Origin of the sequence: Brevundimonas sp. SPF441, from assembly GCF_009661015.1 — a bacterium.
In the GTDB taxonomy this organism is placed as follows: Bacteria; Pseudomonadota; Alphaproteobacteria; order Caulobacterales; family Caulobacteraceae; genus Brevundimonas; species Brevundimonas vesicularis.
Map to the genome: position 1 here is coordinate 1 of NZ_WJWX01000009.1, position 57,671 is coordinate 57,671.

The following is a 57,671-nucleotide window of genomic DNA, read 5'->3' on the forward strand; positions in this document are numbered from 1 at the left end:
TTTTTCGCTCCTTTCTTCCGCGGGACCTTGGAGATCTTCATCCCCGCCGCCCCGCCGGCCAGCCCGTTTCCGAGCGAGGCGGCTCTATACGGAGCACCCTCTTTGTCAGCAAGCGGATTCTGACAGTCCGGGGGAAGTTTCTCGCAAAACCGGAATCGGCAAACGGTTTGGCGTCCTCTCACCCCGCAATATAGGTCCGCAAACTCTCGGCCTCATGGGCGTGTTCGGCGATCTGGCACTTCACCACGTCGCCGATGGAAATAACGCCGACCAGACGATCCGCCTGCATGACCGGCAAATGCCGGATGCGCCGATCAGTCATCCTGGTCATCAAGGCCGACATCTCCTCGGCCGGTTCGGCATATATCACCTTGGCCGTCATATAGTCGGCGACCGGACGAGCCAGCGCATCGGCGCCATCGGCCGCCAACGCCTTGACCACATCGCGTTCGGAAAACACCCCGACCACGCGGTCGCCATCACAGACGACCAACGCTCCGACCCGCTTCTGCTCCAATTCTGCGCACGCCTGCGTCACCGTCAGATCCGGCGCGATGGAGAAGACGGCGTTTCCCTTGGTCTTGAGGATTTCGGCGACGAACATCGCGGTCCCTTCTCTCTAATAAGAGACGACCGCAGGGCCGAAATGGCGACAGGGCCGCTCAGGGAGCGATGATCGCTCAGCCCCCGTCCGGAATCAACGCGCCTCACGGATGAGGCGCGGCCCCGCTTCCGAACATCCGCCCCAAGGGACCGATGGCCAGAAAGCCGACGACGAAGCCGACCGCGTGGGCCTCCCAGGCGATCCGCGCGCCCTCGGCGCCGGGCAGGCCGCCGATCATTCCGGTCACGGCGTTGACCGCCATCCAGGTGATGGCCGCGCCGATCACGCGGCGATCACCCATCGGCAGGATCCTGCCCTGTCCGCCCAGCAGTCGTGTCGCGGCGCCGATCAGGCCGAAGACGGCGCCGGACGCGCCGACCATCGGCTCGCTGGATCCCCAGTGGATCAGTCCATAGCCCAACGACGCCAACACGCCGCAGACCAGATAGAAAAGCAGAAAGACCGTCGGACCAACCTTGGTCCCGAACAGCCGCGCCACCGGCGTCCCGAACGCCAGCGCCGCCACCGCATTCATGATGGCGTGGGTCCAGCCGCCGTGCAGCAGCATGGCCGTCAGCAGCCCGCCCCACCGTCCCTGTTCCAGATCAATGGGCGCAAACGCCATGCTCATGCCCATGTCGGGCAGGTCGCGCTGGAACAGATACAGCGTCGGCATCGACACCGCGATCAGCAGCACCACCAGCGGCACGTTGAACATCGGCTCTCGCGCCGGGCGGCTGTTCGGCGGATCGAATCGACCGGATGCGTCTGACATGACGCCACAAATGCTCAGTGACCTGCGTCACATCAAGCGCTTCTTAATAACCTTAATGCAGGTTGGGGTGCGGATCACGCTCGTGGTCCGGCGTCCGTTTGTGCGCGAGGAACCCCGGAATGCCCGCCAAGAGGCTGTTTGTATCCACCGCCGTCATGGCCTTCGCCGCCGCTGCAAGCGTGCCGGCGATCGCGCAGTCGACGGGTTCGGGCAGCGCTTCGCGCTTCCAGCAGGGCTATGGCGGCGCGCGAACGGCCGCCAATACGGCGGCGACCGGCTATACGCGTGACGCCAACGGCAATCGTCTGATCGTCAACGGCATCATCCAGTCCGGCGCTTCATCCTATTCCAGCCAGTCCGGCGGCGCGGCCTCGGCCTATGCCGGCGCAGGCGCGCCCAGCAACGGCGGCACGACCATCGGCGGCTCCACCGCCATCGGCAATCAGCTGAACGTGGTGGTCCAGGGCAGCCGCAACACCGTCATCGTCAACTCGACCCAGACCAACACCGGCGCCATCAACGCCGGTACGGCCTTGAACGGGAATATCAACCTGCCATGAGCCGCCGTCATCTCATCAAGGGGTCCGCCGCCGTTTCGGCCGTCGCCCTTCTGCTCGCTGGCTGCGTCAGCCCGGTCGCGGGTCCGTCGGGTCAATATGCGACGCCGATCGGCAATGCGCCGGTGACCGCCAACCCCACGCCCTATTCCGCCGCCCTGTATTGCCTGGCCGACTACGCCCGTCGCTACAACCTGCCCTCCCCACGCATGGCCGTGGGCCGGATCAGCGACTACACCGGCACGGTTTCGTCCGATGGCGGCCGCCAGATCACCGGCGGCGCCTCCCTGATGGCCAACTCGGCGCTGGCCAAGGCCGGCGCCCGCATCGTCGAACGCTACGACACCTCGGTGTCCGAGCTTGAGCTGCGCTACGCCAACAACAAGCTGATCGGCGACCAGGCCCCCGACGCCAAGGGCCCCGAGGACACCCAGTACCGCCGCATCCTGGCAGGCCAGGTGCCGGGCTCTGACTTCTATGTCGTCGGCGGCATCACCGAGGTGAATTACAACATCCGCTCCGGCGGCTTCGACATCGCCGGCGGCGAGGTCGACAGCAACCGCCCCGGCTCGGGCATCGTCAACCACCGCGTCTATGTGATGAACATCGCCATGGACCTGCGCCTGGTCCAGACGACCACGCTGGAGGTGGTCGATGTCGTCTCCTATCAGAAGCAGATCATCGGCCGCGAAATCTCGGCCGGCGTGTTCGACTTCCTGAACGGCAACGTCTTCGACATCTCGGCCGGCACGGGCGGGATGGAGCCGACGCAGTTGGCCGTCCGCGCCCTGGTCGAACGGGCCACGGTCGAGTTCATGGCCAACCTCTATGGCGCGCCCGGCCCCGAAATCTGCCTGAACCCCGCCAACGATCCGCTCGGCGATTCCACGGTCGGCCCGACCGGCGGCTATTATCCGGCCTATCCCACTCAGGACACCAACAATGGCCAGACCCGCGCCGATCCGTCTCGTTGGCATGATGGCCGCGACGGCGACGTTCGCCGCACTCGCCACTGAGGCGAGCGCGCAGCAGACGCCGGCCTGCGATCCGCAAGCCGGCGAAACCTGCTCCAGCACCCAGACCCAGACCGGCGACGTCACCGGTCTGGTGAACATCGACCTGTCCGTCGATCAGGTGACCGTCAGCACAAACGCCCAGGGCAATGCGCTTGCGGGCGGGGTCACGGCCGCCTCCGCCGGCCTGGTCTCGCGCCAGTCGATGACCGGCGCGACGGTGGCCCGCAGCAATGTGGTCGTGAACGGTGAGGCCGACGGCCAACTCAGCGTCGATACGACCGCGCGCGGCAACTATCTCGGCGTCACCACCGATCGCGCAACCTTCGCCGTGGACGCCAGCCAGTCCGCGACCGGCGACCGGGTCGAGGCCGGCACCTACGTGCAGGCGCCTAACGGCCGCGTTTTGCAGGGTGGTTTCGCCATTAGCACCGCCGTCGCCAACACCGTCGCCCTGGGCGGCCCCTCGTCGTCCCTGACCGGCGTCATCGACCAGCGGGCCCAGACCACCGTCTTCGCCGAGACTGTCGCCGACGTTCAATACATCCCCGCGCCCGCGACCTTCTCGTCCCAGGCTGTCGCCAATGCGGTCCAGACCAACACCACGGGCGCCTCGCACCAGGATCTGGCCATCCGCCAATCGAACGCCGCCTCGACGACCGAGGCGCGCACCGACGTCTATGTCGACAACGGCTGGGACCTGACGGTCGGCGCCAACGCTGGGGCCAATCAGGCGATCACCGCCAACGCCGGCGGCTCCATGCTGATCCAGACGGACCAGGCCAACGCCGGCCGCGTCCGCGCCGACGCCCGCGTCCAGACCAATCTCCAGGGCCAGACGGTTCTGGCGGCCCGCAGCGTCGCCAACGAGACGGTCGCCGGCAACAACGACATCTATCTGAAGCTGGACAACACCCAGCTGAACACCGGCGGGGTCGAGGCCAACGCGACCTATGTCGGCGTCAACGGCTATGACGCCTATGTCGGCTCCGACGCGGTCGGCAATGCGGTGACGGGCTATGCCTGTTCCCAGTGCGGCGGCGACGTCAACGTCAACAACAACCAGACCAACAGCGGCAATGTCACCGCGACCACCAACGCCACGGTCTCGTCCGGGCGCACCGCCGTGGTCGGCGCCAACGCCGTCGGCAACAGCGCCAGCTTCTACATCAGCCGCCCCGGCGGCTGATCCGAACATGACAAGTCGGTAAGGTTCGCCAGCCCCGCTTGTGGCGAAGGCAAGCACACTTTACACATCCGGCATCGCGCCATCGGGGGTTGCGGTTTCGGAGTGATATTATGCGTTCTGCGCGTCATCTGCTGCTTGTCGCCGTCTCGGGACTGGCCCTGACCACCGGGGCGTTCGCCGCCCCTGCTCTCGCCCAGACCGCGCCGCCCGCTGCGGCGGCCGCCGGTCAGGTCGCGCCGTCCGCCCCCTGGGCCCAGGCCGCCAGCGACATTCCCGCCGATCCGGCCGTCCGTTACGGCCTGCTGCCCAACGGCATGCGCTACGCCCTGCTGCACAATGCGACGCCTCCGGGTCAAGCCTCATTCCGTCTGCGCATCGACGCCGGCTCGCTGATGGAGCGCGACGATCAGAAGGGTCTGGCTCACTTCATGGAGCACATGGCCTTCAACGGCACCAAGGACGTGCCGGAAAACGAGATGTTGCGCATCCTCGAGCGCCTGGGTCTGGCCTTCGGCGCCGACACCAACGCCTTCACCAGCTTCGACCAGACCGCCTATATGCTGGAGTTGCCCAACACCAAGGACGAGACGGTCGATCCCAGCCTGCACATCCTGCGCGAGATGATGTCTGCGGCCCTGATGGCGCCGGACGCCATCGATTCCGAGCGCGGCGTCATCGTCGGTGAGGAACGCACCCGCGACACGCCGCAACTGCGCGTGCTGAAGACCCAGCTCGGCCTGCTGGCCCCCGGCCAGCGTCTGTCGGAACGCCTGCCGATCGGCGACCTCGACATCATCCGCACCGCGCCGCGCCAGCGCTTCGTCGACTTCTACGACGCCTACTATCGCCCCTCGCGCGCCACCTTCATCGCCGTGGGCGACTTCGACGTGGATGCAATGGAGGCCAAGGTCCGCGCAGCCTTCGGCGACTGGAAGCCGACCGCCGCCGATGGTCCCGAGCCCGACCTGGGAACCGTCGCCCCGCGTCAACCGCAGACCAGCATCCTGGTCGAGCCGGGCATCCAGTCCTCGATCCAGATCAACTGGATCAAGGCCCCGGACCTCAGCCCCGACACGGCCGCCGAACGCGCTGCCGACGTCCGGCGCGGCTTGGGTCTGGCCGTGCTGAACCGTCGCCTGGGCGAGATCGCCCGCGCCGACAACCCGCCCTTCATCGGCGCCGGCGCCGGCTATCAGTCGCTGTTCGACAGTCTGGACGCCGGCACCCTATCGGTCGCCTTTAATCCCGGCGGCTGGCAGCGCGCGTTGGAAAGCGTCGAGCAGGAAAGCCGTCGTCTGGCCGAATACGGCGTCAGCGACGCCGAGCTTCAGCGCGAGATCGTCAACACCCGCACCGCGCTTCAGAACACCGTGGCATCAGCCGCGACCCGTTCGACCCCGGCCCTGGCGACCGGCCTCCTGGGCGCCGTCAACGACGACCAAGTGTTCAGCTCGCCCCAGACCAATCTCGATCTGTTCAACAAGGCCGTCGAAGGCCTGACCGTCGATCAGGTCAATCAGGCGACCAAAGCGGTCTTCGAAGGCCAGGGCCCGCTGCTTCTGTTCAGCTCGCCCGTGCCGGTCGAGGGCGGCGAGGCCGCCGTCACCGCAGCGCTGGAGGCCTCGCGCAACACCCCGGTGCAAGCCCGCGCCGCCGAGGCCGAACTGAAGTGGCCCTATGACAACTTCGGCGCCCCGGCGGTCCCCGCCGCCCGTTCGGAAGTCGCCGATCTGGGCGCGACCCTGGTTCGCTTCCCGAACGGCACCTTGTTGAACATCAAGAAGACCGACTTCCGCGCCGACCAGATTCTGGTCAGCGCCCGCACCGGTCTTGGCGAACTGGGCCTGCCTGCCGACACCCTGTCGCCCCTGTCGATGGCCAGCACCGTCCTGGCCCCCGGCGGTCTGGGCAAGCTTAGCTTGGACGAGATGAACCGCGTCCTCAGCGGACGCACCTACAGCGCCGCCGTCAATCAGGCCGGCGACGCCTACATCTTCGCCGGCGCCACCAAGCCCGCCGATCTCCAGCTGGAGCTTCAGGTCCTGGCCGCCTATCTGACCGATCCGGGCCTGCGCGGCGCCTCGTTCGAACAGACCAAGGCCATGTTCCCGCAGATCCTTGCCCAACTCGGCGCCACGCCGCGCGGCGTCTTCCAACGCGACGCCTCGGGCCTGCTGGCCAGCGGCGATGCGCGTGAGACGACCCCGACGGCCGAACAGATCGCCGCGATCCAGATCGACGACATCCGCTCGGGCGTTCGCTCGGCCCTGGCCCAGGGTCCAGTCGAGATCACCGTCGTCGGCGACGTCGACGTCGACGCGGTCATCGCCGCCGTCGGCTCGACCTTCGGCGCCCTGCCCTCGCGTGGCGAGGCGCCCACACCGCCCGCCGGCTCGACGGTGCGCAAGTTCCCCGCCCCGACCGCTACGCCGGTCCAGCTGTATCACACCGGCCCCGCCGAACAGGCGCTGGGCTTCGTCGCCTGGCCGACCACCGACCAGGTCGAAGATCGCAAGACCGCGCGTCAGCTGTCGATCCTGTCGGACGTGCTTCAACTGCGCCTGAACGACGAGATCCGCGAGAAGCAGGGCCTGGCCTATTCGCCCAGCGCCGGCTCGACAGCCTCGGACACCTATCCTGGCTACGGCTTCATCTCGGTGACCGCGGAAACCCCGCCGGCCGCCCTGCCCAAGCTGTTCGAGACGGTGGACGCCATCGCTGCCGACCTGCGCGACAATCCGATCAGCGAGGACGAACTGAACCGCGCCCGTCGCCCGGCCGTTGAGCGCATCCGTCGCAGCATGGCCGACAACGGCTATTGGCTGACCCAGCTGTCGCAGGCCCAAAGCGATCCGGCGATGCTGGACCAGACCCGCAACCAGATCGCCACCCTGGAAGCCGTCACCGCCGCCGACCTTCAGGCCCTGGCTCGCCAGTATCTGCAGTCCGACAGCGCCTGGCGCGCCACCGTCACGGCTCAGCCGGCGGCCCAGTAACGCCCACGAAAAAGGCCCCGGTTCTCGCGAACCGGGGCCAGTCGTCAGGATCGTCGACGGAGAGCCGACGGTCGCCTTATCTCATGTCCCGCCTGATCGGCGGCTGAACGGGCGTGTTTAGGTCCGGTTCAGAAGACCCGGCCGCCGACGCCGCCGTCCAGGGTGATCACCCCGGTCAGCACGGTCGCGCTCTCGACCTGTTCCTCGCGGTATTCGGTGTATTCCTCTTCGCGATACATCGTCAGGATCTTGATCCCGGCGCCGTAGCGACGCAGCAGCGAACGCTCGTTGCAATCCCGCTCGGGCTTCTCGGGCCGGCATTCCAGCTTGCCGCCCGTCCCGTACCACAGCGCCTCATGCTTGCGGCAGGTCAGGGTCGTGCCGTGATCGAAGCTGATGTCGCCATTGTAGTCGGCGATGGTCGCCTGCAGCCATGTGCCCGACAGGCAGCGATACAGCTCGCCCTCGAACCCTTCGGCGATCTCGCGGTCCGGCCGCACTTGTGAGGCGGGGTGCGGCACCTGGCGGTCGTCGATGCAGACGGCCTGGATGACGACCCGCTTCATCATGCTGCGGAAGGCGCTGTAGGGGGTGCGCACGGTCTGGGCGATCACGCCCTCGACGGCCAGGCCCTGGATGGTGGTCGGATAGGGCTGATCGACGCTGACATAGGCCGCGCCGCCGCCTCCGCCGAAGCTGCCCGAGAAGCCGCCGGCCCGCGCATTGACGTAGGACCGCGCGCCCGAGTTGGCGTTGGCCCCGGCGCCCGCGTTCGCATTGGCGCTCGCGCCAAGGTTCACGTTCACATTGACGTTGGTGTTGATGTTGCCGTTCCAGTTTCCACCGCCGCCAGGACCGCAGTTTCCACCGCCGTTGCAGGGCGGCGGCTCAGGCGGAGGCGGAGGCTCGCACGAGGTGCAGGGCGGCGGCTGACAGCCGGACGTGCATTGCGCCAGCGCGGCTCCGGCGCCCGCCGACACGGCGAGACCGGCCGCCAGGCCCAGCATCCATTTCGTGATCCGCAGCCGCATCGGCGGGAACTCCCAAGCGAATATCGTGTCGGCCGAACAAGATTCCGGCCGATCCTCCCGTCACAAAACCGCAAAAGCCTTTCGTTTCCGTTGATGAGGCCTGCGCTTCGGGATGGCGCAATGCCGCATCCGTCTGCTAGACCGCCCGCACAATGACCGTCCGCGTCTCCATTCGCCTGATTTCGATTAGCCGCCCGGCGTAGCGCTCCTGGGCCTGATGGCCCCGTGCACGCCGGGATCGAAAGCCCTCAAGCAGCGCGAAGCGCGATAGGGCGAAGAGAACAGCGACCTATTTTTCAAGACGCCGAGACGACCCATGGCCGACGCCCCCGAAAACACCTCTGAATCCACCGCCCGCGACTATCGTGACACCGTCTTCCTGCCCGAGACGCCCTTCCCCATGCGCGGCGGCCTGCCCCAGAAGGAGCCGGTCATTCTGGAACAGTGGGGCGACCTCTACGGGACCCTGCGCGCCGAGCGGCAGAAGCAGAACGCCCCCCTCTACGTCCTTCACGACGGTCCGCCCTACGCCAACGGCGACATCCACATCGGCCACGCCCTGAACAAGACGCTGAAGGACTTCGTGGTCCGCAGCCGATTCCTCTTGGGCTACGATGTCGATTACGTCCCCGGTTGGGACTGCCACGGCCTGCCGATCGAGTGGAAGATCGAGGAGCAGTTCCGCGCCAAGGGCCGCCGCAAGGATGAGGTGTCCAAGGACGAGTTCCGCCGCGCCTGCCGCGAATACGCCGGCAAATACATCGACCTGCAAAAGGACCAGTTCCACCGGCTGGGCATCGTCGGCGACTTCGCCAACCGCTACGCCACCATGGACTTCACCTCCGAAGCGGCCATCGTCGCCGAGTTCCACAAGTTCAAGAACTCGGGCCAGCTGTATCGCGGCTCCAAGCCGGTCATGTGGTCGCCGGTCGAGCGCACAGCCTTGGCCGACGCCGAGATCGAGTACCACGACCACGTCAGCCCGACGATCTGGGTCAAGTTCCCGGTGACGGCCATGTCGGACGACCATCCCGACGACCTGCTGGCCTTCCGCTCCAGCACCCCGTCCATCGTCATCTGGACCACCACGCCCTGGACCATCCCGGCCAACCGCGCCATCAGCTACGGCCCCGAGATCGCCTATGGCCTTTATGAGGTCACGGCCATGGAGGAAGGTCTGGAATTCGCGCCCTGGGCCAAGCCCGGCGACCGCCTGATCCTGGCCGACAAGCTGGCCGAGGATGTGTTCAAGGCCGCCAAGATCGCCGCCTGGACCCGCGTCTATGACATCAATCCTTCGGGCCTGGAGACCGCCCACCCGCTGGCCGCGCTCGACAGCGGCTACGGCTTCTCCGTGCCCCTGCTGGCCGGCGATCACGTCACCGACGACGCCGGCACCGGCTTCGTCCACACCGCGCCCGGCCACGGCGCCGACGACTTCGAGGTCTGGAAGGCCCACGGCCATCACGAGGTGCCCGACACCGTCGATCCCGACGGCGCCTACTACCCCGGCGTCCCCCTGTTCGCGGGCCTGAAGGTGCTGGAGACCGAGGGCAAGAAGACCGGCAAGTTCGGCCCCGCCAACGGTGCCGTGATGGAGAAGCTGATCGAGGCCGGCAACCTGTTGGCGCGCGGGCGGCTGGAGCATTCCTATCCGCACAGCTGGCGCTCCAAGGCGCCGATCATCTTCCGCAACACCCCCCAGTGGTTCATCCGCATGGATCAGCCCCTGAAGAGCGGCGACACCCTGCGCGAGACGGCGCTGAACGCCATCGACGCCACCGCCTTCCATCCCGTCGCCGGCAAGAACCGCATCCGCTCGATGGTCGAAGGCCGTCCCGACTGGCTGGTCAGCCGCCAGCGCGCCTGGGGCACGCCGCTTGCCATGTTCATCGACAAACAGACGGGCCAGCCTCTGCATGACCCCGAGGTTGACGCCCGCATCGTCGCGGCTGTCGCCGAACACGGCGCCGACATCTGGTTCACCGCGCCCGACAGCGATTTCCTGGGCGCCCACGACCCGGCCCGCTACGAAAAGGTCGAGGACATCCTGGACGTCTGGTTCGATTCCGGATCGACCCACGCCTTCACGCTCGACCCGCGCCTGCCGGAAAACGGCTACACTGGCGACCGTCCCGCCCACTGGCCCGCCGACCTCTACCTGGAAGGCTCCGACCAGCACCGCGGCTGGTTCCAGTCGTCCCTGCTGGAAGGCTGCGGCACCCGTGGCCGCGCCCCGTTCAAGGCGGTCCTGACCCACGGCTTCACCCTCGACGAGAAGGGGGAGAAGATGTCCAAGTCCAAGGGCAATACGACCGACCCCCTGACCATCATCAAGGAGTCGGGCGCCGACATCCTGCGTCTGTGGGTGGCACTGGTCGATTATTCGGACGACCAGCGGATCGGCAAACAGATCCTGCAGACCACGGTCGACGCCTATCGCAAGCTCAGGAACACCGTTCGCTATCTGCTGGGCGCCCTGGCCGATTTCGACGAGGCCGAACGCCTGCCGCTGGACCAGATGCCGCCGCTGGAGCGGTTCGTCCTGCACCGCCTGCACGAACTCGACGCCCAGGTCCGTACGGCCTACGGGGAATACCGCTTCCAGGACGTCGTCCGTCCGGTGCTGGAGTTCTGCGCCGGCGACCTGTCGGCCCTGTATTTCGACATCCGCAAGGACGCCCTCTACTGCGACCGCCCCGACAGCCAGCGTCGCCGCGCCGCCCGCACGGTGATGGACGAAGTCTTCATGCGCCTCACCGCCTGGCTGGCCCCGCTGACGCCCTTCACTATGGAAGAGGCCTGGACCACGCGCTTCCCCGACGCCGGCTCCAACTGCGCGCGCGTGATCCCCGACACCCCGGCGGAATGGGAGAACGAAACAGCCTACACCAAACTCAAGAACCTGCTTCCCATCCGCGAAGTAGTGCTAGGTAGTTTGGAACTGGCACGACGCGACAAGATGATAGGATCCAGCCTCGATGCTGATGTTCTCATCGTCTTGGATGACCCGGCTTTGATCCAACTGGTTCAAGACGTTGCAGGGTCTGAGAATCCTGACCAGTTCATGGCAGACTTCTGCATCGCCAGTGTCGCAAGGCTGACTCGCGATGACCCTCAGGGTCCCGAAGTGCCATTCAGACTGCCTGAACATGCAGGCATAGGTGCCCTAGTGCGACGCTCCGACAACCCGAAATGCGCCCGCTCCTGGCGCCGCGTCCCCGACGTCGGCTCGGACCCCGCCTACCCCGACCTCTCGGCCCGCGACGCCGATGCGGTTCGGCACTGGGACCAGACGCACGCCTGATCGCACCAAAGTCTCCTCCCCACAGCGTGGGGAGGGGGACCGCGAAGCGGTGGAGGGGTTCTAGACGCCGCTTGAGCGCCGGTATCCGCTGAAGAGCCCCTCCGTCTCTCCGCTGCGCGTCAAGCCACCTCCCCATGTCATGGGGAGGAGACGATGCTCAGCCATCGCAATGCCGCTGGTCCATCCGCAGCGATTTCAACCGCTTGCCGATTTATGTCCCCCGTCTCCCATCCACGGGGTCAAACGGCCCCATAATGCACCCGTCTCGTCGCATGGAGGGCTCGCCTGGCCTGCGACCTTGCGGCGGCGAGAGCGGAGGGAACGGGGCGATGGTGAGATCCCATCGCGGCGCCGGGGCTGATCGGTCGGGGAATCGCCCCGGAGTCCGCAGTCGCGTCGCAGGGTCGAGGGGGATACTCGGCCGAACCGGGGATCGGGGATCGCTGCTCCGACCCGCCCGTCGCAGGCTTATGGGGTTAGGCGATAAGACCGCCACCGCTCGGCGCCCCGAGCTTGCAGGCCAACCACCCGCGCGGAGCGTCATACCCTTCGTCGAAACGGTACTCAAAACTCACACTCCGGGCGAAGGCCCGGCGCTCCGTCCAGCCCTCCAGACTTCGCAGGCCGAACGCCGCGAAGACAAAGCTGTTTTCAGTCCCGCGCGACACTGCGTCATCTTGTCAAACCGCCCCTCGCGCCCCAACTGCAAAGCCTACCCAAATCCCACCTTCGCTCGCGACAGGAGCCCTGATGCCGCATGCCGACAGCCTGATTCTCACCCTGGTCGGGGGCTTCGTCCTCGCCTTCGTGTTCGGCATGCTGGCGCATCGGCTGAAACTGTCGCCACTGGTCGGCTATCTGGTCGCGGGCGTGATCGTCGGCCCCTATACGGGCGGCTTCGTCGCCGACACCGAACTGGCGCCGCAGCTGGCCGAGATCGGCGTCATCCTGCTGATGTTCGGCGTCGGCCTGCACTTCTCGCCCAAGGATCTGATGCAGGTCCGCAAGGTCGCCATTCCCGGCGCCCTGGTTCAGATCGGCGTCGCCACCGTGCTGGGCTGGGGGCTCGGCCGGTTCGTGCTGGGCCTGGGCGATGTCGAGGCTCTGCTGATGGGCTTTGCATTGTCCGTCGCCTCGACCGTCGTCCTGCTGCGGGCGCTGGAGGAGCGCAAACAGGTCAAGGGCGAGATCGGCCGCATCGCCGTGGGCTGGCTGATCGTCGAGGATCTGGTCATCGTCATCGCCCTGGTCATGCTGCCGATGGTGCTGGTTCCGGCCGGAACCCAGACGGACTTTGCGGCCCTGGGTGCAGACGTGGGCCTGACCCTGCTCAAGGTCGTGCTGTTCGTCGTCGGCATGCTGGTCGTCGGCGGCAAGGTCATTCCCTGGCTGCTGATCCGCATCGCCCACACCAAGTCGCGCGAACTCTTCACCCTGGGCGTCCTCGCCATCGCCCTGGGCATCGCCTGGCTGGCCTATTTCCTGTTCCACTCCTTCGCGCTGGGCGCCTTCCTGGCCGGTCTGGTGATGAACGCCTCGCCCCTGGGTCACAATGCGGCTGAGCGCTCCTTGCCGCTGCGCGACGCCTTCGCGGTGTTGTTCTTCGTTTCGGTCGGCATGCTGTTCGACCCGATGATCGTGGTGCGCCAGCCGTGGGCGGTCCTAGGCGTGCTGGGCATCGTCATCGTCGGCAAGTCGGTCGCGGCCCTGGTCATCACCCAGACCTTCAAACTGGATCGGCCGACCGGCTTCACCGTCGCAGCGTCCCTGGCCCAGATCGGCGAGTTCTCCTTCATCCTAGCCGCGCTCGGCGTGTCCCTGGGCGCCATGAGCCGCGAGACCCACGACCTGATCCTGGCCGCCGCCCTGCTGTCGATTTCGCTGAACCCCTTCGTCTTCCTGTTCACCGATCGGATGGGCGGCAAGCCGAAGCCGCCCGCCGCCGGCGCGATCCGACCCGCAGCGGCGGACGGCCCGATCACGGATGCGGTCGCGGCGCCCTGAGCCTCTTTCCGCGCCGCCCGCCGCCCGCTATCGTTCGCTCATGGACAAAATCGCCGCAGATCAGGCCGTTCTTCACTATGGCGACGGCGAGTTCGCCGTCTTGAAGCCCGGCCGCTTCGTGCGCTGCGCCGTCACGGACAAACCGATCCCGCTGGAAGTCCTCCGCTACTGGAGCCCCAGCCGTCAGCAGCCCTATTTCGGCCCGGCCGAATTCATCGCGGCCCAGCAAGGCGATCGATGATCCCGTCGCGCCGCGCCCTGCTGACCGGCGCGGGCGCCAGCCTGATCGCCGCGCCGCTAATGGCTGAAGACCGCAACGCCCTGCCGCTGGCCTTGAACGGCGCCTGGCGTCAGGGCGGCTACGCCTTCGGCCGCACCGCGCCGCGCGCTCTGATCTTCGTCGACGGCGAGGCCCTGACCACCGCCTCGACCACCGGCCTCTTCGTGATCGGCTTCGACCGCGACACCGATCCGACCACCCAGGTCGAGGCCCGATCCGGCGACCGGTCCGCCCGACGCACGCTCGACATCGCCCCCTACGCCTTCCCGTCAACCAGCGTGAACGGCCTGGCGCCCTCGACCGTCGAGCCCAGCGATCCCGCTCTGCTGGCCCGCATCCAGCAGGAGATCGCGCTGAAGACGGAGGGCTTCGCCAGCCGCATCGACGCCGACGACTTCAAGGACGGGTTCGTCTGGCCGCTGGAGAGCTACCGGGTCTCCAGCGCATGGGGCGCCCAGCGCGTCCTAAACGGCACGCCCGCCCGGCCGCACTATGGCATCGATCTGGCCGCCCCTCAGGGCAGCGTGATCCGCGCCCCCGCCGACGGCCGCATCGCCTTCGTCCGCCCCCACATGCATTTCGAGGGCGGCCTGACCCTGATCGACCACGGCCAAGGCCTGATCAGCTGCTATCTGCATCAGTCGCGGCTCGATGTGGCGCTGGGTCAGCGCGTCCGGCGCGGCGATGCGCTGGGCCGTGTCGGCATGACCGGCCGCGCCACCGGCCCGCACCTGTGCTGGCGCATGAAATGGCGCGATCGCAACCTGGATCCTTCCCTCATGATCGGGGCGCGTGTTCCAGAAAGTCTAGCCTGATCAAAGGCTCCTCTTGCGAGACTACGCATATCCCCTTAGCCTCGATCAAAGATCTGGCGGGGCCCGATGTTTTCTCTGAAATCGCTGAACGTCCTGCTTGTGGACGACAATCAGAATATGCGCGCCATCGCGTCGGCCGTGCTGCATTCGGCCGACATCCGCAACGTCTATGAGGCGTCCGAAGGCGCCACGGCTTTCGATCTGCTGCGTCGCCACGCGATCGATCTGGCCATTGTCGATTTCAACATGTTCCCGCTGGACGGGGTCGAGTTCACACGGCTGGTCCGCACCAGCCCCGACAGCCCCAATCCGTTTCTGCCGATCATCATGATGACCGGCCATTCCGAACGCAGCCGCGTCTACGAGGCCCGCGACGCCGGGGTGACCGAATTCATCGTCAAGCCGATCACCGCCAAGGCCGTACTGGATCGGCTGAACGCCGTCATCATGAAGCCCCGCCCCTTCATCAAGGCCGATGGCTATATCGGCCCCTGCCGTCGGCGCCGCGATACGCCCGACTACGCCGGGCCCTACCGTCGAGGGTCGGACACCTCGCGGTCCAACGCCGCATAGACCTTGTCCGGCCAACGCTTGTGGACCCAGAACCAGTCCACGGGATGCTCTTTCACCCGGTCCTCAACGAAGCGATTGGCGGCCTGGATGCCGGCCAGCGTATCGGCCGCCTTGTCCTCGCTTTGATTGACCACGATCGGCTCGTGCGCCGTCACTCGGAAACGCACGCCCGGCAGGCGCACCACCGACAGCGGCAGCATGACCGTGTCGAACTTCAGCGCCAGCCTCGCCGCTCCAGGCGAGGCGTTCACCGGCTGGCCGAAGAACTCCACCTCCGGCCCCTGATTGTATTTCTGATCGACCAACAGGGCGATGGAATCGCCGCGCCTCATCCCCGCCATCAGTTCGCGCGTCCCGTCGCCCTTGGGCGCGAACAGGCGGATGCCGTAACGCTCCCGGCTCTGGCGGATCAGGGCGTCGACGTACGGATTATTGGCGGCGCGATAGGTCACCTGACACGGCACGCCCGAGGCCATGATCACCGCCGCCATCACCTCGAAGTTGGCCAGATGGCCCGAGATCAAAACGGCCGGCTTGCCGCTGTCGCGCAGGGTGTGCAGCCGCTCCATCCCGACCACCTCGACCCGTCCGCCTTCGGGCGTCAGATGATCCATGACCGCCAGTTCGGCGAAGGTCCGGCCCGTCTGATCCCACTGCGCCAGGGCCAGCGCCTCGCGCTCATCGCTAGGCATGTCGGGAAAGGCGATCCGCAGATTGCGCATCACCGTCTTCTGCGTGCCGGTCAGCGGCCCCAGGGTGCGCAGCAGCCAGCCGCCTAACCCCGACGCCCGCTCGGCACCCAACAGGCGCAGAAAGCCGAACAGCGCCTGAAAGCCGAAGGCCTCCAGGCGCCAGATCAGATCCTGCTTCACGCTTGTCGCGCTACCGCCCGCCGTGCGGCTTGAGCGCGTGTCTTCACCAGGCAATCGTCAATCCACCGTCCACCACAAGGGTCTGGCCGGTCACATAGGCCGACGCAGGGCTGCACAGATAGACCGCCGTGCCCGCGATTTCATCGGGCTGACCGATCCTTTTCAGCGGCGCCGGTTCGGTGACCTGTTTCAGCAGCTCCGGATTCTCCCACAGATATTTGGCGAAATCGGTCTGAACCAGCCCGGGGGCGATGCAGTTGACCCGCACGTTCGACGGACCCCATTCCACTGCTAGGTTGCGCACCAGCTGCATGTCCGCCGCCTTGGAGATATTGTAGGCGCCGATCAACGCATTGCCGCGAAGCCCGCCGATGGACGAGATCACCAGGATCGACCCGTCTTTCCGCTCCACCATCTGCGGCGCGACCATCTGGATCAGCCAGTGGTTCGAGATCACGTTATTCTGCAGGATCTTTTCGAACTGGTCGTCGGCGATGCCCGCCATCGGCCCGGCATACGGATTGGTCGCGGCGTTGCACACCAGGATGTCGATCTGACCGAAGGCGGTGTTGGTCTGATCGACCAGCCGCTGAAGGTCTTCCTTGGAGGCGATGTTGGCCGGCACCGCGATGGCGCGCGGTTCATCGGCCTTGGCGCCGTACTTGCCGTTGATCTCGGCGGCGACCTCGTCGCACGGCCCGGCCTTGCGCGACGAGATGACGACCTTGGCCCCGTGTTCGGCCAGCCGTTCGGCGATGGCCTTGCCGATTCCCCGCGATGAGCCGGTGATGATTGCGACCTTGCCGGTCAGATCGAACAGTTCCATTGCGTTTCCCGTAGGTTTGGCGGGGATATTTGCAGCCCCGCTCTAGCCGAATGACATTGATAGCCTGATACTCAGGCGATTCCATCCGGGAGTGGCCGACCGCCAGCCGATGCGCAACGTAACAACGGGCTTTCTCTACTTCGCCTATCTGTTCCTCGGCATGACCGTGGGCGCCTTCCTGTGGCGCGCGGGTCTGGGGATCGGCGCAGGCGTGGCCGGAACGCTCGGCGCACTAGGGCTGTTGGGCGCTTTCCACGGTATCGTCACCGGCATCGCCGAGCGCCGCGTCCTGAAGAAGGAAATCGGCCAGGTCCGCGAGGCCCACCGCCTGCTCGCCGATGCAATGGAATCGACCCAGGGCGCCCTGACCGAACTGGCGCACGCCATCGAGACCGGCGTCCTGTCCGACACCGACGCCCTGACCGGCGAGGTCCGGATGCTGGAATCGCTGGTCCAGCAGATGAGCGAAAGCATCGACGAACGCCTGGCTGCCGCGCCCCATATCGGCGTCGAGACCTTCGAGGGCCGTCGCATGGCGCAGTCGAACGTCCTGCTGCGCACCATCCACGAAGCGCTCAGCGAAGGCCGCGTCGATCTGTATCTTCAGCCGGTCGTGTCGCTGCCCCAACGCCGAACCATCTTCTACGAGAGCTTCACCAGGCTGCGCGACGCCACCGATCGCGTCATGATGCCGGCGGAGTATCTGTCTCTGGCCGAGGGCGAGGGCCTAGTGCCGGCGATCGACAATCTGCTGCTGTTCCGCTGCGCCCAGATCGTGCGGCGCCTGGCGCGTCAGGATCGCAAGGTCGGCGTCTTCTGCAACGTGGCCCTGACCTCGCTGGGCGACGAGACCTTCTTCCCGCAGTTCTTGGATTTCCTTAGCGAGAACCGGGACCTGAACCAGGCCCTGATCTTCGAACTGGGTCAGGCGACGTTCGACGCGCGCGGCGCCATAGAGGCGCGCAACATGGCCAAGCTGGCCGACCTGGGCTTCCGCTTCTCGCTGGACAAGGTGCAGACGCTGGACCTCGACTTCGCCGACCTGCAACGCTCGGACGTCAAGTTCATCAAGGTCGCGGCCGACCTGATGATCGAACAACTGCTGGACCTGGACGGCGGCGCCCCCTTGCGCTCCATGCCCGATATCCAGGCCGCCGACTTCGCCGCCCTGACCCGCCGCTATGGCGTCGAGGTCATCGCCGAAAAGGTCGAGAACGAACGCCAGGTCGTCGACATTCTCGAACTGGACGTCGGCATGGGCCAGGGCCACCTGTTTGGCGAACCCCGCGCCATCAAGGAACAGGTTTTGGCCGAGACCGACCCTCCGGCCGAGTTCCTGCGCTCCACCCTGCGCAGCGCCGAGCAGCGTCGCCGGTTCTAGACGGTCTCCTCCCCACTCCGTGGGGAGGTGGCGCGGCGCGTCTTCGCGCCGTGACGGAGGGGCTTCTTCCCATCACAGGCGCCGAGCCCGCTTCAAGACCCCCTCCACCGCTTCGCGGTCCCCCTCCCCATTTCATGGGGAGGAGACTTTCGCCTCTGCGTCCTAGCCGCTAATCACGGTGCCATGACCCTCCCCCACGCCCTGCCCCACCTCGGCGCCGTCGCCGGCGATTATGACATCCTGCTCTGCGACGTCTGGGGCGTGATCCATAATGGCCGCGAAAGCTGGCCTGGGCCGTGCGAGGCGCTGACGCGGTTCAACCGCCAAGGCGGCCATGTCGTGCTGATCTCCAACTCGCCACGGCCGGCGTCGGACGTGATCGCTCAGCTGGACGGCCTGGGCGTGCCGCGTGAGGCATGGAAGGCCTTCGTCACCTCCGGCGACGCGACCCGCGCCGAACTGGCCAAGCGCGCGCCCGGCCCGGCCTGGATCGTCGGCCCCGAACGTGACGCGCCGCTGTACGCGGGTCTTGGCCTCGAGCGCGCCGCGTCGCCTGAGGACGCCGCCTTCATCTCCGTCACCGGCCCGGTCGACGACACAGTCGAAACGCCCGAAGACTACCGTGAGCGTTTCGCCGTCGGCGCCGCACGCGACATCGAACTGATCTGCGCCAATCCCGACCGCGTCGTCCAACGCGGCGACCAGCTGATCTACTGCGGCGGAGCACTGGCCGACCTGTATGAATCGCAGGGAGGACGCGTCATCATGGCGGGCAAGCCCTTCGCCCCGATCTATGATCTGGCGATCAAGGAGGCGGAAGGCCTGCTTGGCCGCTCCGTCGATCGCTCGCGCGTCCTGTGCATCGGCGATGGGGTCGTCACCGACGTGATGGGCGCAAACGCCCAAGGGTTGGACTGCCTGTTCATCGCCCAGGGCATCCACGGCGACCAGGCCAAGGGCGAAGACGGCGCGCTCGATCCGGCCCTCGCCGCCGCTCTGCTGAAGGCGGAAACGACCTATGCGCGATACGCCGCGCTCGAACTGAACTGGTAAGGCTCGCCATTTTGTCGCACCGCCGCTAAAGCCTCATCCATGGTCGAATTGGTTCAGCAGCATCCGTCCGGTGGTTACATCCTGGACGAACTTCACGTCGGCATGGCGGCCGAGAAAATCGTCGTCGCGACGGAGGACCGCATTCGGCTATTCGCCGAGGCGTCCGACGATTTCAACCCGGTGCATCTGGACGAGGCCTTCGCCTCCAAGACCGCCTATCGCGGCCGGATCGCCCACGGCCTGCTCAGCGCCTCGTTCGGATCGGCCGTGGTCGGCACCATCCTGCCGGGCGCCGGCTCGATCTATATCTCCCAGACCCTGGCCTTCCATCAGCCGGTGCGGATCGACGACATCGTGCGCATCCTGATCACCGTGATCGAGGTCGAGCCCGAGAGCGCGCGGGTCAAGCTCAGCTGCGAAGGCTTCGTCGGCGAGACCATGATCATGGACGGCGTCGCCGTCGTCCGCGTCCCCCGCCGGCGCAAACCGTCCCAGCGTTGATGCAGACTGCGCGTATTTGGCGCGACTGGCGCGGCCTGCCGGACGCGCTGAAGGGCGCGGCGGTCGCCGTCGGCGCCTTCGACGGCGTGCATCGCGGGCATCAGGCCGTCATCGCCGGCGCACGTGACGCAGCAGAACGGATGGGCGCGCCGCTGGGCGTCGTCAGCTTCGATCCTCATCCCCGCCGCTGGTTCCAGAAGGACGCCGCGCCCTTTCGGCTGATGACGGCCGATCAGATGGCCGAGGCTTTGGCGCCGCTGGGTGTGGACATCCTTTATCTGCTGCCCTTTGACGCCGAGATGGCCGGCATGACCGACGCCGCCTTCGCCGAGCGGGTTCTGGCCGAGGGTCTGAGCATCCGCCACGCCGCCGTCGGGTTCGACTTCACCTTCGGCAAGGGCCGCTCCGGCTCGCCCGAGGCCTTGCGCGCCTATGGCGAGAGGCTGGGCTTCACCGTTTCTGTCGCCGAACGGCTGGATGACGCGGACGGGCTGAAACTGTCGTCCAGCGCCGTTCGCGAGGCCCTGAAAGCCGGCGACATGGCCCGCGCCGCCGCCATCCTGGGCCGCCCCTTCGCTATTCGGGGCGAGGTGATCCACGGCGACAAGCGCGGCCGCACCATCGGCGTGCCGACGGCCAATATCGCGCTCGGCGACTATATGCGCCCCGCCTACGGCGTCTATGCGACCCGCAGCCGATTGCCGGACGGGCGGGTGATCGATGGCGTCGCCAGCCTGGGCGTGCGTCCCATGTATGCGCTGGAGACCCCGCTGATGGAGGTCTGGCTGTTCGACTTCGACGGCGACCTCTACGGCCAGACGCTGGACACGGAACTGGTCGCCTGGCTGCGTGGCGAAGAGACCTTCGACGGTCTCGACGCTCTGAAGACCCAGATCGACGCTGATGCGACGGCCGCGCGAACCGTCCTCAGCCGCTCATAGAGGCCGAAGCTCCGCCGCGAACCGCTTCCAGTTCTGCACATAGTGTTCGGCTGACATTTGCAGCACGGCGATTTGCGCCGGGTCACGCTCCCGCACCACCTTGCCGGGCTGGCCCACCACCAGACTATTGTCCGGGATGATCTTGCCCTCGGTGATCAGCGCATTCGCGCCGATGATGCAGTTCCGGCCGATCTTGACCCCATTCAGCACCACGGCCCCGATGCCGATCAGGCTGTAATCCCCGACCTCGCAGCCATGCAGCATGGCCTTGTGTCCCACCGTCACGCCGCGTCCCAGCGTCAGCGGCGAACCCATGTCGGTGTGCAGCACGCTGCCGTCCTGAATGTTGCTGTCAGGCCCCACTGTGATCGGATCGTTGTCCCCGCGCAGCACGGCGCCGAACCAGACACTGGCGTTGGCATTGAGAATCACATTCCCTATCACCGATGCGCTTGGCGCCACCCAGTATTCGCCCTGCGGCGGAAGCTGTGGTTTGCTGTCGCCCAAGGCGTAAATGGTCATCTGTACACCGCCTAATCTTTGAAAAATGAGGGCTTTAACGGATCGCTAACCACGATAGCATCATTCTGTTGATGCGATTCGTGGGTCGCCATTTCGGCCCCGGATCCGAAACCGGATCAAGCCCGATCCGGTCATCAAGTCGGGGCTTTCGCGTGGCGCGTTGGGATCCTGGTTCGGTTGTTCGGCGGCGGGCGCACCCCGTTGCAGACGGCCCTGCTGTCGATCCGGGCCGCTGCTCTGCAGGCCGCGACCTCTTCCTCCCCAAGACCATCCAAGGCGGCGCCCGTTCGGGTCCGCCTTTTTTCATGCCCTGGAGGCGTCCATGACCAAGCGTGCTGCAACCAAGCGTCAAACGCGTGAACACGGAATCCTGGATTCGCGTGATTTCATGGAGGAGTCGAAAGTTCGTCGGCTTCACGCCCCGCATAACGAGCGATCAGGGTGGTCGCCCTACCCTTCGAACGACGACCGCGACCAAGGCTATCTGAAGACGTTGAAGCCCAAATCCGAGGGCCAGGGCGAGTTGATGGAAGCCATCGACCACCACAACCTGGTCATGGCGCTGGGTCCCGCAGGCACCGGCAAGACCTACCTCGCCGTCGCCAAGGCCGTCGAGGCGCTGGAGGCCGGCAAGGTCGGCCGCATCGTCCTGAGCCGTCCTGCTGTCGAGGCCGGCGAATCCATCGGCTTCCTGCCCGGCGACATGGAAGACAAGCTGGCCCCCTATCTGCGCCCGCTCTACGACGCCTTGTCCGATCGTCTGTCGATGAAGCGGGTCAAGGCGCTGATGGCCGAAGGCCTGATCGAGATCGCTCCGGTCGGCTACATGCGCGGCCGCACGCTGAACAACGCCTTCATCGTCGTGGACGAGGCGCAGAACTGCACCTACGTCCAGCTCAAGATGCTACTGACCCGACTGGGTTGGCATTCGACCATGGTGGTGACCGGCGACCCGCAGCAGTCGGACCTGCTGCCCGGCATCTCGGGCCTGTCGGACATTTCGGCTCGACTTGAGGCCGTACCCGACATCGCCGTGGTGCGTCTTGCCGAGCGCGACATCGTCCGTCACCCGCTGGTCGCCTCGATGATCGGCGTCCTCTAGCTCTGATCCTGCAGCCGACGCTGGATGGCGTCGGCTGCAGACCCGTTGCACCGCGAAACCAAAAGCCATTGTCCCCGGGCGCACCGCACCGCTAAAGGTCGGCTCGCGGCTGATGAGGGATTTCGATGCGCGTAGCGATGATTGGGACGGGCTATGTGGGCCTGGTGTCCGGCGCCTGTTTCGCCGACTTCGGCCATGTCGTCACCTGCATCGACAAGGATCCCTCCAAGATCGAGCGGCTGGAGCGGGGCGAAATCCCGATCTATGAGCCGGGGCTGGATGATCTGGTCGCCGCCAATGTGCGCGAAGGTCGACTGTTCTTCACCCTGGACGGCGCCGAGGCCATTCGCCGGGCCGACGCCGTCTTCATCGCCGTGGGCACGCCGACGCGCCGGGGCGACGGCCATGCCGACCTGTCCTACGTCCACGCCGCCGCCGAGGAGATCGCTGGCCTGATCGAAGGCTTCACGGTCGTCGTCACCAAGTCGACAGTCCCGGTCGGCACGGGCGACGAGGTCGAGGCCATTATCCGCAAGACCAATCCGAACGCCGACTTCGCCGTCGTCTCCAACCCCGAGTTCCTGCGTGAAGGCGCCGCCATCGGCGACTTCAAACGTCCTGACCGCGTGGTCATCGGCATCGACGACATGACCGGCGACGCCGGCGGCCGCGCGCAGAAGGTCATGAGCGAACTCTATCGTCCGCTGAACCTGAATGAGAGCCCGCTGCTGTTCGTGGGCCGTCGCACGTCCGAGCTGATCAAATACGCCGCCAACGCCTTCCTGGCGATGAAGATCACCTTCATCAACGAGATGGCCGACCTGTGCGAAGCCGTCGGCGCCGACGTCCAGCAGGTCGCGCGCGGCATTGGTCTGGACAAACGGATCGGCTCGAAATTCCTGCACGCCGGACCGGGCTATGGCGGCTCGTGCTTCCCCAAGGACACTATCGCCCTGGTCCGCACCGCCCAGCAATACGGCGCTCCGACCAAGCTGATCGAGGCCACGGTCGAGGTCAACGACGCCCGCAAGAAGGCCATGGCCGACCGCGTCGCCGCGACCTTGGGCACGAGCGTTCAGGGCAAGACGATCGCTCTCCTGGGCCTGACGTTCAAGCCGAACACCGACGACATGCGTGACGCCCCGTCGCTGGACATCGCGCCTGCCCTGATCGCCGCCGGCGCGACCGTCCAGGCCTTCGATCCCGAAGGCATGCACGAGGCCGCCAAGCTGTTGCCCGACATCCAGATGAAGGACAGCGCCTATGACGCCGTCGTCGGCGCCGACGCCGTGGTCCTCGTCACCGAGTGGGACCAGTTCCGCGCCCTGGATCTGGACCGCATCAAGCTGCTGATGAAACAGCCGGTCCTGGTCGATCTGCGCAACATCTATCGACCCGAGGACATGAAGCATCGCGGCTTCCGCTACATGGGCATCGGGCGCGGCTGATGGGGTCGCCGATCCTCGTCACGGGTGCTGCCGGCTTCATCGGCATGCACGTCGCCGAGCGTCTGCTGGACCGGGGCGAACAGGTGATCGGCGTCGATGTCTTCAACGACTACTATGACCCGCGCCTGAAGGCCGCCCGCGCCGCCCGCCTGGAAGGGCGAGACGGCTTCAAGATGGTCCGCGCCGATATCGCCGACCACGCGCAGATGCGTGCGCTGGTCGCGGATGCCGGGGTCAAGCGGATCGTCCACCTCGCGGCTCAGGCCGGGGTGCGCTACTCGCTCGAAAACCCCTTCGCCTATGAGCGATCCAACCTGGCCGGCCATCTGTCGATCCTGGAGGCCGCACGCCACAATGAGGTGACGCACCTGGTCTATGCCTCGTCCAGTTCGGTCTATGGCGACCGGCCGCTGGAAGGTTCGGGCTTCCGAGAGGATGACCCGACCGTCCACCCGGTGTCGCTCTACGCCGCGACCAAACGCTCGTGCGAACTGATGAGCCAGAGCTACGCCAGGCTCTACGGCTTTCCGCAATCGGGCTTGCGGTTTTTCACCGTCTATGGCCCCTGGGGCCGGCCCGACATGGCCTATTTCAGCTTCACCCAGAAGATCGTGCGCGGCGAGCCGATCGAGGTCTATGGCGAAGGCAAGATGGCGCGCGACTTCACCTATATCGACGACATTGTCGATGGCGTGGTCGCCGTTCTGGATTGTCCCCCCGCGCGGGGCGTCCATGAGGTCTACAACATCGGCGACAGCCAGCCCGTCGGCCTGATGGAGATGATCTCCACGCTGGAAACCGCGCTGGGCGTCAGCGCGAACAAGATCATGCGGCCGATGCAGCCCGGCGACGTCACCGCCACCTATGCGGACATTTCAAAGCTGAACGCCCTGTGCGGTTATCAGCCCAAGGCCCCGCTGAAGGTCGGACTGGAAAAGTTCGTCGCCTGGTGGCGTCAATACGAGAACGGTTGACGCAAGAAGGCTGGGGGGCCGATGCGACGCGAAATCCTGTCGGCCGGCTTCGTCCTGATGCTGTTCGGCGCAACCGACGCCACGGCCCAGGCTTTGCGTCCGGCTCAGGACGCGCAAATCGACCCCTTCGTTCGCAACCGTGCGGTCGCCGTGCGTGATCGGCCGCAGCCCGCCTATGACCCGCTCGGCATCCGGGCCGGCGGCTTCACGGCCTTTCCCCGGCTTCAGTCGGGCGTCATCCATGACGACAACATCTTTGCAGCCGAAGACGACCGTCAGCCTGCAACGACCTTGCGTCTGACGCCTGAAGTCGTCGCCCGATCCAACTGGTCGCGGCACGCGTTTGAAACCCGCGCCCGCGCCGAGATCGACCTCAACCTCGACTACGACAGCGAGAGCACGACCGACTGGAGCCTGGACGCCGCCGGCCGTCTCGACATCCTTCGAGGCGTCGACATCACCCTGGCCGCTGACTACGCCCACGATCACGAGGCCCGCACGGCCGCCGGGGCCGGCCCCGTCGCTCGACGCCCGATCGCCTTCGACCTGGCCTCCGCCTCGCTGGCGGCGACGCGCACGCGGGGTCGATTGCGCCTCTCGGCCGACGCAGCAGTCCTTCGCTACGACTACCGCGATGGACTGAGCGCTGCCGGCGCCGTCATCGAACAGGACGACCGGGATCGCACCGCCGCCCGCCTGACCAGCCGCGCCGACTACGCCCTTTCCCCCGCGACGGCCCTGTTCTTTCAGGTCGCCCGCGATGACCGCAACTATCGCAAGGTGGCAGGGTCGCCGGAACGATCCTCTTCCGGTCACGAAGCCTTGGCTGGCGTGGACTTCGAGCTGGGCGCGCTGATCCGGGGCGAGGTCGCCGCCGGATACATCCGCCAGGACTTCCAAGACGCAGCCTATGGCGATCTCGACGGCTTCGGCGGTCGTGCGCGCCTGTCGTGGTTCCCCACCCAACTGACGACTCTGACCGCCACCGCGGCGCGCAGCGTCGCGGACACCGGCGTGATCGACTCGGCCGGCGCCCTGCGCACCGACCTGTCGATCAGCGTGGACCACGAACTGCTGCGCAACCTGATCCTGACGGCGGAAACGGCGTGGAGCGAGGACGGCTACAACGGCCTCGACCGCACGGACACGCGCTTTACCGCCGGCTTCAGCGCCGTCTATCGTCTCAACCGTCGCTACGGTCTGACCGCCGGCGTGACCTTTCTCGATCAATCCTCGTCCGGCGCGGCGGCAGGACCGAGCTATCGCTCGACGCGCCTTTCCGTCGCTGTCGTCTCGCAGTTCTGAACACACGGCCACAGCGCGAAGATTGACAACCTGAAGGCATCATCGCACCACTGGACGGGACGATCACCGTTCGATGGCGCGATGACCCACCACGACCCCGCGATCGGCGGTCCCGGCCAGCCTGCGGACGACGCCATCGACCTCCATGCCTTGATCGCCGCCTTCCGGCGTCGTCTCGGCCTGTTTATCGCTGTCGCAGCAGCCGTCTGCCTGATCGTGCTGGCGCTGATGCTGGGCCAGCCGCCCGTCTATACTGCGACCGCCAGCCTCCAGATCAACACCCGCAAGGAACAGGTCGTGGCGGGACAGGCCGTGCTGTCGGCGCTCGACGCCGAGGCGGCCGTCGTCGACACCGAGGTCGAAGTTCTGAAGTCACCCCAGCTTGCCGCCCAAGTCGTGCTGACGCTGGATCTAATTCGCGATCCTGAGTTCAACGCTCGCCTGCGATCCTCGCCCCTCACCAAACCTCTGCCGCGCACTACGCCTGCGCCGACCGATGCTCAGATCGAGCGCCAACAGGTGATCGACGCCGTCCGACGGCGCCTGACCGTGCGCCGTGTGGGCCTGACCTATTCGATGGCGATCAGCTTCACCTCCGAAGACCCAACCAAGACGGCCCGCATCGCCAACGCCTTCGCCGACGCCTATCTCCAGTCTCAACTCACGGCCAAGTTTGACGCCAACGCCCAGGCCAACACCTTCCTGGGCGCTCGGCTGGGAGATCTGCGCCGCCAGGTCGAGGCCGCCGACGCCGCCGTCTCGGCCTACCGGATCGACAACGGCCTGCTCAGCGCCCAGGGCGCCACCCTGACCGAGCAGGAGATCTCAGCCTACAACCAGCAACTCGCCCTGGCCCGCGCACAGCAGGCCGAACAGGACGCCCGCCTGCGCACCGCCCGCTCTCAGATGGCGGCCGGCTCCAACGGCGACGATGTGGGCGAGGCCCTCTCCTCTCCCGTGGTTCAGAACCTGCGCGCCCAGCGCGCGGCGATCAGCACGCGCGTCGCGGACCTTTCTGTCCGCTACGGCCCTTTGCACCCCGACATGATCCGCGCCCGTCAGGAGCTGGCCGACATCGACGCGCAGATCCAGGCCGAGATCCGCCGTGTCGTCTCGAACCTGGACGCCCAGGCCCAGGTCGCCCGCCAACGCGCCGCCTCGGTCCAGTCCAGCCTGGACGCTGCGCGCGGCGCCTTGGCCGACAACAACGCCGCCTCGGTGCGTCTGCGCGAACTGGAAGGTGAGGCCGAGGCCGCCCGCGCCATCTACCGCGCCTTCCTGGATCGTTATCGCGAGACCAGCGCCCAGACCGGCGTCGAGCAGGCGGACGCCCGCATCGTCTCGCGCGCCACGCCTCCGACCGCACAAAGCGCGCCGAACCTGATGATCAGCCTGGCGCTCGGCCTGATGCTCGGCGCGGCGGCGGGAATCGGCGCCGTCATTATCGCCAACGCCATGCAGACCGGCCTCAGCGGCCCCGATGACATCGAGCGCAGGCTGGGCGTCGGCGCCGTCGGCGCCATTCCGCTGGCCTCCTCCGTGGCGACGGCTGAGGATCAGACGCTGCATCCGATCGACCTCGTCGTCCAACGCCCGCTGTCGGTCTTCGTCGAGGCCTTCCGGACGCTGCGCACCTCGATCGTCCCGGTCGTCAGCGTCGTGGGCGAGCCGTCCGCGCGCATCGTCGCCGTCACCTCCGCCTTGCCCGGCGAGGGCAAGACCACCACAGCCGTCTGTCTGGCCCGCGTCGTCGCGCGGTCCGGCGGACGGGTTCTCCTGATCGATGGCGATCCGCGCCGGCGCGGCGTGACGCGGATGCTGGGCCTGAACCCCGAGCACGGCTTGGCCGAGGTCCTGCATGGCGCGGCGGCTTGGCGAAACGCGCTGTTGCTGGACCCGGCCTCCGGCGCACAGGTTCTGCCCCTTTCGGGATCTGGCCTGTCGGCCGACGACCTGTTCGGCGCCCCGCCGATGAACGCCCTGCTCGACGAACTGCGTCAGGCCTTCGACCTGATCGTCATCGACACCGCGCCGGTCCTGGTCCTCGCCGACGCCCGTATCCTGGCGGCGAAAGCCGACAGCGTCGTCCTGCTTGCCCGCTGGCGAAAGACCCCCGCACGCGCCGTCGCCGCCGCGATCCGCATCCTCAGCCAATCCGGCGTTCGCCTTTCCGGCGTCACCCTCAGTCAGGTCGATGTCCGGGCGCTGGCCGGTCAGCACTACGGCCATCACGACTACGACTATCGAGCCTATCGCAAATACTACGCCGCCTGATGCGAACGGGGCGTCAGCGCCCTCAGCCTTCTCGCCATTCGCTCAAGGTCTTGCCCTCGGCGTCCTCGAAGGCGACGCGGTCAAGTTGAACGGCGCCGATGCAGACCGGCCTTTGATCCGCATCCACGGCGCGGCAGCGAATGGCGCGACCGTCCGCGAAAGCGGTCATTCGTCCCTCAAGCACCAGGCGATAGCCTTGCGCGGACGGCATCAAAGGCTGGTCGCCTTCGGCGCGCAGCGTCGCCTCGTAGGCCCGGCCGTTGCGCCGGACGGTCCTAGACCCGCCTTCTTTGAAAACAGCCGCCAAGCCCATGGTCTGGGCCGCCGACGGGGCTTCAGGCGAGGCGCCCCCCCGCACCGCCGGACAGGTGTCGACGCGCAGCCAGGGGCGAGCCAACCAGAAGCCTTCGGCCGCTTCCCAAATTTCAGCGTCACCCGCAATCAACGCCGATTGGGACCAGTCGCCGGGCGTCAACGTCAGTTTCGCGCTCTCGCGGTCCTCGCTCCATGTCACTGTCGCCAAACCGGCTTGCGACGGTCTATTCACGGCGGGACCACCACAGCCGAAGGCCTGGCGCACGACGAAGCGTCGACCGGCCAGCGACGCGCCTGCGACCTCCTGACCGGCGGCGAATGCAGAGGCGGCGATGTCCATGGCCTGAAGCAGGCTTGCGCGGTCTAGGATTGGCGCGGGCGCCACGGTCACGACCGGGGTCTGCGCCGGCTCCGCAACAGGCGCGCTTGCGGCGGTCGGCTCACGCTGGCAGGCGCTTAGAAAAACGAGGGACGCCGCAAGCGCGACGACCGATGGACGAGGCGGCACAATCGGTTCGAGCATGGAACCACCCTAGCACGTGAACCGCTGACAGGGAGCCGATCTCACGAAATTGGTTGACGCGAGAGACGGGGGACGGTCTGCACGGCATCATGACTTTCGATCAGATCGCGGCGCTCGCCGTTCTTGTCGGCGTTGTCGGCGTCCTTATTCATGGCAAGGTCCGAGCCGACGTCGTCGCCCTGACCGGTGCGGCGGTGCTGCTGTTGCTGGGTGTCGTTCGGCCCGTCGAGGTCCAAGGCGCCTTCGCCAGCCCCGCTGTCATCGCCCTGGCCGGTCTTTTCGTCATCGCCTACGCCATCGAGCTGTCGGGCCTGCTTGGCTGGTTGATCCGCCAGGCGACGCAACTCGCCTCGAGGATAGGCGCTAGGGGCATCTGGATCGTCATCGGCCTTTGTGGATCGGTCGGCGGCTTCTTGAACAATACTCCGGTCGTGGTGCTGGCTGCGCCGGTGATCCGCGACGTGGCCCAGTCGCTTCGGCTGTCGACCAAACGTTTCCTGATGCCATTGAGCCATGTCACCGTCATGGGCGGGCTGCTGACCCTGATCGGCACCTCGACCAACCTCCTGGTCAACGACATGGCGCGCAACGCGGGACAGCCCGTCTTCGGCCTGTTCGAGATCACCCCCGTGGGCTTGGCGATCGCCGTCGTCGGCGGCCTGTGGCTGTATTTCGTCGGCGCGCGCCAGCTCGGTCGGTCCGTCGCCATGGATGAGGCGGAAGCCGCGCGACTGGCGGAGATGGAGGAGGCGCGGCAGCGCGCCGAGGCCGAAGCGATTTCAAAACGCCGGCGACGCCTACCCTTTGGCCTTCCCCGTCTTGGCGGATCCCGCAACCAGGCCGACGGCTCCGGCGACGCGCACCTGGGCGACGTGGATTTGTATGGGGCGGCGGACCGGCCGTTCCGACTTCGCCCGGCGATGATCGCCTTGGGAATCTTTGTCTTGGTGATCATCTCGGCTGCGCTCGGCTGGGCGCCCATCGCCGCCTCGGCCTTCGCCGGAGCCGTCGCCTTGATCCTGCTTCGGGTCATTACGCCCGAAGAAGCCTACGCCGGACTGAGGCCCGAAATCCTGCTGCTGATCGCGGGAATGGTGGTTGTTGGCACGGCGATCGAGGTGACAGGTCTGGCCTCCGCCGGCGCCGACCGTCTGATCGGGTTCATCCGTCCGCTGGGCCCGCTCGGTGCGTTGATCGTGCTGTACGGCGTGACCCTGTTCGCCACCGAACTGCTGTCCAATGCGACCGTCGCCGTTCTGATCACTCCTATCGCCGTCGCCTTGGCCGAAAGCCTGGGCGTCGATCCCCGCCCCTTCCTGGTCTGCGTCATGATGGCCGCCTCGGCGGCCTTCGCCACGCCCTTCGGCTATCAGACCAATGTGCTGGTCTTCAACATGGGCGGCTACAGCTACATGGACTTCGTGCGCGTAGGTTTGCCGCTGAACCTGATCACCTGGATCGCGGCCATGGTGGCCGTCCCGATCTTCTTCCCGTTCTGAGCACCTGCCCGGTACCCGACAGAACCGCAAAACGCCCACGCGATGGTTGGCAGTCGATCCGCTGCTCGCTACCAACCCTATGGGGCAAGGCGAGGGGAAGTGCATGGGTGTTGGAACGGTTTTAAGGACGCTGGTCTTCGGCAAGGACGCCGATCGCAAACGAAGTTCCGCCAAGGCGGCGCGCATTCGCGTCCTCCCGGATCGGCGCGTGATGGCCGAAAGCTACATCCCGGCCCTGTCCGCTGAGGGCGGCCGCATACTGTGGGTTGGATGTCGCGAATATACGCTGGATGATTACGCTGCTCTGGAAGCCGGCGGAGGAGAAGTCTGGACGACCGATATTGACGCCGCAGCCGAGCGCTGGGGCCGAAGCGGTCGGCATCGCACCGGCGACGTGTGTGAGGCGGACGGGATTTTCTCCGACCTGATCTTCGACGCTGTCGTCTGCAACGGCGTGCTGGGCTATGGCGTCGACAGTTCCGAGCAACAGCAAAGGGCGCTGAAGGCGTTGGCCGCCATCCTTCGACCCGGGGGACGGCTGCTGCTCGGCTGGAACACAGACAAGATCAGCGACCCTGTCGCGGCCGGCTTTACCGACGCGCACTTCGATCCAACGCCGCTGGGCGATCAACCGTCACGTGTCCGGTTCGACGCCGTGACCCACGTCTACGACAGCCTTGTCCGGAGAGGCTGAAGCCTAGCCCTGAAGCCGGGTCAGCGACGCCGCCGGCCCGAACAGAGGACGCCGGCGCAGCGTCGGCTTCGGCGTGACGAACGCCTTGTCGACCAAGGCCTCGCGCAAGGCGTCCAGCTCGGCGGCGCGCGCGGCCGGCGAATGCACCCGCTCGACATAGGCCTGCCCGCCACGCGCCAGGGCCAGACGTTCATCGGGGTTTTCTACCAGACGCATCATGGCGCTTGTCAGCGACCCGGTCTCTTCAACGTCGACATACAGCGCATATTCGCCGCTGGCTTCGCGCAAGCCGCCGCGTCCCGACGAGATCAGCGCCGCGCCCGCCGCATGGGCCTCCAGCGCGGCCAGTCCCAGGGCCTCGCGCACGCGCGACGGCGTGACCGCGATGGCGGCGCGCTGCGTCATCGCTCGCACCGCGTCCAGCGACGCTGATTTGTGGATTTCGACCCGGTCGCCAAACCGTTCCAGCATCTGCACCTGCGGCGCGGCCCAGTCCTGATGCTTGTCCCAGTCGCCCAGCATCAGTGCGCCGCGCCAGTCGGGATGACGATCCAACGTCTCGGCCAGGGCTGCGCAGAACAGGTCCAGCCCTTTGTCCCTCATCGCCCGCCCCGAAAACAGGATCAGGTTCTCGCGCTGCTCGGGCGATGCACGCCAGGCGTCGCTTTCGATCGGATTGCAAACCGACGAGACGCGCCCGGCCAGACGCGGATAATCCGTTGCGAACTCTTCACCCGCCGCCCGGCTGACGAACACCAGCCGGTCGAACCGCGCAAGGCGACGGCCATAGCGCAAGCGTTCGATCAGGTTGCGCGACGGCTTGATCCGCGTGTGGCGATATAGAACGTGGATCGCATGCGGCAACTGCCGCGCCAACTCCGACGCCGCCTTCAGCTGCTGATGGTATTCCACAATGTCGGGCGACAGCTTCTTCAGAACGTCCACCACCGCCGCATTTCGCGCCTTGCGGCCCAGTCCGGCAGGCACCGTCACCATCTGCACGCCCGCCGGCGTCGGCCCGCCGGCATCGGCGATCAGCGTCACCAGCCGGTTCAAACGGCTGTGCGCCGACAGCGTGCGCACCACCGTCTCCATTGAGTTGCTCTTGTCCGGACAGAAGGTGCAGCCTCGCGGCAGAACGACGGCGATACGCATGGTCTAGCCTTCCTTCCGAACGGAAGCGGTCTGGAAAATCTTTGGATGGACGGCGGCGCCGGTGGCGCGGCGACCGCGCGGCCCGTTCAGGCCCAGCAGGCGACGCGCCTTGAAGCCGGCCTTCAGCCATGGCTCCGCCGACGACTGGCGGATGCCCTTCACGTCGATGAAGGTGATGTCGTCGTGACCCGAGAGGGTGTGCAAGCCGTCGCCGTATCCGTCCAGCAGATGGCCCGGCTCGAACCGTTTCACGACCACCGCCGAAAACGCGTCTGGCGACAACACATCGATCCGCAGGAGATTGATGGCCGCCCCATAGGTCGCTGCGCAGTCCTGAACCGGCAGATGAAGCGCGCCGTCGTGAACGAACGCCGACCCGCCCGGCCGCGAGGTCTGAAAACCGCTCAGCACCGGATTACCGGCATGCGCCGTCCACGGCCCCGTCAGGCTGTCGGCCCAGGCGATGTGCAGTTCGCGCATCGCCCGGTCGTCCGGTCCGGGCAGCGCATGGAACATCCACCACCGGCCGTCGTGCTTCACCACCGTGGCGTCAACGGCCGCCGCCTCGCCGATGCGGGCCACCGCCTCCCACTGATCCGGGAAACGGACACAGCGATAGAGGATCAGCGCGCCGCTCTTGTAGCCTTCGGGCAGCATGTAGAGTTCGCCGCCGTCCTCAATCAGGGTCGGATAGGACAGGTGCCAGGGCTCGGACAGGGCCACGCCCTGCCCCACTAGCCGGTCGTCGGCGTCGAATTGACGATAGTGAATCTCGCCCCGACGCACATGATAGTCGAACGCCTCGACGAAGACGGTCAGCACCCCGTCGCGCGTGATCCCGAACGGGTCGGCGACATAGGCATGAGGTCCGCAGTCCGGCAGCCAGACGACTTCGTCCGCGCGCGGCTCGTGGTCAATGAAGCTGCTTAAGGGACGGCGGATGAAGCCCGAGCGCCAGAGATCGAACACAACGACGCCCTAGCCGACCGAAAGAACCGGGGCCGTCGTGCCGTCATGTCCTGCAAACGCGCGCATCTGGGTCCTGCTCGTCGCCGCAACACGGCGCCTTCATGACAAAGACGCCGCCGACCAACCCTTGCCTCATGAAAATCGTCACGGCATTGAAGGTCTTGGCCTGTTTGGCTGCACCAGAGGACTTCGCCCGTTTGACCGCGCCTTCCGCGCATCTCCTGATCGCCGCCTATCTTGAGCAGCGCGAGAATCTGGCCCGGTTCTGCCGCGCGCGGCTAGGCGGCGCGTCTGGCGATGTCGATGATGTGCTGCAGGACATCTATCTGAAGGTCTCGACGCTCGACCCCGACCCGCCGCCGGACAATCCACGCGCCTTTCTTTTTCGCCTGACTTCCAACCTGCTGATGGATCGCTGGCGGTCAGGGCAACGGTCGGCGAACCGCGACGCCCAGTGGCGTCAGCTGAATCACGAGACGGGCGCCGCCGAAGACCTGGACGCGGCCCCTTCGGCAGAGGCGGTCGTGGCCGGGCGCGAGAAGCTGGCGCGCCTTCTCGCCGCCTTGGATACCCTGCCCGCCAAAACCCAGACCGTCTTTCGCCTGCACAAGTTCGATGGGGTCAGCTATGCCGACGTCGCCGTCCAAATGGGCATTTCGCGCAGTTCGGTCGAGAAGCACATGATGGACGCGCTGCGCGTTCTTTCCCGCAAGGTTCAACCGTGATGCCGGTTCTTTTCACGCCCTGGGGGAATTTGTCTGAAGGTGAAAGCTTGGCGGCGCCGTCTTGTTATCAGGAGGCGCGTTGCACGGCGTTCCTCCAGGCTGGGATCGGATGACCGCACAAACCAACATCGAGGAAAAGGCGCTGCACTGGTTCGTCGTCCTGCGTGACGACGAGGCGCCCGAATCCGCCTGGCTGGAATTCCAAGACTGGCTGGAGGCGTCGCCGACCCACGCCGCCGCCTATGACGCCGTCGAGCGCCTGTGGGTCGATCTGGATGACCATGCCGCCTCCGCACCGACAGAGGCCCCGGTCATCGACCTCGCCGCCGCGCGTGCACGCCGCGCCAAGACGCGTTCGCCCTGGCTGGGCGCCGCGATCGGCATCGCCGCCAGCGTGACTCTGGCTGTCGGCTTGTTCATGTGGCTGACGCCGGGCTCGCAGGTCTACGCCACCACCGACGCGCCCCTGACGGTTGCGCTCGAGGATGGTTCGCACGTCTATCTGAACCGCCATTCCGCCATGGACGTCAGGTTCGACGGCGACAAACGTTCGGTGTCGCTGACCGAGGGCGAGGCCGCTTTCGACATCGCCCACGACCCGGCCCATCCTTTCATCGTCGCCGCGGGCGATCATCAGGTCGAGGTTTTGGGGACCGCATTCAATGTCCTGAACCATGGCGACCGTTTTGCCGTCGCCGTCGAACGGGGCGTCGTCGCCGTAACACCCGTCAACGCACCCAAGGTCCGACTGGTCGCCGGTCAGGCGCTGGCGCAGAGCGGCGCGCAGACCCCTGCCCTGTCGCAAGTGTCTCCGGACCAGACTTCGCCTTGGCGACAAGGCGTTCTCGTCTATCGCAACCGCCCGATGACCGATGTCGCGGACGATCTTTCGCGTTATCTCGACAAGCCGGTCGTGCTATCGACATCAGCTCGGGCGCTGCGGTTCACCGGCGCCCTTCGCATTGGCGACGAGGCCGTGATGTTGAAGCAGTTGCAGGATTTCGCCCCCGTCCGCGTGGACGCCTCGACGCGCGAAGTCCGCGTCAACGCCCGTGAGGCCGGTTAAGGGCGGGCGGCCCCAACGCCTCGCCCTGTCCAAGCCACACGCCGCCGCCCTTCTTCCCAGTCTCTTTCTCTTCGCTACGACGGCCCTGAGCACGCCGGCGCAGGCGGATGCGCGCCTGCTCGACATCTACATCCCGCGCCAGTCCGTAGACGACGCCCTTCTCGACCTGGCGCTTCAGGCCCGCGTTTCGCTGGGCGGCAGTTTGACATCGTGCGCCGGCGTCAGCCCCGCGATCAGCGGGCGGATGTCGCTGGACGCGGCCCTTACACGATTGCTGGCGGGCAGCGGATGTCGCCACGCCATTCGCCAAGACGGCGCTGTGATCATCAGCAGGCAAATGAGCGCAGCGCCCGCTCCCGCTCGACCGATCACCCCACGCCCCGCCGCCGCTGTGACGCCGCCAGAAGACGTGGCTCAAGTCAGCGAGGTCGTCGTGACCGCCCCCCGCCGACCCGAACTGATCCAGTCCTCGTCGTCGGCAATGACGGCGGTCGGCGCCGACCGCATTACTCGCGCTGGGGTTACAGGCATGCAGGGCCTGGACAGCCTCGTCTCCGGCATGACGGTGACCAATCTCGGCCCCGGCCGGAACAAGATCCTGCTGCGCGGCATATCGGACGGCGTCTTCACCGGTCTGACCCAATCGACCGTCGGCCTGTACCTCGACCTGACGCCGGTGACATACGCCGCCCCGGACCCGGATCTGAACCTGATCGACATCGACCGGGTGGAGGTGCTGCGCGGACCGCAAGGCACGCTGTACGGTACCGGCCCCATCGGCGGCGTCGTGCGCATCGTCACGCGAGCTCCGGCGATGGGCGAAGAATCCCTGTCGCTCTCTGCGACCCGGTCGCGCACTGACGGCGGCGGCTGGAACTCAGACTATGGCCTGGTCGCGAACCTGCCGATCGCCGGCGACCGCGCCGCGATCCGCGCTGCCCTCTATGGCGAGACCTACAGCGGCTATATCAACGACGTCGAATTGAACCTGAGGCGGGTCAATGACGGCACGCGACGCGGCGGCCGGCTGTCTGCCGCGCTGGAGATTTCGCCCGGCTGGACGGCGCGTGCCGGCGTCGTTCACCAGTCCATCGTCACCGAGGACACCCACTACGTCTATCGCGGCCTCGGCCCGCTGAGGCGCGCCAATCTGGTTCGCGAACCGCACCAGAACCGGTTCGACCAAGGCTCGGCCTCCATCGAGGGGCGCGGCGCCTGGGGCCGGCTGAACGCCTCGGTCTCGGTCGTCGAGCATGGTTTCAAGAGCCGCTACGACGCCTCCAGCGCCCTTCGTCGCTTCGGATCGGGCTGGCGCATCGGCGCGCTGGACGAAGGCAAGGATATCCACCTGGTCGTCGGCGAGGCCAACTTCGCCTCTCCCGATATCGGTCGCTGGCGCTGGCTGGCCGGCGGTCTGGTGTCGTCCAACACCACACGCACCAATCCCGTCCTATCCGCCCTGACGCCCGAGCCTCGCGCCATCTATTCCGAGGCGCGGCGCGACCGGCTGAACGAGGCCGCCGTTTACGGCGAAGCGTCGCTGGATCTGCCCTACGACCTGACCTTGACCGCCGGGGCCCGCTACTACGCCCTTGAATACGACACCACCTCCCTGGTTCGACAGTTCAGCCGCTCGCGATCCTTCGACGGGCGAGGTGAATCCGCCGGCTTCACGCCCAAGATCGCACTCGCTTGGCAGCCCAGCGATCGCCTCAATCTGTCCGCCCTAGTCAGCCAGGGCCACCGAACAGGAGGCTTCAACACCGCGGGGGTCATCGGTCAGGACTTCAGCGGCCTGTCCGATTCACCGGCGCGCCAATACCAGCCGGATAGTCTGTGGAACGCCGAGTTGGGGGCCAAGTACCGATCGGCGGACGGTCGCACCCGCCTCCGCGCCGCCGTCTACGCCGCACGCTGGCGCAATGTGCAGAGCGACCAGTTTTTGCCCAGCGGCCTGGCCTATGTCGTCAACGTCGGCGACGGCGCCGACAAGGGCTTCGAGGTCGAGGCCAACTGGCGTCCCTCTGAGACGCTTGAGCTTTTCGCCAACGGGCTCGTCGCCGACCCACGCATCACCTCGCCCAGCGCGCGGTTTGATTCCCGTCGTGACGCGAGCTTGCCCGGGGTGCCCCGGGCTTCTGCGAATGTCGGCTTCAGCTGGCGTCGTCCGCTTGGCGAGCGTCTTGAACTTTTGGCCGACGGCGGCCTGTCCTACGTCGGCGCGTCGCGCCTGACGTTCGACGGACGCCAGCAATATCGAATGGGCGATTACGGTACGGGCAGGCTGGCCTTGGGCGTCGAGGCGTCGGCGTGGACGGCGACCGTCTTCGTGGACAATCTGTTCGACACCGAAGCCAACACCTTCGCCTACAGTGACCCCTTCCGCCTTCCCGACGCCCAGGCCATCACCCCTTTGCGTCCTCGCACGATCGGCCTGACGCTGAAATGGACGGCGCATTAACCACGGCGCTTGCAACACCATTTTATAGGGGGTGCGGCTTCCGCCAACGGCGCGCCTGTTGGTGCAGCCGCTTCATTCGACATGGATGCGACCGCAATTATCCCGTATCTTTTCCAGCGACATCCAAGACGCGAATGAAAGCGGCGTGGCCCCACAAGTTCATAGGGCCACCACCAAAGCAAACCGCTAGGAACTTGATGCGTCGGCATCATGCTTATTTCAGGTTGATTGCTCCGCGTGAGAACCCAAACACCGCGTCCGCGTCATCAAGACTTCGCCAAAGCGACTCCCAACAGTGCCCCGAACGTCATCGGCCCGCCCTAGTGGGCGGTCGTCGGATCGACATCGGGGGATGCCATGACCATCAAGATCACGCGGCGGGCCTATGGGCCGCTGCTTCTGGCCACCACAGCCTTGGCCACGGCCGCCTTCGCCGCTTCGGCGCGCGCGCAGGAGGTTGATCAGGCCGCCGAGGTCGACGAAATCGTCGTGACCGGCCAGCGCGAGGCCCAGCGCGCCGCCACCGCCGTCAAGCGCGCGGAGTTCGAGGTCATGGACGCGGTGTCGGCCGACGACATCGGCAAGCTGCCGGACCACAACACCGCCGCCGCCCTGCGTCGCATTCCCGGCGTTTCGGTCATGGAGGACCAGGGCGAGCCGCGCTGGCCGATCCTGCGCGGCCTGGCCTCGACCTACAACCGCACGACCATCGACGGGGCCTTCGTCGGTTCGGTGGACGAGAGCGCGCGCACCGTGCCGATGGATATCGTGCCCTCGGTCATGGCCGGCCGGGTTGAGGTCATCAAGACGGTGACGCCCGAGAACGACGGCAACGCCATCGGCGGCGTGATCAACATCGCCACCCGCAGCGCCTTCGACGCCCCCAAGCCCTTCTTCAACGGCATGGCCTCCTATGGCGTCTATGAGCAGCATGGCGACGTGCGCAACGACGCCCCGTCCTATCGCCTGTCCTTCGCCGCCGGTCGTCGGTTCGGCGCGGCCGACGAATGGGGCGCGGTGATCGGCGCGTCGCACGAACAGCTCGATTACGACATCCCGCAAGCTGAGGCCGCCGCGCCCTCGATCCGGGAATACGACGCCGCCGGCAAGCCCGTGAACTCGGGCTCCGCGGCCGGCAACGGCATCCAGGTGCCGACCCAGCTGCGCCTGTTCTGGTACAACAACACCAAGCAGCGCTCGGGCGTGAACGGCAAGCTGGAATGGCGCCCGAACGTGGACTTCCGCTGGGAGGCCTCGGCGCTCTACGCCCGCATGGAGGACGACGAGGAGCGCACCGAGTTCCGCACCGAACCGAACGGAAATGTGACGAACCAGACGCGCACCTCTGGGACCTTCGCCACGGGACGCAACATCATCGGCCTGAACCAGCCCATCACGCGTCGTGAGATCGGTCTGGGCCGCACCGCCTTCCGCTGGGACGCCACGCCGCAATGGCGGCTGGACGGCGACCTGGTCTATTCGCAGGCCGGGCTGGAGACGCCGAACACCTCTATGGAGTTCCGCACGGCCGCGAACGCCAACTTCGGCTTCGCCTACGACACCTCGGACTTCTTCCCGGTCTTCACCCCGACCAATCCGACGGCCTTCCGCAATCCGGCCTTGTTCAATCTTCAGCAGCGCCGCGTCTCGCTGGTCAAGACCGACGAGGAAACGACACAGGCCCGGTTCAACCTCGCCTTCGACGATGGCGGCGATACGCGGAACCTGAAGGCGAAGTTCGGCGCCGTGCTGCGCTCGAGCGACCGCAGCTATCGGTCCAGCCGCACCGACTATACGGCCAAGACCGGTTTCATCTATACGCTGGATCAGGTCGATCGTCCGGGACCGGACAAACTGATCGAAGGACAATATCGACTGACGCCGCGTATCGACGTGGCGACGGCCGAGGCCTTCTATGCGGCCAACGCAGCCAGCTTCGACGTCAAGACCGCCACCCCGACCGGCGACTATGACGTCACCGAGGATGTCTTCGCCGGCTATGCCCAGGCCAGCTATCGGTGGGGCGATCTAACCCTGCTGGGCGGGCTTCGCTACGAAAAGACCGAGGTGAGTTCCGACGCCGTGCGCGCCGCGGGGACGACCCTGACGCCGGTGTCGAACAGAGGCGACTATGACAACTGGCTGCCCAGCCTGCACCTGCGCTGGGATTTGCGTGATGACGTCGTGGTGCGCGCCGCCTGGACCAACACGATCGGCCGGCCCGACTTCGGCTCGCTGGCCGCCAGCGAGAACGTCAGCTTCGACGGATCGCAAGCCACGCTGTCGCGGGGCAACCCCGGCCTGAAGGCGCGCGAAAGCGAAGGGTTCGACCTGTCGTTCGAATATTATCCGACCGACGGCCTGATGTCGGTCGCCCTGTTCAGCAAGAGCATAGACAACGAGATCTTCACCCTCAGCTCGGTTCAGAACCTGGACGTGGGCCGAGGCGTGGAGGCGGTGATCGTCTCGACCCCGACCAACGCCGAGACGGCCAAGATCCGCGGCGTTGAAGTCGCCTTCCAGCAGGCCCTGAGCATGCTGCCGGCGCCGTTTGACGGGTTCGGCGTCAGCGCCAACGCCACCTTCCTGGACACGGAGTTCACCTTCCTGACCACGGCGGGCAAGCGTCACACGGGTCTGTTCCAGCAGCCCTCGACCACGACGAACGAGTCGATCTGGTATCAACGCGGTCCGCTGGAAGCCCGCGTGTCGCACAACTATATCGGCGGCTTCCTGGAGACGATCAACGACACCATCCCCAACGCCGACCAGTACTGGAAGGGCCGTCATTCCTACGACGCCTCGGTCAGCTGGCGGTTCGACAACGGGATCACCGTCTTCGCCGAGGGGCAGAACCTGTCGAACTCGGGCCGTCGCGAAGTGACGGGTCCGGGCCGCACCTATCTGCAGGAATCGGCCAACTACGGCCGAACCTACTGGGTCGGTCTGTCGGCCAGCTTCTGATCCCGATCCGGACGGCCGCTTTCTCCGGGAGCGGCCGTTCTCGCCTTCGAAAGGTCCGCCATGTCCGTCTCCATCCTGTCCGCCCTGATGCTGTCGGCCGTCCAGGCGGCGCCGGCGCCTGTGGAACACGTCACGCCTGCGCCGGTCGTCCTGGCGGGGCGGGCCGAGACGGTACGGCGCTATGCATCGGATGCGCGCCAGGGCGTGGCGGTGGGGCCGGACGCCGTCTATGCCGTCTCCAACTGGTCCATCGTCCGCTATGACAAGGCCAGCGGCGAGAAACAGGCGGAATGGACCGGCGACCGCGCGCGGTTTCCGCACATCAACTCATGCAGTCTGATCGACGCCGAACTGGTCTGCGCCAGTTCCAACTTCCCCGCCACGCCGCAGGTCAGCACGGTCGAGGTGTTCGATCCTGTCGCCCTGCATCACAAGCGCAGCGTCGCGCTGGGACTGGGGACCGGTTCGATCACCTGGATCGATCGTCACGACGGATCCTGGTGGGCCATGTTCGCCAACTATGACGGTCGGGGCGGCGAAGCGCCGCGCGATCATCGTTACACCACCCTGGTGCGTTTCGACGACCAGTGGCGTCGGCTGGAGGGATGGGCCCTGCCGCCCTCGATCCTGGAGCGTATCGCGCCGATGAGCATCTCCGGCGGCGGCTGGGGGCCGGACGGACGGCTGTATCTGACCGGCCACGACCTGCCCGAGCTTTACGTCGTGGCCCTTCCGATGGGCGGCGGCGTGCTGGATCACATGGAGACGCTGGGCATCGAGGCCGAGGGGCAGGCGATCGACTGGGACGAAACCCAACCCGGCACGCTGTACGGCATCACCCGACGCACCCGTGATATCTTGGCGATGAAGGTTCCGACATCGCGCGATCGGTAGGTACGCGGCGTCTGGACTCGTCCGAAAAGGTTGAAGGCCTTTGAGACTTCGGTGCTTGGCGTGTTGCACCGATTGATATCACGGCTCGGTCTGCTCACAGATCGCCAGCGGGCCGACGAAGTCACATCCGTTACCATCCACATCATCGCATACTGAGGACCTAGCCTGCATCGGCCGCCACGAACGTTGTACTAGAGGCTCAGATCGGTTTGCGCGGCGTATGATGTGACGCCGACCCCTACCGCGCGGCAGCCGTGACAGGCATGGCTTCGGGCCTCAACGATCTGCGCTTCCAAGCAAGCATTGCCTAAAAGCGAAGCCGCTTGGAATTTTTGGGATAAAATCCTACAAAATGGACTTTTTTGCTGGGAGGCGGTTTTGGCTGGTTTTCGTATGGTGCCCCCACGAGTATTTTTGATCTGCTCGGGCGCGATTTTCATCATGGCCTCAGGGTTCGCCAAAGCCGAGTCGCCGCATCCGGAGCGGCTGGATCGGTCCGTGGTGGCTACGCTGGGTTCCGACAGTCGCATGTTGGTGCAGTGGCGGCTGCTGGCGACGGACTCTTCAGACGCCCGCTTCGACGTGTTCAAGAATGGCGTGAAGGTCATCAGGACCGGCGCGGGGGAAGCGACGAACTGGCGCGACGTGAGCGGTGATCTACAGGCGCGCTATGCGGTGCGCCGTGTGGATGACCAAAAGCCGTCGGACGCGCTGAACTTGCCCGACGGCTATCTGAGCATTCCGCTGGATCGTCCCGCAGGCGGCATTACGCCGGACGGCGTGGCCTATGAATACCAGGCCAACGACGGGACGGTCGGCGATCTGGATGGCGACGGGCGCTATGAAATCATCCTGAAATGGCAGCCGACCAACGCCAAGGATAACGCCTTCGCCGGCTTCACCGGTCCGACGCTGATCGACGCCTATAGGCTGGATGGACGGCGGCTGTGGCGCATCGACCTTGGCCGCAACATCCGTTCGGGCGCCCACTACACCCAGATGGTTGTTCAAGACTTCGACGGCGACGGACGGGCCGAGGTCGCTCTGAAGACTGCGGACGGCACGATCGACGGCGCCGGCCGGGCGATCGGCGACGCCGAAGCCGACTGGCGCGAAGACGGCGGCGAAATCCCCAGCCATGACCGAACGGGCGCCGAGCGCAAACCGGACGGAAGCCTGGCGGCCGGTCTGGTCGGCCGCATCCTGTCAGGGCCGGAGTTCATCACCGTCTTCGACGGCCGCACCGGCGCAGCCCTGGCCAGTGCGCCCTATGTCCCCTCGCGCGGTCGGGCGGGCGATGACGCGACATCGGAAGAGATGGCGGCCATCTGGGGCGACGGCTATGGCAATCGGTCCGAGCGGTATCTGGGCGGCGCGGCCGATCTGGACGGGCGCCTGCCCAGCATCGTCATGGCGCGCGGCTATTACGGGCGCACCGTGGTCGCCGCCTGGGACTGGCGCGACGGACGGCTGAGCCAACGCTGGGTGTTCGACAGCGACACGGCGCCCGAAGGCTACGCCGGTCAGGGCAATCACCAGTTCAGCGTCGCCGACGTGGACGGCGATGGCCGACAGGAAATCATTTACGGCACCATGGCGCTGGACGACGACGGAACGCCGCTGTGGACCACGCGGCTGGGCCATGGGGACGCGATGCATGTCGGCGACCTGGACCCGACCCGACCGGGGCTCGAGAAGTTCGGGGTGCACGAAAACGTCGTCGGCAATGGCGGCGTCGGGTCGGCCATGGTCGACGCCAGCACCGGCGAAATCCTCTGGCGCACGCCCGGACAGCAGGATGTCGGGCGCGGCGTCGCCATCGACATCGACCCCCGCTATCCGGGGGCCGAGGTCTGGGCGTCGAACAGCAACGACCTGTATTCGGCAGACGGCCGGGTCATCTCCCCCACCCACCCGCAGCAGATGAACTTCGCCATCTGGTGGGACGGTGACGCCCTGCGCGAACTGCTGGACGGCACGCGGATCTTCAAATGGGACTGGGAGAACCAGCGGTCCGTCCCCCTGCTGAGCGCCGAGGGCGCAGCCTCCAACAACGGCACCAAGGCCAATCCGGTTCTGGTCGCCGACATCCTGGGCGACTGGCGTGAAGAGGTGATCTGGCGCACGGCCGACAACTCGGCGCTGCGCATCTATGTGACCCCGCATCCGACCGCCATCCGCCACGTCACTCTGATGCACGATGCGCAATATCGGTCACAGGTGTCGGGGCAAAACTCGGCCTATAACCAGCCGTCGCACCCCAGTTTCGCGTTCAAGACAGCCCAGCCTGCGGAAAGCGGGCATTGAGCGCGAATAGACGCAGAGTTCTGCTCGGGGCCGCCGGTCTAGCCGGATGCGCTGCCCTGCCCCGGTCCGGCGCAAGGCGTCTTTACGCCGACGATTTCCGCCACGACCTCGATCAATGGCTGGTCGAGTTGGAGCAGGGTCAGGGCACCGTACGCGCCGCCGACGGGGTAATGACCTTCGACGTGCCGAAGGGTGCCACCGCTTGGTTCCGGCCCGAACTGACATCGCCGGTCGAGATCCGCTTCACGGCCCAAGCCGTGTCGGGTGGCGGCGTTCATGACAGGGTCAGTGACCTGAACTGCTTCTGGATGGCTGACGATCCGCGCAGTCCAGGCGACTTGCTTGCACGCCCCCGGTCGGGAGCCTTCGCCGACTATGACGAGTTGCGGACCTACTATGTCGGGCTTGGCGGCAACTCGAACACCTCCTCTCGTTTCCGCCGCTATGTCGGAAATGGAGAGCGGCCCCTACTGCCCCAGCATGACCTGTCGGCGTCGGAGGATCTTATCGTAGCCAACCGACCCTATCGCGTCCGCCTGATCGCGAACGGGTCGCGCATCGAATACTGGCGCGATGACCGGCGCATGTTCATCCTGGACGACCCTGCCCCCTATTGTCGCGGCTGGTTCGGCGTACGCACCACCTGGAATCACATGACCGTCCGAGACTTCTCGGTCTGGACCGTCGCCTAGTCCGAGGAAGCCGATGAAGAAGCACGCCCTGATCCTGACGCTGGCCCTGGCCCTGGCCGCCTTGGCGCAGACAGGCTTGGCCGCCAGCGTCCAGGCGCAAACCCATTGGGCGCGAAGCTGGAGCGCCTCGCCCCTGGCCGCCGCGCCCGACCGTCGCCCGCCGACGCTGAAGGACGTCACCGTCCGCCAGGTGGTCCGCGTCAGCGCGGGCGGCGACCGCTTCCGCCTGCGGCTGACAAACGAATACGGCCCGACGGCCGTGCGGATCGGACGGGTGCGGATCGTGCAGCTGGCCGACGACGGCGCCCCCGTCCCCGGCACGGCGCGCGACCTGACCTTCGATGGTGCGGCAAGCGCTCTGCTGGCCCCGGAGGCGCCCCTGCTCAGCGATCCGGTCGATCTGGCCCTGCCCGCGCTGAGCCGTCTGTCGATCAGCCTGTATCTGCCCGACGAGGTCGCCGATCCCACCATCCACCTGCTGGGCCTGTCGTCGGCCTGGATCGCACACGGCGACCAGACGGCGGCCGCCGCTCTGACCGACCCGACCCTGGTGACGCAGCGGCTCCTGATCTCGGGCGTCGATGTCGAGCGGGCGGAAGCGGGCCGGGTGATCGTGACCCTGGGCGATTCCATCACCGACGGCGCCAACGGCACGCGCGACGCCGACCAGCGCTGGCCCGATCTGCTGGCGCGCCGTCTGCAGGCGGCGGGCCTGACCTCGGTGGCCGTGGCCAATGCGGGCATCTCGGGCAACCGCATCCTGAAGCCCAAGCCCGGTTTGGGTGTGGCGGCGTTGGCGCGTTTCGACCGCGACGTTCTGGCTGTGCCCGGCGTGACCGATGTGATCGTTCTGGAAGGCGTCAACGACTTCGGCATGGCCTGGCGCGATCATGATCCGCAGCCGCCGACCCCGGCCGATCTGATCGCGGGCTACCGCCAGATGATCGCCCGCGCCCATGCCGCCGGCCTGAAAATCAGACTGGCGACCATCCTGCCGTTCAAGGACGCCAACTACTGGTCCGAACAGGGCGAGGCGACCCGCCAGGCCGTCAACGCCTGGATCCGCACCAACGCGGAGGCGGACGGCGTCATCGACTTCGACGCCGTGATGCGCGATGCGACCGAGCCGCTGAAACTGGCCGCCGCCTACGACAGCGGCGACCATCTGCACCCCAATGATGCGGGCTTCCGCGCCATGGCCGACGCCATCGACCTGACGCCCTATCGCTGAGAAACGGCTGGCGGTCTGACGCGAGTCAGATCGCCAGCATCTCGCAGGTCATGCCCGAGACCGACTTGGCCCCGGTCAGGGTCATGGCGACACGCATTTCCTTTTCGAACAGGTCCAGCAGGTTTTCGACGCCCGCCTGACCGTTCGCCGCCAGCGCATAGATGAAGGCCCGGCCCAGCAGGACCGCGTCGGCGCCCAGCGCAATCGCCCGCACCACATCTAGGCCGTTGCGGACCCCGGAATCCACCAGAATCTTCAGGTCGCCCTGCACCGCGTCGGCAATGGCGGGCAGAGCGCGGGCAGACGACAGAACCCCGTCCAGTTGCCGTCCGCCGTGGTTCGACACCACGATGCCGTCGGCGCCGAAGCTGACGGCGTCGCGGGCGTCCTGCGGATCAAGCACGCCCTTGATGATCATCGGCCCGTCCCAGAAATCGCGGATCCATTGCAGGTCCTTCCACGAGATCGAGGGATCGAAATTGTTCGCCAGCCAGCCGATATAGTCGGCCAGCCCCGTCGGTTTGCCCAGATAGGCCGAAACATTGCCTAGGTCGTGCGGGCGGCCGTTCAGCCCCACGTCCCAGGCCCAGGCCGGATGGGTCATGGCCTGAACCATGCGGCGGATCTCGGCGTTGGGGCCGCTCATGCCCGAATGGGCGTCGCGATAGCGGGCGCCGGGTGTCGGCATGTCGACGGTGAAGACCAGCGTCTTCACCCCCGCCGCCCTGGCGCGCTCCAGCGCATTCTTCATGAAGCCGCGATCACGCAGCACATAGAGCTGGAACCACATGGGTCGGTCGATGGCCGGCGCGACCTCCTCGATCGGGCAGACAGAGACGGTCGACAGAGTGAAGGGCACGGCGCGCGAGGCCGCCGCCTTGGCCGCCTGCACTTCGCCCCTGCGCGCATACATGCCGGTCAGGCCGACGGGCGCCAAGATGATGGGCAGGCGCAGGGTTTCGTCGAACAGCCGGGTATCCAGGCTGAGGCTGGTCATGTCCTGCAGCACGCGCTGGCGCAGGGCGATGGCCTGCCAGTCCTCAACGTTGCGACGCAGGGTCTGCTCGGCATAGGCGCCGCCGTCGATGTAATGAAACAGGAAGGGCGGCAGCTTGCGCCGCGCGGCTTCCCGATAATCGCTCGGCGACGAAATGATCACGCGCTCATCCTACTGGAAGTTGGCGAAGGCGCCGCCGTCGACCAACAGGGCCGCGCCGGACATATAGGACGCCATGTCCGAGGCCAGGAAGGCGACGACCGAGGCGATGTCCTCCGGCCGGCCCAGACGGCCCAGCGGAATGCGGCCCTCCATATATTCGCGCTTCTGCGGGTCGGCGAGGTCGTCCTTGTTGATGTCGGTGGCGATGGTGCCGGGCAGGACGGAGTTGCAGCGGATGCCGTGGCGTCCCAGGGCGACGGCGCAGGACTGCATCAGGCTGTGCACCCCCGCCTTGGTCGGCGTGTAATGGGTCTGCATCTCACCCCCGACGAGCGCCGAGATCGAGCTGATGGCGACAATAGCGCCGCCGTCTCCCTGCTTGACCATCTGATTGGCCGCCGCCTGCACCATGTAATAGGCGCCGTGAAGATTGACCTCCATCGTCCGGCGCAGGGTCTCGACCGGCATGTCGAGGAAGGCGTGGAACGGACAGATGCCAGCGTTGGAGACGAAGACGTCCACCCGGCCCAGCGCCTGAACGGCGGCATCGACGAAGGCTGCGGCGCTCTCGGGCTGGGCCACATCGCCGTCGACGGCGATGGCCCGGCGGCCCAGCGCCTCGATCTCGGCGACCACCTCGGCGGCGGCCGTCTCGTCTCGGAAGGTATTCAAGGCGACATCCGCCCCCTGGCGTGCAGCTTCGATCGCCGTCGCCCGTCCGATACCCCGCGATGCGCCCGTGATCAGGACGACCTTGTTCTCAAGCAGCATGCGGGCTCCGGCGGTAGTTCGGTTTCAGGATTTGGGCGACCAGCCCAGGTCGGCGCTGATCGCGTCGGCGGCCTCGGTCACGGTCTTGGTCAGTTCGGTCATCCGAGCGTCGGACATATATTGGGCAGCGGAAGACACGCTGAGCGCGGCGACGATCTGGCCGTTCACCGAACGGATCGGCGCGGCGACGCAACGGATCTGGTCTTCGTTCTCTTCCAGGTCGAAGGCGTAGCCCTTCTGGGCGTAGCCATGCATCCGCTCCAGCCAGACGGCGCGGGCGGATGAGTCATAGGTCGCGCCCGGCTCGGCGTAGAAATCGATCCAGTCCGCCTCGGTCTTGTCCAGGATCAGTGCCTTGCCCAGGCCGGTCGAGGCGATCGGATGACGTTCGCCCAGGCGCGAGCCGATGTTGATCCGCCTGCGCCCCGCCACCTTGTCCAGATACAGCGCATGACGCCCGTCCAGCACGCCCAGATGCACGGTGTCGTCGGTCTGGGCCGACAGCTGCTCCAGCCACGGCCGGGCCACGCGCGGCAAATGCATCTGCTGGCTGGCGGCATGGCCCAGCTCCAGCAGTTTGGGGCCGAGGGAGTAGCCCTCGCGCGGGCGGAACGACAGCAGCCGCCGCTCGACCAGGGCCGAGGCTAGGCGGTGGGTCGTGCTGCGCGTCAACTCCAGCTTTTCCGAAAGTTCGGCCAGCGGCAGGGAGCCGTCGATCACGGCGTCGATGACGTCCAGACCCCGCAGCAGGGTCTGGCTGCCGGACGCCTTGGCGCCGACCTCTTCATCCCCATCGACCTGTGCGGTCTTGATTGACGGCGTTCGTCCCATTTCGTAATCCTCATTCTCAGAATGTAGAAAAACGCGCAAGTCGCTCCTCTACACGGACCTGACTTTGACGCTGCGCACGGAGGAACGCCAGTGAAATCCCGCATTATGGGAGCAAATCACCAATCCTTGGTGATGGCGCGATGAGCCGCCTGCCCCGCATCAAACACGTCCGCGCCTTCGTCGTGAAAAACGACGGCACGGGCGGCGGCGCCGATTACCACGATCAGGGCGACGGCCACTGGATCGACGACCACATCGCCACTCCCATGGCGAAATACCCCGAGTACCGCCAGAGCCGCCGCAGCTTCGGCATCAATGTGCTGGGCACATTGGTCGTCGAGATCGAGGCCGAGAACGGCGTGGTCGGATTTGCGGTGACGACCGGCGGCGAACCCGCCGCCTATATCGTCGAGAAACACCTGGCCCGCTTCCTCGAAGGGCGCGATCCGTCCGAGGTCGAGAAGATCTGGGACCAGATGTATTTCTCGACCCAGTATTACGGCCGAAAAGGTCTGGTGGTGAACGCCATCTCCGGCGTGGATCTGGCGCTGTGGGACCTGCTGGGCCGTCTGCGTCAGGAGCCGGTTTTCGCCATGCTGGGCGGGGCGGTGCGCGACGAACTGACCTTCTACGCCACCGGCGCGCGCCCGGACAAAGCCAAGGAATTGGGCTTCATCGGCGGCAAGATGCCCCTGCACCACGGCCCGGCCGAGGGCGAAGAAGGCCTGCACAAGAACATCGCTGAACTCGCAGCCATGCGGAACGCCTGCGGCGAGGACTTCTGGCTGATGTTCGACTGCTGGATGGCGCTGGACCTGAACTATGCCACCCGTCTGGCGCACGAGGCGCACAAGCTGGGTCTGAAGTGGATAGAGGAGGCGCTCAGCCCCGATGACTACTGGGGCTATCAGGCGCTGAAGAAGAATGCCCCCAAGGGGATGTTGGTCACGACCGGCGAGCATGAGGCCACCCGCTGGGGCTTCCGCATGCTGCTGGAGATGGAATGCTGCGACATCATCCAGCCGGACGTGGGCTGGTGCGGCGGCGTCACCGAACTGCAGAAGATTTCGGCCCTGGCCGACGCCAAGGGCGTGCTGATGATCCCTCACGGCTCGTCGGTCTATTCCTACCACTTCGTGGTGACGCGCCATAACAGCCCATTCGCCGAGTTCCTGATGATGGCCCCCGGCGCCGACGAGGTCGTGCCGATGTTCCATCCGCAACTGATCGGCGAACCCGTCCCCGTACACGGCCGCCTGAAGGTTCCAGATACCCCCGGCTTCGGCGTCGAGCTGAACCGCAACATCGCCCTGCATCGCCCGTACGCGCGCCCCTAACTTCGCCACGACGAAAGCCCTTCCCTCACCATGAAACTGCTGCGTTACGGCCCCAAGGGCCAGGAAAAGCCGGGCACGCTGGACGCCGAGGGGCGCATCCGCGACCTGTCGGGCCACATCGCCGACATCACGCCGGACCAACTGTATGGCCCCGCGCTCGAGGCGCTGAAGGCCATCGACCCGACCACCCTGCCCCTAATCGAAGGCCAGCCCCGCTACGGCGTGCCAATCAATGGCGTGCGCAAATTCCTGGCCATCGGCCTGAACTTCGCCGACCACGCAGCCGAATCCAATCTGCCGATCCCCGAAGAGCCGGTGCTGTTCACCAAGGCCATTACCTGTCTGAACGGGCCGAACGACGACGTGGTCATCCCGCGCGGCTCGGAAAAGACCGACTGGGAGGTCGAGCTGGGCATCGTCATCGGCAAGCCCGCCTCCTACGTCACCAAGGCCGAGGCTTTGGATAACGTGGCCGGCTACGTCCTGATCAACGACGTGTCCGAGCGCGCCTATCAGACCGAGCGCGGCGGCACCTGGGACAAGGGCAAGGGCTGCGACACCTTCGGCCCCGTCGGCCCTTGGCTGGTCACGACCGACGAGGTCGGCGACGTTCAGGATCTGGACATGTGGCTGGACCTGAACGGCACGCGCATGCAGACCGGCAATACGAAGACCATGATCTTCGGCGTCGCCGAGATCGTGTCGTATCTGTCGGAGTTCATGACGCTGGAGCCCGGCGATCTGATCACCACCGGCACCCCGCCCGGCGTGGGTCTGGGCCAGAAGCCGCCGCTTTATCTGAAGGCCGGCGACACGGTGCGCCTGGGCATCCAGAAGCTCGGTGAACAGGGTCAGACCTTCGTGGAGTGGACGCGATGAGCGCCTATCAAGGCCGTTTCGCGGGCCGCACCGCCATCGTCACCGGCGGCGCGTCGGGCCTGGGCAAGGCCGCCGCCGCCCGCATCGTCGCCGAGGGTGGCAAGGTCGTGCTGTGGGACCTCAACGCCGAGGCGCTGACGGCCGCCGCCGCCGAGGTCGGGGCCGCCCATGTGATCGCCCTGGATGTCGCCGACCCCGAGGCCGTCGCCGCAGCGGCCCAGGACTCGGCCCAGGCGCTGGACGGCCGCATCGACATCCTGGTCGCCTCGGCCGGCATAACCGGCGCCACCGTGCCGGTGCATGAGTTTCCGATCGACAGCTGGAAGCGCGTCGTCGACATCAATCTGAACGGCGTCTTCTACTGCTCGCGCGCCATCGTGCCCTTCATGCTGGCCAACGGCTATGGCCGGATCGTCAATGTGGCCTCGGTCGCGGGCAAGGAAGGCAATCCCAATGCCTCAGCCTATTCCGCCTCAAAGGCCGGCGTGATCGGCTTCACCAAGTCGCTGGGGAAGGAACTGGCCGGCAAGGGCGTGGTCGCCAACAGCCTGACCCCCGCCACTTTCGAAAGCCCCATCCTGGACCAACTGCCGCAAAGCCAGGTCGATTACATGCGCTCCAAGATCCCCATGGGCCGCCTGGGCGAGGTCGAAGAGAGCGCCGCCATGGTCTGTTTCATGGCCTCCGAAGAGTGCAGCTTCACCACCGCCTCGACGTTCGACACGTCGGGCGGACGCACCACCTACTAGGCAGGTGACGACATGAGCGGCCGCGTCTCTAGACCTTCGGTCGCGCGCGGCCGCTCGATGCGTATGGCAGTGGCCTTTGGGGCAATCGCCGCCGGTTTTCTCGCGCAGCGAGTCTTGGCGCAGACCGCGCCGGCGGCCGGCGGCCCTCCCATCATATCACAGGACGATTTCCTTCAGACCCGGCGCTACGCCCTGCGGGCGGGCGACGACGAGACGTCCCTGACCCTGTTCTCGCCGCAGAACGGACGACGCAGCGGCGCGGCGGTCATCATCGCGCCCGGCGGCGGCTATATCGGCTTAGCCGGAAATCTGGAAGGCCGTCAGGTCGCCGACTGGTTCGCCGCGCGGGGTGTGACTGCCTTCGTACTGAAATACCGTTTCGGAGCAGAACATCCCCTGCCCCAGCCGATAGAGGACGGCGAGCTTGCGGTCCGCTACGTCCGCGCCAACGCTCTGCCTTTGGGCGTCGACCCTGACAGGATCGGCCTGATAGGTTTTTCGGCAGGCGGTCATCTCGCGGTTATGACGGTCAGCCTGTCGGACGCTGGCGATCCGGCCGCCGCCGATGCGGTCGAGCGCGTCTCCAGCCGACCCGACTTTCTGATCCTTGCCTATCCCTGGCTGGAAGCGACGACCGTGAACGCCGAAGGCGGTTCGGAATACTGCCGCTTCGCTCGCATGGCCCGTTTGGAGTGCAATCCCCAAGACTACATGGCCTATACGCCCCTGCCTGGCGTGGTCGCAAAGGCACCGGCCACCTTCATCTATCACACCACCGACGATGTTCTTGTGCCGGTCGGCGGCTCCGTCGCGCTGTATTCCGCCTTGGCGGCGGCTGGTAAGGACGTGGAGATGCACCTGTTCGCTCATGGTTCTCACGGCTCGGGTCTGGGCGGCGGCGATGCGGCGCTTGGCCTGTGGCCTCAGGCGCTGGACAACTGGCTGCGCACGCGCGGATATTTCAATAAAGAGCCTTTGGCTAAGCCATGATGTCCGACCTTCGCATTGTCGACAGCCATGTCCACCTGTGGGACCTGTCGCGCGCCCGCTACGGCTGGCTTCAGGACCAACCCCTGCCGAACAATCCGGCCGGGGACATGAGCCCCATCGCGCATAAAAACTATCTCCTGGACGACTATCTGGTCGATACGGCAGGCTGGCGCGTGGACAAGATCGTCCATGTCGAGGCGGGGCAGCCCATCGGTCAGCAGTTGCCCGAGACCGGCTGGCTGCAATCTCTCGCAGACCAGCGCGGCTATCCCCACGGCATCGTCGCCGGCGCCGATATGCTTGACCCAGACCTGGACGCCCTGCTGGAAGCCCATGCGGCGCGCCGGAATGTGCGCGGCATGCGCCAGATCATCTGTTGGCATAAGGACCCGCTGAAAACCTACACCGACCATGATCTGCTGCATGACCCCAAATGGGTCGAAGGCTTCGCCAAGCTGGCGCGCCACGGCCTGTCGTTCGACCTTCAGCTCTATCCTTCGCAGATGGCGACCGCAGCCATCATCGCTGCTCGCCATCCCACCATCCCTATGATCGTCAATCACGCCGGCCTGCCGACCGATCGCGATGCGGCTGGCATAGCGCGCTGGCGTCAGGGCCTGCGCCTGCTGGCCGCCCAGCCGCAGATCTCGATCAAGATTTCGGGCTTGGGCATCACCGACCGCGCCTGGACGGCCGACAGCATTCGCCCCGTCGTTCTGGAGTGCATCGACGCCTTCGGAACCGAGCGCGCCATGTTCGCCTCCGACTTCCCGGTCGAGAGCGTCCACGGAACCTTCGACGCCTTCTACTCTGCCTTCGATGCGATCACGGCCGACTTCTCGGCCGACGAGCGCGATCGCCTGTTTGCCCGCAACGCCGAGGCGATCTACCGCCTCTGACGTCGCTGCTTTACGGCGGTCAGGGCCTGTAGCCCAGACGCGCCGCAGCTTCTTCCAGACTGTCGCCAATCAGAGCCAGGTTTTCGATGGCGGCCAAACTCCATTGCGCCGCATCGTTGGTGGAGACCTGCGCGTCCTCCTGTATGGGGCGAAGCACATCGACGCCGCCCACGGGGGTCGAACGCGCGCCGAGCAACGCCTGTAGCTTGGCGAGATCGCGACCCAGAAACTCGCTCCATGCGCGTTGCGCCAAAGCGGCGTCGCCCTCCTTGTTCGCCGCAAAGGCCGTCAGGCGCGAATGGGCCTCGGTCAGCGATCGGCCCTTGGGCGCCTCGCCCAGCAGGCCGGCGATTTCATTGTCCGGGGCGTTGTAATAGCGGCAATATTCCAGCCATGCCCGGCGATAGGACGGCACGTCTAGCAGATCGAGCAACTCAGCGTTCATCTCCGCCACGCCGAAGACGGCGTTCAGATGCGACACGGCGACATAGTCGCCTTGCCCCTGATAACGGCCGGTGGCCAGGTCGAACGGAGCCTCCCCGGCGAACCAGCGGCGCTTCATGCCGCCGATGGTGGTCATGCCGTTGACGATCCGGTCGCGCCAGCGGCGGTCGCCCGTCCGCTCCCATTCCGTCAGCCAGGCCGAGATGAAGGCGCCCCAGGACGTGCCGAAGCCGGACACCACCTGTCCTTCGGGCACGGCGCGCCCCGGCGCGGGCGGCAGTTTACGGGAGATGTCGACGTTCTGGAGCGCATAATCCGACTCGTTCAGTTCGCGCATCAGGTCGCCAACCCGCTCGTCCGCCGTCAGGAAGTAGTAGATGCGGCGGTAGGCGACATTCGACACGCGCGGCTGCTTGGACGAGTCCGACCAGTGCTGCACGCCATGGCGGGTGCCGAAGCCCTTGAACCGGCCCAGGTGATAGACGTCCACCTCACCCGTGTGACGCGTCATGGCCTCGGCCAGCTTGAACACGTCGGCGCGGCCCGTCCGCAGATAGCTGGTCCACAGCCACAGGTCGGTCGAAAGCTCCGAGTTGTCCCAGGCATAGCCGCCGACGTCGTAGCGCCACATGTGGCGATCCGGATCATAGGTGTGCATGACGTCGCCATACGACCAGAACCCGTACCAGCGGCGCTGATCGACCTCCTGGATATAGTGATCCAGCAGATGGGTCAGCCGCCCCTCCAACGCCGCGCGGATAGGCGTGGACGCATCGGGCAAGGACCAATCGCCGAACACGCCCGCCATATGCATCCGGACCGGCTCAACGGTAAGGCGCGCCGGATCGGCGATCTGTTCGGCCATGGCCGAGAAGTCCGCATGCGAGGGCGTCGCGCCCAGAGCCCACAGCGTCAGTTCAGAGGTGCGCGCGATGCCGTGGGCGTCTTCCCAGCCGGCCTCGTAGTCCTCATAGGTGATATCCAGACCGACCAGTTCCTCGGCCGTCGTGTCCATGCCGTTGGCGCTGCGATAGGCACGCAGGTCCATGGCCGGGGCTTCCGGCGACCACATCCATGCCATCAGTTGCGCGGTGTCGGTATGGGCGTTGCGGATGTCCAGAGCGACCGGCGCGCGTTGCCAAAAGTCTTTCAGCCCCAGGGCGACCCCGCCCGAGGCGCCGCCCACATAGGCCAGGCCCCGACTGCGCTTGCCCGCATTGGAGTCGATCCAGGCATGGCCTTCGCTGGTCCGCTTGCGCAGGGTGAAACCGTCCGGCGACAGATGGCTGAAGGAAAAGTCCCCCCACTCCGGCACCCACTGCAGGCCGTCGTTCTTCAGAATGTCGGGCAGGTCGGCGAAGGCCACCGCCCGGCCCTCGATCTGGGCCTGGCGCACGGCCGCCGTCGGATTGGCGCGGGTCCGAAGCCCCGTCAGGGTCCGCACCGCCTCGCCCCACACCCCCTCGCCCTCTCCGGCGAAACGGATGTGGCGGTTATAGCTTTCGTCGGTCATCGGCGTGTCGGCGACGACGCCCAACCCCCGTATGAAGTCGGTCTTCGGGTCGCCGTCGAAGATGAAGCTGTGCACGATCCGCACGGCGTCCGATCCAGCATAGAAATACAGCCGCACCGAAACCGGCAGCCACTCGCGCGTCCCATCGGTGTGAACGCCGTCCAGCTTGATCACCGCGCGCACGGGGCCGGACTGTTCGACCACGGCCTGACGGACGCGGACGCCGTAGCGCGAGGATTTTAACGCGCCTCCCGCCTCCAGTTCGGGCTTGTCCTGCGACAAGGCGACCAGCGACAGCTTGCCGACGACCGAACGGCCGCCGCGCGTGGCGCCGGAAACCAGGGCATCGCCCGACTTCGGCACGCGCCATTCCAGATCGCCGACCGTAACGACGATTTGCCGCCCCTGATCGGCGACCTTCACCGGCTTGGCGGGTGCAGGCGAGGCGCCGGGGGCCAGCATCAGACCGTCCAGCGCCGCATCGCCGCTCACCGCATGGGCCGACCATTTCAGCGAACCGTCGGGCCAATAGGCGATCGGCCAGGACTGTGCAGGCGTGGCGTGACCCGAGCCGTCGCGGACGCTGAACGTCTGATTGGGGCGAAGAGCGCCACGCGGCCAGGGCACGCCGAAGGTCGTCCCCTCCAGCCGTGCGGGCTTGTGCCCGTCCAGCCAGCGCAGCGGGGTCTCAGGCGCGGTGCGACGCGGCGCAGCCAAGGCGGCGCCGGACACGGCCTGAGCGGCTGCGAGAGAGACGGCGCCCATCAGCAGGTGACGCCGAGAAGGTTGGAACGACATGTTGGACTCCCGCCGCCCCAGCGGCGCTTGACGCACTGAAACAAAGACGGCCGCCGCCCGCTGAGGCGACGGCCGCGATCACCGGAATGATCAGTATTTGTAGGTCGCGCCGAGGAAGAAGCGACGGCCCGAATAGCCCCTGTTGATCAGGCGGATGTCGCCCGCATAGGTGCTTTCATCCTCCTCCGTCAGGTTCTTGCCTTCCGCAAAGAAGGTCAGCCCCTTCAGGCCCGGCTTCCACGAGATCTTGCCGTCCAGATAGCCGGTCGGCTCCTTGATGATCGGATTGCCCGACTGGTCGGCCGCCGTGACCAAATATTCCGACCGATAGTTGTAGGCCAGGCGGGCGTTGATCGGACCGCGCTCATACCAAAGTGTAGCGTTGTAGCTGGTGCTGGACAGGCCGGGGTAAGACAGTTCCGAGCCGTCCAACTGGCTGTAGACACCCACATCGGACGCTTCCTGATAGGTGTAGTTCACGTCCGCACCCAGGCCCGAAAGCAGACCGGGCAGGAAGGTGAAGGCGGTCTTGGCCGTCAGCTCGACGCCAGAGATTTTGGCGCCCTCGCCATTGATGAAGCTGTTGTAGAAATACAGGACGCCGTCGCCGAACACATCTCTCTGACCCAGGCTGGTCCGCGAGGGCAGATAGAAGGTCTGGATATCCTTGTAGAAGAAGCCGGCCGAGAACTGCGTGTCGCGGTTCGGATACCATTCGAAGGACAGGTCGTATTGCGACGCCTCGTAGGGCTTCAAGTCAGGATTACCGGCCGAGCAGCTGTCCGGACCGTCTTCCGCCGTCCCGTCGTTGGCGAAGTTGATGGTGCAGGTCATGTTCGGCAGCAGATAGTTGTACAGCGGCCGCGCCATCAGCTTGGCGTAACCCGCCCGCACGCTCAGCACATTGTCGATCAGCCAAGCGTTCACGTTGAAGCTGGGCAACCACTTCGTATAGTCGCGAGTCTGTTCGACCAGGGTATTGGAAACCACGGCGGTGGTCGCCACGCCATTGACCAGGCGCGTCTCGTTGCGCGTGAATTTGCCGGCCGTATTCGTTTGGGTATGGACCCGACGCAGACCCAGGTTGCCGACGAGATCGAGCCCGAAGATCGGCAGAGCCCAATCCAGACGGACATACTGGGCGTCGGTCTGCTCCTTCACCCGGTACGGGATCTGATCGTAGGTTTTTCCGTCATTGCCGACGCCTGAATAGAGGTTGTCCAGATTGAAGTGGCTGGTGTCCAGATACTGGGCGATGGCGTTGAAGTTCGGATACATCCAGTTCGACGGCAGCGACCCGCCACCGTAGTAGAAGTCCGAAGGAAGGGGCGTCATGGCCGCGGCGAACACCGAGTTCGAGAAGGCCCGCGACCAAGTCTCCGTCGTGTTCCAGTAGCTGGTCTGATACGGATTGCCGTACAGCGCGGCGGTCTGATCGACGGTCGCCGTGTCACTCACCCGCG

The 57,671-nt window shown here is 66.3% G+C and carries 47 protein-coding genes (1 of these 47 running past the window's edge); 33 read left to right on the forward strand and 14 right to left on the reverse strand.

Translation table 11 applies throughout. The features are described 5' to 3' along the window. Window positions 1–178 precede the first annotated feature (178 nt). Window positions 179–604, reverse strand: a complete 426-nt coding sequence (locus tag GGC30_RS07150) for a CBS domain-containing protein (protein WP_066550668.1) — start codon at window positions 602–604, stop codon at window positions 179–181. Between the two features lie 103 nt (window positions 605–707). Next, window positions 708–1,379, reverse strand: coding sequence for a rhomboid family intramembrane serine protease (locus GGC30_RS07155; protein ID WP_228763651.1), 672 nt, complete (start codon window positions 1,377–1,379; stop codon window positions 708–710). 119 nt (window positions 1,380–1,498) lie between these two features. On the opposite strand from GGC30_RS07155, the gene hfaA reads away from it, so the two are divergent. From hfaA to GGC30_RS07175, 4 genes are all read left to right on the forward strand, one after another. Then, entirely contained in the window at window positions 1,499–1,939 is a 441-nt protein-coding gene (gene hfaA / locus GGC30_RS07160; RefSeq protein WP_153923259.1) for a holdfast anchoring protein HfaA, read from the forward strand. Continuing rightward, on the forward strand, window positions 1,936–2,952 hold the full coding sequence (gene hfaB, locus GGC30_RS07165; protein ID WP_039247049.1) for a holdfast anchoring protein HfaB: 1,017 nt from the start codon (window positions 1,936–1,938) through the stop codon (window positions 2,950–2,952). Before hfaA ends, hfaB begins: the two co-directional genes overlap by 4 nt. Next, the gene (gene hfaD / locus GGC30_RS07170; protein WP_228763652.1) at window positions 2,879–4,138 is read left to right on the forward strand and encodes a holdfast anchor protein HfaD; all 1,260 of its coding nucleotides are present in this window, start codon (window positions 2,879–2,881) and stop codon (window positions 4,136–4,138) included. The genes hfaB and hfaD overlap by 74 nt, the downstream gene beginning before the upstream one ends. A gap of 110 nt (window positions 4,139–4,248) precedes the next feature. After that, window positions 4,249–7,134, forward strand: coding sequence for a pitrilysin family protein (locus GGC30_RS07175; RefSeq protein ID WP_153923260.1), 2,886 nt, complete (start codon window positions 4,249–4,251; stop codon window positions 7,132–7,134). Window positions 7,135–7,262: 128 nt separating this feature from the next. Here the strand turns inward: GGC30_RS07175 and GGC30_RS07180 are convergent, their stop codons facing one another. Beyond that, window positions 7,263–8,165, reverse strand: coding sequence for a hypothetical protein (locus GGC30_RS07180; RefSeq protein ID WP_153923261.1), 903 nt, complete (start codon window positions 8,163–8,165; stop codon window positions 7,263–7,265). 316 nt (window positions 8,166–8,481) lie between these two features. Here GGC30_RS07180 and ileS point away from each other — a divergent pair, with 316 nt between their 5' ends. From ileS to GGC30_RS07205, 5 genes are all read left to right on the forward strand, one after another. Further along, a complete protein-coding gene (gene ileS / locus GGC30_RS07185; protein WP_153923262.1) occupies window positions 8,482–11,472 on the forward strand; it encodes an isoleucine--tRNA ligase in 2,991 nt (996 codons plus the stop codon). Between the two features lie 750 nt (window positions 11,473–12,222). Beyond that, window positions 12,223–13,476, forward strand: a complete 1,254-nt coding sequence (locus GGC30_RS07190) for a cation:proton antiporter (RefSeq protein WP_153923263.1) — start codon at window positions 12,223–12,225, stop codon at window positions 13,474–13,476. Window positions 13,477–13,516: 40 nt separating this feature from the next. After that, window positions 13,517–13,717 (forward strand): DUF2093 domain-containing protein, encoded by a 201-nt coding sequence (locus GGC30_RS07195; protein ID WP_055754203.1) that lies wholly within the window; start codon window positions 13,517–13,519, stop codon window positions 13,715–13,717. Further along, complete coding sequence (locus tag GGC30_RS07200; RefSeq protein WP_153923264.1) at window positions 13,714–14,571, forward strand: M23 family metallopeptidase; 858 nt, start codon at window positions 13,714–13,716, stop codon at window positions 14,569–14,571. The genes GGC30_RS07195 and GGC30_RS07200 overlap by 4 nt, the downstream gene beginning before the upstream one ends. A gap of 66 nt (window positions 14,572–14,637) precedes the next feature. Further along, window positions 14,638–15,144 carry a response regulator gene (locus GGC30_RS07205; protein ID WP_153923265.1) on the forward strand — a complete coding sequence of 169 codons (507 nt, stop codon included), beginning with the start codon at window positions 14,638–14,640 and terminating at the stop codon, window positions 15,142–15,144. On the opposite strand, the gene GGC30_RS07210 is transcribed toward GGC30_RS07205, so the two are convergent. Together GGC30_RS07210 and GGC30_RS07215 are read right to left on the reverse strand one after the other, a co-directional pair. Then, entirely contained in the window at window positions 15,102–16,016 is a 915-nt protein-coding gene (locus GGC30_RS07210) for a lysophospholipid acyltransferase family protein (protein WP_370451913.1), read from the reverse strand. The genes GGC30_RS07205 and GGC30_RS07210 overlap by 43 nt on opposite strands. 43 nt (window positions 16,017–16,059) lie before the next feature. Continuing rightward, window positions 16,060–16,842, reverse strand: a complete 783-nt coding sequence (locus tag GGC30_RS07215; protein ID WP_153923267.1) for an SDR family NAD(P)-dependent oxidoreductase — start codon at window positions 16,840–16,842, stop codon at window positions 16,060–16,062. 109 nt (window positions 16,843–16,951) lie between these two features. Between GGC30_RS07215 and GGC30_RS07220 the strand changes: the two genes are divergently transcribed. The 4 genes from GGC30_RS07220 to GGC30_RS07235 all read left to right on the forward strand — a co-directional run bounded on the left by GGC30_RS07220 (window position 16,952) and on the right by GGC30_RS07235 (window position 20,718). Beyond that, window positions 16,952–18,223, forward strand: coding sequence for an EAL domain-containing protein (locus GGC30_RS07220; RefSeq protein ID WP_066624599.1), 1,272 nt, complete (start codon window positions 16,952–16,954; stop codon window positions 18,221–18,223). A 183-nt stretch (window positions 18,224–18,406) separates the two neighbouring features. Further along, complete coding sequence (locus tag GGC30_RS07225; protein WP_153923268.1) at window positions 18,407–19,276, forward strand: TIGR01459 family HAD-type hydrolase; 870 nt, start codon at window positions 18,407–18,409, stop codon at window positions 19,274–19,276. Window positions 19,277–19,315: 39 nt separating this feature from the next. Continuing rightward, window positions 19,316–19,777 carry a MaoC family dehydratase gene (locus GGC30_RS07230; RefSeq protein ID WP_153923269.1) on the forward strand — a complete coding sequence of 154 codons (462 nt, stop codon included), beginning with the start codon at window positions 19,316–19,318 and terminating at the stop codon, window positions 19,775–19,777. Further along, the gene (locus GGC30_RS07235) at window positions 19,777–20,718 is read left to right on the forward strand and encodes a bifunctional riboflavin kinase/FAD synthetase (RefSeq protein WP_153923270.1); all 942 of its coding nucleotides are present in this window, start codon (window positions 19,777–19,779) and stop codon (window positions 20,716–20,718) included. The genes GGC30_RS07230 and GGC30_RS07235 overlap by 1 nt, the downstream gene beginning before the upstream one ends. On the opposite strand, the gene GGC30_RS07240 is transcribed toward GGC30_RS07235, so the two are convergent. Continuing rightward, window positions 20,713–21,240 carry a gamma carbonic anhydrase family protein gene (locus tag GGC30_RS07240; RefSeq protein WP_153923271.1) on the reverse strand — a complete coding sequence of 176 codons (528 nt, stop codon included), beginning with the start codon at window positions 21,238–21,240 and terminating at the stop codon, window positions 20,713–20,715. The genes GGC30_RS07235 and GGC30_RS07240 overlap by 6 nt on opposite strands. Window positions 21,241–21,550: 310 nt before the next feature. Here GGC30_RS07240 and GGC30_RS07245 point away from each other — a divergent pair, with 310 nt between their 5' ends. From GGC30_RS07245 to GGC30_RS07265, 5 genes are all read left to right on the forward strand, one after another. Further along, on the forward strand, window positions 21,551–22,342 hold the full coding sequence (locus GGC30_RS07245) for a PhoH family protein (protein WP_091752533.1): 792 nt from the start codon (window positions 21,551–21,553) through the stop codon (window positions 22,340–22,342). A gap of 125 nt (window positions 22,343–22,467) precedes the next feature. Next, a complete protein-coding gene (locus tag GGC30_RS07250) occupies window positions 22,468–23,790 on the forward strand; it encodes a UDP-glucose/GDP-mannose dehydrogenase family protein (RefSeq protein WP_153923272.1) in 1,323 nt (440 codons plus the stop codon). Then, the gene (locus GGC30_RS07255; RefSeq protein WP_370451914.1) at window positions 23,790–24,764 is read left to right on the forward strand and encodes an SDR family NAD(P)-dependent oxidoreductase; all 975 of its coding nucleotides are present in this window, start codon (window positions 23,790–23,792) and stop codon (window positions 24,762–24,764) included. The genes GGC30_RS07250 and GGC30_RS07255 overlap by 1 nt, the downstream gene beginning before the upstream one ends. 21 nt (window positions 24,765–24,785) lie before the next feature. After that, complete coding sequence (locus GGC30_RS07260) at window positions 24,786–26,069, forward strand: outer membrane beta-barrel protein (protein WP_153923273.1); 1,284 nt, start codon at window positions 24,786–24,788, stop codon at window positions 26,067–26,069. Between the two features lie 81 nt (window positions 26,070–26,150). After that, the gene (locus tag GGC30_RS07265; protein ID WP_153923274.1) at window positions 26,151–28,343 is read left to right on the forward strand and encodes a polysaccharide biosynthesis tyrosine autokinase; all 2,193 of its coding nucleotides are present in this window, start codon (window positions 26,151–26,153) and stop codon (window positions 28,341–28,343) included. 22 nt (window positions 28,344–28,365) lie between these two features. On the opposite strand, the gene GGC30_RS07270 is transcribed toward GGC30_RS07265, so the two are convergent. Beyond that, window positions 28,366–29,181 carry a hypothetical protein gene (locus tag GGC30_RS07270; RefSeq protein ID WP_153923275.1) on the reverse strand — a complete coding sequence of 272 codons (816 nt, stop codon included), beginning with the start codon at window positions 29,179–29,181 and terminating at the stop codon, window positions 28,366–28,368. Between the two features lie 89 nt (window positions 29,182–29,270). Here GGC30_RS07270 and GGC30_RS07275 point away from each other — a divergent pair, with 89 nt between their 5' ends. Continuing rightward, on the forward strand, window positions 29,271–30,680 hold the full coding sequence (locus GGC30_RS07275; protein ID WP_153923276.1) for an SLC13 family permease: 1,410 nt from the start codon (window positions 29,271–29,273) through the stop codon (window positions 30,678–30,680). A 103-nt stretch (window positions 30,681–30,783) separates the two neighbouring features. Next, window positions 30,784–31,374, forward strand: coding sequence for a bifunctional 2-polyprenyl-6-hydroxyphenol methylase/3-demethylubiquinol 3-O-methyltransferase UbiG (locus tag GGC30_RS07280; RefSeq protein WP_153923277.1), 591 nt, complete (start codon window positions 30,784–30,786; stop codon window positions 31,372–31,374). Window positions 31,375–31,377: 3 nt separating this feature from the next. Here the strand turns inward: GGC30_RS07280 and GGC30_RS07285 are convergent, their stop codons facing one another. Both GGC30_RS07285 and GGC30_RS07290 read right to left on the reverse strand, forming a co-directional pair. After that, a complete protein-coding gene (locus GGC30_RS07285; RefSeq protein WP_153923278.1) occupies window positions 31,378–32,529 on the reverse strand; it encodes a glycosyltransferase family 4 protein in 1,152 nt (383 codons plus the stop codon). Between the two features lie 3 nt (window positions 32,530–32,532). Then, a complete protein-coding gene (locus GGC30_RS07290; protein WP_228763653.1) occupies window positions 32,533–33,498 on the reverse strand; it encodes a hypothetical protein in 966 nt (321 codons plus the stop codon). 197 nt (window positions 33,499–33,695) lie between these two features. Here GGC30_RS07290 and GGC30_RS07295 point away from each other — a divergent pair, with 197 nt between their 5' ends. The 8 genes from GGC30_RS07295 (at window position 33,696) to GGC30_RS07330 (ending at window position 45,838) form a co-directional block, all read left to right on the forward strand. Next, entirely contained in the window at window positions 33,696–34,223 is a 528-nt protein-coding gene (locus GGC30_RS07295) for an RNA polymerase sigma factor (RefSeq protein WP_228763654.1), read from the forward strand. A 109-nt stretch (window positions 34,224–34,332) separates the two neighbouring features. Then, window positions 34,333–35,289, forward strand: coding sequence for a FecR domain-containing protein (locus GGC30_RS07300; RefSeq protein ID WP_153923280.1), 957 nt, complete (start codon window positions 34,333–34,335; stop codon window positions 35,287–35,289). Beyond that, a complete protein-coding gene (locus GGC30_RS07305) occupies window positions 35,276–37,750 on the forward strand; it encodes a TonB-dependent receptor (protein WP_153923281.1) in 2,475 nt (824 codons plus the stop codon). The genes GGC30_RS07300 and GGC30_RS07305 overlap by 14 nt, the downstream gene beginning before the upstream one ends. Before the next feature lie 357 nt (window positions 37,751–38,107). After that, on the forward strand, window positions 38,108–40,714 hold the full coding sequence (locus GGC30_RS07310; RefSeq protein WP_153923282.1) for a TonB-dependent receptor: 2,607 nt from the start codon (window positions 38,108–38,110) through the stop codon (window positions 40,712–40,714). A 60-nt stretch (window positions 40,715–40,774) separates the two neighbouring features. Then, the gene (locus GGC30_RS07315) at window positions 40,775–41,608 is read left to right on the forward strand and encodes a hypothetical protein (RefSeq protein ID WP_153923283.1); all 834 of its coding nucleotides are present in this window, start codon (window positions 40,775–40,777) and stop codon (window positions 41,606–41,608) included. A 441-nt stretch (window positions 41,609–42,049) separates the two neighbouring features. After that, entirely contained in the window at window positions 42,050–43,915 is a 1,866-nt protein-coding gene (locus tag GGC30_RS07320; protein WP_228763655.1) for a rhamnogalacturonan lyase, read from the forward strand. Then, on the forward strand, window positions 43,912–44,607 hold the full coding sequence (locus tag GGC30_RS07325; RefSeq protein WP_153923284.1) for a DUF6250 domain-containing protein: 696 nt from the start codon (window positions 43,912–43,914) through the stop codon (window positions 44,605–44,607). The genes GGC30_RS07320 and GGC30_RS07325 overlap by 4 nt, the downstream gene beginning before the upstream one ends. Window positions 44,608–44,620: 13 nt before the next feature. After that, complete coding sequence (locus GGC30_RS07330) at window positions 44,621–45,838, forward strand: SGNH/GDSL hydrolase family protein (RefSeq protein WP_153923285.1); 1,218 nt, start codon at window positions 44,621–44,623, stop codon at window positions 45,836–45,838. Between the two features lie 25 nt (window positions 45,839–45,863). On the opposite strand, the gene lldD is transcribed toward GGC30_RS07330, so the two are convergent. From lldD to GGC30_RS07345, 3 genes are read right to left on the reverse strand one after another with little or no spacing between them, the layout of a single operon-like run. Further along, complete coding sequence (gene lldD / locus GGC30_RS07335) at window positions 45,864–46,997, reverse strand: FMN-dependent L-lactate dehydrogenase LldD (RefSeq protein ID WP_370451915.1); 1,134 nt, start codon at window positions 46,995–46,997, stop codon at window positions 45,864–45,866. Between the two features lie 9 nt (window positions 46,998–47,006). Next, complete coding sequence (locus GGC30_RS07340; RefSeq protein ID WP_153923286.1) at window positions 47,007–47,768, reverse strand: SDR family NAD(P)-dependent oxidoreductase; 762 nt, start codon at window positions 47,766–47,768, stop codon at window positions 47,007–47,009. Between the two features lie 24 nt (window positions 47,769–47,792). Beyond that, window positions 47,793–48,599 (reverse strand): IclR family transcriptional regulator, encoded by an 807-nt coding sequence (locus GGC30_RS07345; RefSeq protein ID WP_153923287.1) that lies wholly within the window; start codon window positions 48,597–48,599, stop codon window positions 47,793–47,795. Between the two features lie 140 nt (window positions 48,600–48,739). Here GGC30_RS07345 and rhmD point away from each other — a divergent pair, with 140 nt between their 5' ends. The 5 genes from rhmD to GGC30_RS07370 all read left to right on the forward strand — a co-directional run bounded on the left by rhmD (window position 48,740) and on the right by GGC30_RS07370 (window position 53,453). Continuing rightward, complete coding sequence (rhmD, locus tag GGC30_RS07350; RefSeq protein WP_153923288.1) at window positions 48,740–49,936, forward strand: L-rhamnonate dehydratase; 1,197 nt, start codon at window positions 48,740–48,742, stop codon at window positions 49,934–49,936. Window positions 49,937–49,966: 30 nt separating this feature from the next. Beyond that, complete coding sequence (locus GGC30_RS07355; protein WP_153923289.1) at window positions 49,967–50,815, forward strand: fumarylacetoacetate hydrolase family protein; 849 nt, start codon at window positions 49,967–49,969, stop codon at window positions 50,813–50,815. After that, window positions 50,812–51,564, forward strand: coding sequence for an SDR family NAD(P)-dependent oxidoreductase (locus GGC30_RS07360; RefSeq protein ID WP_153923290.1), 753 nt, complete (start codon window positions 50,812–50,814; stop codon window positions 51,562–51,564). Before GGC30_RS07355 ends, GGC30_RS07360 begins: the two co-directional genes overlap by 4 nt. 114 nt (window positions 51,565–51,678) lie before the next feature. Continuing rightward, on the forward strand, window positions 51,679–52,554 hold the full coding sequence (locus GGC30_RS07365; protein ID WP_194943545.1) for an alpha/beta hydrolase: 876 nt from the start codon (window positions 51,679–51,681) through the stop codon (window positions 52,552–52,554). Next, window positions 52,554–53,453 (forward strand): amidohydrolase, encoded by a 900-nt coding sequence (locus tag GGC30_RS07370; RefSeq protein ID WP_370451916.1) that lies wholly within the window; start codon window positions 52,554–52,556, stop codon window positions 53,451–53,453. The genes GGC30_RS07365 and GGC30_RS07370 overlap by 1 nt, the downstream gene beginning before the upstream one ends. Window positions 53,454–53,472: 19 nt before the next feature. On the opposite strand, the gene GGC30_RS07375 is transcribed toward GGC30_RS07370, so the two are convergent. Together GGC30_RS07375 and GGC30_RS07380 are read right to left on the reverse strand one after the other, a co-directional pair. Continuing rightward, window positions 53,473–56,208, reverse strand: coding sequence for a Tat pathway signal sequence domain protein (locus tag GGC30_RS07375; protein WP_153923293.1), 2,736 nt, complete (start codon window positions 56,206–56,208; stop codon window positions 53,473–53,475). A gap of 90 nt (window positions 56,209–56,298) precedes the next feature. Beyond that, window positions 56,299–57,671, reverse strand: partial view of a TonB-dependent receptor gene (locus GGC30_RS07380; RefSeq protein WP_370451917.1) — the 3' portion only. The gene runs 1,765 nt beyond the window's last position; only the last 1,373 of its 3,138 coding nucleotides appear in the window; the start codon falls outside the window, past its right edge — the gene reads right to left on this strand; the stop codon is at window positions 56,299–56,301.

Excerpts from the sequence above, each read along its gene's own strand:
- GGC30_RS07355 (WP_153923289.1), top strand. The coding sequence starts at position 49,967 with ATGAAACTGCTGCGTTACGGCCCCAAGGGCCAGGAAAAGCCGGGCACG.
- GGC30_RS07265 (WP_153923274.1), top strand. The coding sequence starts at position 26,151 with ATGACCCACCACGACCCCGCGATCGGCGGTCCCGGCCAGCCTGCGGAC.
- GGC30_RS07215 (WP_153923267.1), bottom strand. The coding sequence starts at position 16,842 with ATGGAACTGTTCGATCTGACCGGCAAGGTCGCAATCATCACCGGCTCA.
- GGC30_RS07175 (WP_153923260.1), top strand. The coding sequence starts at position 4,249 with ATGCGTTCTGCGCGTCATCTGCTGCTTGTCGCCGTCTCGGGACTGGCC.
- GGC30_RS07180 (WP_153923261.1), bottom strand. The coding sequence starts at position 8,165 with ATGCGGCTGCGGATCACGAAATGGATGCTGGGCCTGGCGGCCGGTCTC.
- hfaA (WP_153923259.1), top strand. The coding sequence starts at position 1,499 with ATGCCCGCCAAGAGGCTGTTTGTATCCACCGCCGTCATGGCCTTCGCC.
- GGC30_RS07370 (WP_370451916.1), top strand. The coding sequence starts at position 52,554 with ATGTCCGACCTTCGCATTGTCGACAGCCATGTCCACCTGTGGGACCTG.
- GGC30_RS07360 (WP_153923290.1), top strand. The coding sequence starts at position 50,812 with ATGAGCGCCTATCAAGGCCGTTTCGCGGGCCGCACCGCCATCGTCACC.
- GGC30_RS07345 (WP_153923287.1), bottom strand. The coding sequence starts at position 48,599 with ATGGGACGAACGCCGTCAATCAAGACCGCACAGGTCGATGGGGATGAA.
- GGC30_RS07340 (WP_153923286.1), bottom strand. The coding sequence starts at position 47,768 with ATGCTGCTTGAGAACAAGGTCGTCCTGATCACGGGCGCATCGCGGGGT.
- GGC30_RS07330 (WP_153923285.1), top strand. The coding sequence starts at position 44,621 with ATGAAGAAGCACGCCCTGATCCTGACGCTGGCCCTGGCCCTGGCCGCC.
- GGC30_RS07205 (WP_153923265.1), top strand. The coding sequence starts at position 14,638 with ATGTTTTCTCTGAAATCGCTGAACGTCCTGCTTGTGGACGACAATCAG.
- GGC30_RS07240 (WP_153923271.1), bottom strand. The coding sequence starts at position 21,240 with ATGACCATTTACGCCTTGGGCGACAGCAAACCACAGCTTCCGCCGCAG.
- GGC30_RS07225 (WP_153923268.1), top strand. The coding sequence starts at position 18,407 with ATGACCCTCCCCCACGCCCTGCCCCACCTCGGCGCCGTCGCCGGCGAT.
- GGC30_RS07200 (WP_153923264.1), top strand. The coding sequence starts at position 13,714 with ATGATCCCGTCGCGCCGCGCCCTGCTGACCGGCGCGGGCGCCAGCCTG.
- GGC30_RS07280 (WP_153923277.1), top strand. The coding sequence starts at position 30,784 with ATGGGTGTTGGAACGGTTTTAAGGACGCTGGTCTTCGGCAAGGACGCC.
- GGC30_RS07195 (WP_055754203.1), top strand. The coding sequence starts at position 13,517 with ATGGACAAAATCGCCGCAGATCAGGCCGTTCTTCACTATGGCGACGGC.
- hfaB (WP_039247049.1), top strand. The coding sequence starts at position 1,936 with ATGAGCCGCCGTCATCTCATCAAGGGGTCCGCCGCCGTTTCGGCCGTC.
- GGC30_RS07260 (WP_153923273.1), top strand. The coding sequence starts at position 24,786 with ATGCGACGCGAAATCCTGTCGGCCGGCTTCGTCCTGATGCTGTTCGGC.
- rhmD (WP_153923288.1), top strand. The coding sequence starts at position 48,740 with ATGAGCCGCCTGCCCCGCATCAAACACGTCCGCGCCTTCGTCGTGAAA.
- GGC30_RS07300 (WP_153923280.1), top strand. The coding sequence starts at position 34,333 with ATGACCGCACAAACCAACATCGAGGAAAAGGCGCTGCACTGGTTCGTC.
- GGC30_RS07320 (WP_228763655.1), top strand. The coding sequence starts at position 42,050 with ATGGCCTCAGGGTTCGCCAAAGCCGAGTCGCCGCATCCGGAGCGGCTG.
- GGC30_RS07235 (WP_153923270.1), top strand. The coding sequence starts at position 19,777 with ATGCAGACTGCGCGTATTTGGCGCGACTGGCGCGGCCTGCCGGACGCG.
- ileS (WP_153923262.1), top strand. The coding sequence starts at position 8,482 with ATGGCCGACGCCCCCGAAAACACCTCTGAATCCACCGCCCGCGACTAT.
- GGC30_RS07270 (WP_153923275.1), bottom strand. The coding sequence starts at position 29,181 with ATGCTCGAACCGATTGTGCCGCCTCGTCCATCGGTCGTCGCGCTTGCG.
- GGC30_RS07150 (WP_066550668.1), bottom strand. The coding sequence starts at position 604 with ATGTTCGTCGCCGAAATCCTCAAGACCAAGGGAAACGCCGTCTTCTCC.
- GGC30_RS07275 (WP_153923276.1), top strand. The coding sequence starts at position 29,271 with ATGACTTTCGATCAGATCGCGGCGCTCGCCGTTCTTGTCGGCGTTGTC.
- GGC30_RS07255 (WP_370451914.1), top strand. The coding sequence starts at position 23,790 with ATGGGGTCGCCGATCCTCGTCACGGGTGCTGCCGGCTTCATCGGCATG.
- GGC30_RS07155 (WP_228763651.1), bottom strand. The coding sequence starts at position 1,379 with ATGTCAGACGCATCCGGTCGATTCGATCCGCCGAACAGCCGCCCGGCG.
- GGC30_RS07250 (WP_153923272.1), top strand. The coding sequence starts at position 22,468 with ATGCGCGTAGCGATGATTGGGACGGGCTATGTGGGCCTGGTGTCCGGC.
- GGC30_RS07375 (WP_153923293.1), bottom strand. The coding sequence starts at position 56,208 with ATGTCGTTCCAACCTTCTCGGCGTCACCTGCTGATGGGCGCCGTCTCT.
- GGC30_RS07220 (WP_066624599.1), top strand. The coding sequence starts at position 16,952 with ATGCGCAACGTAACAACGGGCTTTCTCTACTTCGCCTATCTGTTCCTC.
- GGC30_RS07190 (WP_153923263.1), top strand. The coding sequence starts at position 12,223 with ATGCCGCATGCCGACAGCCTGATTCTCACCCTGGTCGGGGGCTTCGTC.
- GGC30_RS07310 (WP_153923282.1), top strand. The coding sequence starts at position 38,108 with ATGACCATCAAGATCACGCGGCGGGCCTATGGGCCGCTGCTTCTGGCC.
- hfaD (WP_228763652.1), top strand. The coding sequence starts at position 2,879 with ATGGCCAGACCCGCGCCGATCCGTCTCGTTGGCATGATGGCCGCGACG.
- GGC30_RS07285 (WP_153923278.1), bottom strand. The coding sequence starts at position 32,529 with ATGCGTATCGCCGTCGTTCTGCCGCGAGGCTGCACCTTCTGTCCGGAC.
- GGC30_RS07315 (WP_153923283.1), top strand. The coding sequence starts at position 40,775 with ATGTCCGTCTCCATCCTGTCCGCCCTGATGCTGTCGGCCGTCCAGGCG.
- GGC30_RS07230 (WP_153923269.1), top strand. The coding sequence starts at position 19,316 with ATGGTCGAATTGGTTCAGCAGCATCCGTCCGGTGGTTACATCCTGGAC.